The sequence below is a fragment of the Pontibacter toksunensis genome (genome assembly GCF_042686245.1).
GTDB classification, from domain to species: domain Bacteria; phylum Bacteroidota; class Bacteroidia; order Cytophagales; family Hymenobacteraceae; genus Pontibacter; species Pontibacter toksunensis.
Genome location: NZ_JBHUOX010000018.1, coordinates 1 through 56,311, shown reverse-complemented (window position 1 = coordinate 56,311; position 56,311 = coordinate 1). Strand labels below are relative to the sequence as shown.

At 44.4% G+C, this 56,311-nt stretch carries 61 protein-coding genes and 3 pseudogenes (1 of these 64 cut by a window edge); 35 read left to right on the top strand and 29 right to left on the bottom strand.

Annotated elements, in window-relative coordinates; all coding sequences use genetic code 11:
- Positions 1 to 305: the beginning of a hypothetical protein gene (locus tag ACFS7Z_RS19900; protein ID WP_377488405.1), read on the bottom strand. Its footprint begins 469 nt before the window's first position; 305 of the gene's 774 nt are visible here — the first part of the coding sequence; the start codon lies at positions 303 to 305; the stop codon falls past the left edge of the window.
- Positions 306 to 891: 586 nt separating this feature from the next.
- Between ACFS7Z_RS19900 and ACFS7Z_RS19895 the strand changes: the two genes are divergently transcribed.
- Entirely contained in the window at positions 892 to 2,856 is a 1,965-nt protein-coding gene (locus ACFS7Z_RS19895; protein WP_377488402.1) for a hypothetical protein, read from the top strand.
- Positions 2,857 to 2,995: 139 nt separating this feature from the next.
- Here ACFS7Z_RS19895 and ACFS7Z_RS19890 read toward each other — a convergent pair whose 3' ends face one another.
- The 17 genes from ACFS7Z_RS19890 to ACFS7Z_RS19810 form a co-directional block, all read right to left on the bottom strand.
- A complete protein-coding gene (locus ACFS7Z_RS19890) occupies positions 2,996 to 3,295 on the bottom strand; it encodes a Fic family protein (RefSeq protein ID WP_377488399.1) in 300 nt (99 codons plus the stop codon).
- A 491-nt stretch (positions 3,296 to 3,786) separates the two neighbouring features.
- A complete protein-coding gene (locus ACFS7Z_RS19885; protein WP_377488396.1) occupies positions 3,787 to 7,419 on the bottom strand; it encodes an ABC transporter permease/M1 family aminopeptidase in 3,633 nt (1,210 codons plus the stop codon).
- A 69-nt stretch (positions 7,420 to 7,488) separates the two neighbouring features.
- A complete protein-coding gene (locus ACFS7Z_RS19880) occupies positions 7,489 to 8,388 on the bottom strand; it encodes an ABC transporter ATP-binding protein (RefSeq protein WP_377488393.1) in 900 nt (299 codons plus the stop codon).
- A 515-nt stretch (positions 8,389 to 8,903) separates the two neighbouring features.
- Positions 8,904 to 10,199, bottom strand: a complete 1,296-nt coding sequence (locus ACFS7Z_RS19875; protein ID WP_377488390.1) for a serine hydrolase domain-containing protein — start codon at positions 10,197 to 10,199, stop codon at positions 8,904 to 8,906.
- Between the two features lie 356 nt (positions 10,200 to 10,555).
- The gene (locus tag ACFS7Z_RS19870) at positions 10,556 to 11,317 is read right to left on the bottom strand and encodes a LytR/AlgR family response regulator transcription factor (RefSeq protein WP_377488387.1); all 762 of its coding nucleotides are present in this window, start codon (positions 11,315 to 11,317) and stop codon (positions 10,556 to 10,558) included.
- Positions 11,298 to 12,371 (bottom strand): sensor histidine kinase, encoded by a 1,074-nt coding sequence (locus tag ACFS7Z_RS19865; RefSeq protein ID WP_377488384.1) that lies wholly within the window; start codon positions 12,369 to 12,371, stop codon positions 11,298 to 11,300. The genes ACFS7Z_RS19870 and ACFS7Z_RS19865 overlap by 20 nt, the downstream gene beginning before the upstream one ends.
- A 188-nt stretch (positions 12,372 to 12,559) precedes the next feature.
- Complete coding sequence (locus ACFS7Z_RS19860) at positions 12,560 to 12,835, bottom strand: hypothetical protein (protein WP_377488381.1); 276 nt, start codon at positions 12,833 to 12,835, stop codon at positions 12,560 to 12,562.
- 604 nt (positions 12,836 to 13,439) lie between these two features.
- Positions 13,440 to 14,237, bottom strand: a complete 798-nt coding sequence (locus ACFS7Z_RS19855) for an ATP-binding protein (RefSeq protein ID WP_377488378.1) — start codon at positions 14,235 to 14,237, stop codon at positions 13,440 to 13,442.
- 14 nt (positions 14,238 to 14,251) lie between these two features.
- The gene (locus tag ACFS7Z_RS19850) at positions 14,252 to 14,755 is read right to left on the bottom strand and encodes an AlbA family DNA-binding domain-containing protein (protein ID WP_377488375.1); all 504 of its coding nucleotides are present in this window, start codon (positions 14,753 to 14,755) and stop codon (positions 14,252 to 14,254) included.
- A gap of 1,458 nt (positions 14,756 to 16,213) precedes the next feature.
- Positions 16,214 to 16,717, bottom strand: a complete 504-nt coding sequence (locus ACFS7Z_RS19845) for a hypothetical protein (protein ID WP_377488372.1) — start codon at positions 16,715 to 16,717, stop codon at positions 16,214 to 16,216.
- Positions 16,714 to 17,181, bottom strand: a complete 468-nt coding sequence (locus tag ACFS7Z_RS19840) for a helix-turn-helix domain-containing protein (protein WP_377488369.1) — start codon at positions 17,179 to 17,181, stop codon at positions 16,714 to 16,716. The genes ACFS7Z_RS19845 and ACFS7Z_RS19840 overlap by 4 nt, the downstream gene beginning before the upstream one ends.
- Positions 17,162 to 17,566 carry a hypothetical protein gene (locus ACFS7Z_RS19835; RefSeq protein ID WP_377488366.1) on the bottom strand — a complete coding sequence of 135 codons (405 nt, stop codon included), beginning with the start codon at positions 17,564 to 17,566 and terminating at the stop codon, positions 17,162 to 17,164. Before ACFS7Z_RS19835 ends, ACFS7Z_RS19840 begins: the two co-directional genes overlap by 20 nt.
- 187 nt (positions 17,567 to 17,753) lie before the next feature.
- Entirely contained in the window at positions 17,754 to 18,170 is a 417-nt protein-coding gene (locus ACFS7Z_RS19830; protein ID WP_377488363.1) for a hypothetical protein, read from the bottom strand.
- Positions 18,171 to 18,218: 48 nt separating this feature from the next.
- Positions 18,219 to 18,566, bottom strand: a complete 348-nt coding sequence (locus ACFS7Z_RS19825) for a hypothetical protein (protein WP_377488360.1) — start codon at positions 18,564 to 18,566, stop codon at positions 18,219 to 18,221.
- Between the two features lie 4 nt (positions 18,567 to 18,570).
- On the bottom strand, positions 18,571 to 18,813 hold the full coding sequence (locus tag ACFS7Z_RS19820) for a hypothetical protein (RefSeq protein ID WP_377488357.1): 243 nt from the start codon (positions 18,811 to 18,813) through the stop codon (positions 18,571 to 18,573).
- Between the two features lie 129 nt (positions 18,814 to 18,942).
- Positions 18,943 to 19,302 (bottom strand): hypothetical protein, encoded by a 360-nt coding sequence (locus ACFS7Z_RS19815; RefSeq protein WP_377488354.1) that lies wholly within the window; start codon positions 19,300 to 19,302, stop codon positions 18,943 to 18,945.
- A gap of 64 nt (positions 19,303 to 19,366) precedes the next feature.
- Entirely contained in the window at positions 19,367 to 19,750 is a 384-nt protein-coding gene (locus ACFS7Z_RS19810; RefSeq protein ID WP_377488352.1) for a hypothetical protein, read from the bottom strand.
- 147 nt (positions 19,751 to 19,897) lie between these two features.
- On the opposite strand from ACFS7Z_RS19810, the gene ACFS7Z_RS19805 reads away from it, so the two are divergent.
- The 5 genes from ACFS7Z_RS19805 (at position 19,898) to ACFS7Z_RS19785 (ending at position 22,215) form a co-directional block, all read left to right on the top strand.
- A complete protein-coding gene (locus ACFS7Z_RS19805) occupies positions 19,898 to 20,128 on the top strand; it encodes a hypothetical protein (RefSeq protein ID WP_377488349.1) in 231 nt (76 codons plus the stop codon).
- A 130-nt stretch (positions 20,129 to 20,258) separates the two neighbouring features.
- On the top strand, positions 20,259 to 20,459 hold the full coding sequence (locus ACFS7Z_RS19800) for a hypothetical protein (protein WP_377488346.1): 201 nt from the start codon (positions 20,259 to 20,261) through the stop codon (positions 20,457 to 20,459).
- Positions 20,460 to 20,468: 9 nt separating this feature from the next.
- Positions 20,469 to 20,879, top strand: a complete 411-nt coding sequence (locus ACFS7Z_RS19795) for a hypothetical protein (RefSeq protein ID WP_377488343.1) — start codon at positions 20,469 to 20,471, stop codon at positions 20,877 to 20,879.
- Between the two features lie 5 nt (positions 20,880 to 20,884).
- Positions 20,885 to 21,208 carry a hypothetical protein gene (locus ACFS7Z_RS19790; RefSeq protein WP_377488340.1) on the top strand — a complete coding sequence of 108 codons (324 nt, stop codon included), beginning with the start codon at positions 20,885 to 20,887 and terminating at the stop codon, positions 21,206 to 21,208.
- A 71-nt stretch (positions 21,209 to 21,279) separates the two neighbouring features.
- Positions 21,280 to 22,215 carry an ArdC family protein gene (locus ACFS7Z_RS19785; protein WP_377488337.1) on the top strand — a complete coding sequence of 312 codons (936 nt, stop codon included), beginning with the start codon at positions 21,280 to 21,282 and terminating at the stop codon, positions 22,213 to 22,215.
- A gap of 373 nt (positions 22,216 to 22,588) precedes the next feature.
- On the opposite strand, the gene ACFS7Z_RS19780 is transcribed toward ACFS7Z_RS19785, so the two are convergent.
- Together ACFS7Z_RS19780 and ACFS7Z_RS19775 are read right to left on the bottom strand one after the other, a co-directional pair.
- On the bottom strand, positions 22,589 to 24,301 hold the full coding sequence (locus ACFS7Z_RS19780) for a S41 family peptidase (protein WP_377488334.1): 1,713 nt from the start codon (positions 24,299 to 24,301) through the stop codon (positions 22,589 to 22,591).
- Between the two features lie 63 nt (positions 24,302 to 24,364).
- Positions 24,365 to 25,567, bottom strand: coding sequence for a hypothetical protein (locus tag ACFS7Z_RS19775; protein WP_377488331.1), 1,203 nt, complete (start codon positions 25,565 to 25,567; stop codon positions 24,365 to 24,367).
- A 331-nt stretch (positions 25,568 to 25,898) separates the two neighbouring features.
- Here ACFS7Z_RS19775 and ACFS7Z_RS19770 point away from each other — a divergent pair, with 331 nt between their 5' ends.
- Entirely contained in the window at positions 25,899 to 26,117 is a 219-nt protein-coding gene (locus tag ACFS7Z_RS19770) for a hypothetical protein (RefSeq protein WP_377488328.1), read from the top strand.
- Between the two features lie 153 nt (positions 26,118 to 26,270).
- Here ACFS7Z_RS19770 and ACFS7Z_RS19765 read toward each other — a convergent pair whose 3' ends face one another.
- The 4 genes from ACFS7Z_RS19765 to ACFS7Z_RS19750 form a co-directional block, all read right to left on the bottom strand.
- A complete protein-coding gene (locus ACFS7Z_RS19765) occupies positions 26,271 to 27,026 on the bottom strand; it encodes a Cthe_2314 family HEPN domain-containing protein (RefSeq protein ID WP_377488325.1) in 756 nt (251 codons plus the stop codon).
- A gap of 321 nt (positions 27,027 to 27,347) precedes the next feature.
- Positions 27,348 to 28,280, bottom strand: a complete 933-nt coding sequence (locus ACFS7Z_RS19760; RefSeq protein ID WP_377488322.1) for an erythromycin esterase family protein — start codon at positions 28,278 to 28,280, stop codon at positions 27,348 to 27,350.
- A gap of 133 nt (positions 28,281 to 28,413) precedes the next feature.
- Positions 28,414 to 28,818, bottom strand: a complete 405-nt coding sequence (locus tag ACFS7Z_RS19755; RefSeq protein ID WP_377488319.1) for a hypothetical protein — start codon at positions 28,816 to 28,818, stop codon at positions 28,414 to 28,416.
- A gap of 421 nt (positions 28,819 to 29,239) precedes the next feature.
- A complete protein-coding gene (locus ACFS7Z_RS19750; protein ID WP_377488316.1) occupies positions 29,240 to 30,145 on the bottom strand; it encodes a carboxypeptidase-like regulatory domain-containing protein in 906 nt (301 codons plus the stop codon).
- A 524-nt stretch (positions 30,146 to 30,669) separates the two neighbouring features.
- Between ACFS7Z_RS19750 and ACFS7Z_RS19745 the strand changes: the two genes are divergently transcribed.
- Positions 30,670 to 30,840 (top strand): hypothetical protein, encoded by a 171-nt coding sequence (locus tag ACFS7Z_RS19745; RefSeq protein WP_377488313.1) that lies wholly within the window; start codon positions 30,670 to 30,672, stop codon positions 30,838 to 30,840.
- Positions 30,841 to 30,939: 99 nt separating this feature from the next.
- Here ACFS7Z_RS19745 and ACFS7Z_RS19740 read toward each other — a convergent pair whose 3' ends face one another.
- A complete protein-coding gene (locus ACFS7Z_RS19740; protein ID WP_377488310.1) occupies positions 30,940 to 32,514 on the bottom strand; it encodes a DUF6770 family protein in 1,575 nt (524 codons plus the stop codon).
- A gap of 37 nt (positions 32,515 to 32,551) precedes the next feature.
- A complete protein-coding gene (locus ACFS7Z_RS19735; protein ID WP_377488307.1) occupies positions 32,552 to 33,748 on the bottom strand; it encodes a M48 family metallopeptidase in 1,197 nt (398 codons plus the stop codon).
- A 660-nt stretch (positions 33,749 to 34,408) separates the two neighbouring features.
- Here ACFS7Z_RS19735 and ACFS7Z_RS19730 point away from each other — a divergent pair.
- From ACFS7Z_RS19730 to ACFS7Z_RS19640, 19 genes and pseudogenes are all read left to right on the top strand, one after another.
- Complete coding sequence (locus ACFS7Z_RS19730; protein WP_377488304.1) at positions 34,409 to 34,552, top strand: hypothetical protein; 144 nt, start codon at positions 34,409 to 34,411, stop codon at positions 34,550 to 34,552.
- 207 nt (positions 34,553 to 34,759) lie between these two features.
- A complete protein-coding gene (locus ACFS7Z_RS19725) occupies positions 34,760 to 34,930 on the top strand; it encodes a hypothetical protein (RefSeq protein ID WP_377488301.1) in 171 nt (56 codons plus the stop codon).
- Between the two features lie 711 nt (positions 34,931 to 35,641).
- Entirely contained in the window at positions 35,642 to 36,157 is a 516-nt protein-coding gene (locus tag ACFS7Z_RS19720) for a hypothetical protein (RefSeq protein ID WP_377488298.1), read from the top strand.
- Positions 36,158 to 36,244: 87 nt separating this feature from the next.
- Positions 36,245 to 36,799 carry a hypothetical protein gene (locus ACFS7Z_RS19715; RefSeq protein WP_377488295.1) on the top strand — a complete coding sequence of 185 codons (555 nt, stop codon included), beginning with the start codon at positions 36,245 to 36,247 and terminating at the stop codon, positions 36,797 to 36,799.
- Positions 36,780 to 37,385: a toxin-antitoxin system YwqK family antitoxin gene (locus tag ACFS7Z_RS19710; RefSeq protein WP_377488292.1), complete on the top strand. Its 606-nt coding sequence runs from the start codon at positions 36,780 to 36,782 to the stop codon at positions 37,383 to 37,385. The genes ACFS7Z_RS19715 and ACFS7Z_RS19710 overlap by 20 nt, the downstream gene beginning before the upstream one ends.
- Positions 37,386 to 37,512: 127 nt before the next feature.
- Entirely contained in the window at positions 37,513 to 37,935 is a 423-nt protein-coding gene (locus ACFS7Z_RS19705) for a hypothetical protein (RefSeq protein ID WP_377488289.1), read from the top strand.
- Between the two features lie 95 nt (positions 37,936 to 38,030).
- A complete protein-coding gene (locus tag ACFS7Z_RS19700) occupies positions 38,031 to 38,513 on the top strand; it encodes a hypothetical protein (protein ID WP_377488286.1) in 483 nt (160 codons plus the stop codon).
- Between the two features lie 94 nt (positions 38,514 to 38,607).
- Positions 38,608 to 38,994 carry a hypothetical protein gene (locus ACFS7Z_RS19695; protein WP_377488283.1) on the top strand — a complete coding sequence of 129 codons (387 nt, stop codon included), beginning with the start codon at positions 38,608 to 38,610 and terminating at the stop codon, positions 38,992 to 38,994.
- A gap of 106 nt (positions 38,995 to 39,100) precedes the next feature.
- Positions 39,101 to 39,604 carry a hypothetical protein gene (locus ACFS7Z_RS19690; protein WP_377488280.1) on the top strand — a complete coding sequence of 168 codons (504 nt, stop codon included), beginning with the start codon at positions 39,101 to 39,103 and terminating at the stop codon, positions 39,602 to 39,604.
- Between the two features lie 279 nt (positions 39,605 to 39,883).
- Complete coding sequence (locus tag ACFS7Z_RS19685) at positions 39,884 to 41,038, top strand: redoxin domain-containing protein (RefSeq protein WP_377488277.1); 1,155 nt, start codon at positions 39,884 to 39,886, stop codon at positions 41,036 to 41,038.
- 88 nt (positions 41,039 to 41,126) lie between these two features.
- A complete protein-coding gene (locus ACFS7Z_RS19680) occupies positions 41,127 to 41,702 on the top strand; it encodes a hypothetical protein (RefSeq protein ID WP_377488274.1) in 576 nt (191 codons plus the stop codon).
- 82 nt (positions 41,703 to 41,784) lie between these two features.
- Positions 41,785 to 42,132 carry an EF-Tu C-terminal domain-related protein gene (locus tag ACFS7Z_RS19675; RefSeq protein ID WP_377488271.1) on the top strand — a complete coding sequence of 116 codons (348 nt, stop codon included), beginning with the start codon at positions 41,785 to 41,787 and terminating at the stop codon, positions 42,130 to 42,132.
- A gap of 78 nt (positions 42,133 to 42,210) precedes the next feature.
- Complete coding sequence (locus tag ACFS7Z_RS19670) at positions 42,211 to 42,567, top strand: hypothetical protein (RefSeq protein WP_377488268.1); 357 nt, start codon at positions 42,211 to 42,213, stop codon at positions 42,565 to 42,567.
- Between the two features lie 24 nt (positions 42,568 to 42,591).
- Positions 42,592 to 42,909, top strand: coding sequence for a hypothetical protein (locus ACFS7Z_RS19665; RefSeq protein ID WP_377488265.1), 318 nt, complete (start codon positions 42,592 to 42,594; stop codon positions 42,907 to 42,909).
- Complete coding sequence (locus ACFS7Z_RS19660) at positions 42,894 to 43,211, top strand: hypothetical protein (RefSeq protein WP_377488262.1); 318 nt, start codon at positions 42,894 to 42,896, stop codon at positions 43,209 to 43,211. The genes ACFS7Z_RS19665 and ACFS7Z_RS19660 overlap by 16 nt, the downstream gene beginning before the upstream one ends.
- A 14-nt stretch (positions 43,212 to 43,225) precedes the next feature.
- A complete protein-coding gene (locus tag ACFS7Z_RS19655; RefSeq protein ID WP_377488259.1) occupies positions 43,226 to 43,795 on the top strand; it encodes a hypothetical protein in 570 nt (189 codons plus the stop codon).
- Between the two features lie 206 nt (positions 43,796 to 44,001).
- Positions 44,002 to 44,094 (top strand): annotated as a pseudogene (locus tag ACFS7Z_RS19650) (transposase); the annotation flags it as partial.
- A 711-nt stretch (positions 44,095 to 44,805) separates the two neighbouring features.
- Complete coding sequence (locus ACFS7Z_RS19645) at positions 44,806 to 45,375, top strand: recombinase family protein (RefSeq protein ID WP_377488256.1); 570 nt, start codon at positions 44,806 to 44,808, stop codon at positions 45,373 to 45,375.
- A 221-nt stretch (positions 45,376 to 45,596) separates the two neighbouring features.
- Positions 45,597 to 45,884 (top strand): GIY-YIG nuclease family protein, encoded by a 288-nt coding sequence (locus ACFS7Z_RS19640; protein ID WP_377488253.1) that lies wholly within the window; start codon positions 45,597 to 45,599, stop codon positions 45,882 to 45,884.
- 641 nt (positions 45,885 to 46,525) lie between these two features.
- Here the strand turns inward: ACFS7Z_RS19640 and ACFS7Z_RS19635 are convergent.
- Positions 46,526 to 46,669, bottom strand: a pseudogene (locus tag ACFS7Z_RS19635) (IS1/IS1595 family N-terminal zinc-binding domain-containing protein); the annotation flags it as partial.
- A 212-nt stretch (positions 46,670 to 46,881) separates the two neighbouring features.
- On the opposite strand from ACFS7Z_RS19635, the gene ACFS7Z_RS19630 reads away from it, so the two are divergent.
- The 7 genes and pseudogenes from ACFS7Z_RS19630 (at position 46,882) to ACFS7Z_RS19600 (ending at position 52,889) form a co-directional block, all read left to right on the top strand.
- Complete coding sequence (locus ACFS7Z_RS19630; RefSeq protein WP_377488247.1) at positions 46,882 to 47,226, top strand: winged helix-turn-helix transcriptional regulator; 345 nt, start codon at positions 46,882 to 46,884, stop codon at positions 47,224 to 47,226.
- Positions 47,227 to 47,308: 82 nt separating this feature from the next.
- A complete protein-coding gene (locus ACFS7Z_RS19625) occupies positions 47,309 to 49,504 on the top strand; it encodes a carbohydrate binding family 9 domain-containing protein (protein ID WP_377488244.1) in 2,196 nt (731 codons plus the stop codon).
- Between the two features lie 65 nt (positions 49,505 to 49,569).
- The gene (locus ACFS7Z_RS19620; RefSeq protein ID WP_377488241.1) at positions 49,570 to 50,112 is read left to right on the top strand and encodes a flavodoxin family protein; all 543 of its coding nucleotides are present in this window, start codon (positions 49,570 to 49,572) and stop codon (positions 50,110 to 50,112) included.
- Positions 50,113 to 50,159: 47 nt separating this feature from the next.
- Positions 50,160 to 50,411: pseudogene (locus ACFS7Z_RS19615) on the top strand (transposase); the annotation flags it as partial.
- 687 nt (positions 50,412 to 51,098) lie between these two features.
- Complete coding sequence (locus tag ACFS7Z_RS19610) at positions 51,099 to 51,503, top strand: hypothetical protein (RefSeq protein WP_377488238.1); 405 nt, start codon at positions 51,099 to 51,101, stop codon at positions 51,501 to 51,503.
- Between the two features lie 94 nt (positions 51,504 to 51,597).
- Entirely contained in the window at positions 51,598 to 51,972 is a 375-nt protein-coding gene (locus ACFS7Z_RS19605; RefSeq protein WP_377488235.1) for a hypothetical protein, read from the top strand.
- A gap of 125 nt (positions 51,973 to 52,097) precedes the next feature.
- Entirely contained in the window at positions 52,098 to 52,889 is a 792-nt protein-coding gene (locus ACFS7Z_RS19600; protein ID WP_377488232.1) for a class I SAM-dependent methyltransferase, read from the top strand.
- Between the two features lie 394 nt (positions 52,890 to 53,283).
- Here the strand turns inward: ACFS7Z_RS19600 and ACFS7Z_RS19595 are convergent, their stop codons facing one another.
- Both ACFS7Z_RS19595 and ACFS7Z_RS19590 read right to left on the bottom strand, forming a co-directional pair.
- Positions 53,284 to 53,955 (bottom strand): hypothetical protein, encoded by a 672-nt coding sequence (locus ACFS7Z_RS19595; protein ID WP_377488229.1) that lies wholly within the window; start codon positions 53,953 to 53,955, stop codon positions 53,284 to 53,286.
- Between the two features lie 414 nt (positions 53,956 to 54,369).
- A complete protein-coding gene (locus ACFS7Z_RS19590) occupies positions 54,370 to 55,188 on the bottom strand; it encodes an AraC family transcriptional regulator (protein ID WP_377488226.1) in 819 nt (272 codons plus the stop codon).
- A 519-nt stretch (positions 55,189 to 55,707) separates the two neighbouring features.
- Here ACFS7Z_RS19590 and ACFS7Z_RS19585 point away from each other — a divergent pair.
- A partial coding sequence (locus ACFS7Z_RS19585; RefSeq protein WP_377488223.1) for a hypothetical protein occupies positions 55,708 to 56,311 on the top strand: 604 nt, incomplete at its 3' end.

Genomic DNA, 56,311 nt, shown 5'->3' with positions numbered 1-56,311 from the left:
AAATTTGAACTAGGGCCAAAGTCTACCCTATTTGATTCATCTCGCGTCTCCTTTATTCTTTCTTCTAAAGTGTACTCTTCAATAGGATCTCCAACTGATACAGTAAATCCGCTTCCCCATGAAGCTATGGCACCTTCTCCCGCATCTCCTACATTATCATCGGTTTCTTCATACTCTCTAAACCATTTTGCAGTATTCATGCATATCTGCCCATCATTAATAAAGCTGTCGAAGTACTGCTTTTTAACAGCTTTAATGAATGCATATATCGCAAACTCCTTTTCCATAATGTTATCACTCTTCATTGCTACCTTTTAAGTTTCTGTTAGTCGCCCAACTTTGATTGTATAACTAGAATTGGAGACTCGAACATACGATACTCAAAGGAATAAAAAGTAATTAGTAGACTATTCCCTCTCCCGCGAAAGTACTAAAACAACTGACCCGATTCCAGCCTCTGGGGGGATGCGTCATAACTACTTTTATGTAAAGTAGAGAGTAATTTCTGGCTTTCGTTATATTTTTACTTCCCTTTTGTAATTTGCTATATTTGGTAAAGCCTGTATGCTACCAGACCTGGCAGAGGGAAATTAATACTTAGATCTTTGTTTGCCATTTTTAAGCAAGTGTTTACTTATTCATTAATCATACGACTTCATACAAAAGATTGGTTAATTTTTGAAGTATTTACTGATTTTTTTAGATATTTAGCATTGTAATCACCTTTATTTTTTCCTAAATTGAGCCGGAAATAACTATTATTAAATAGTAGATGTGAACGCCTCTTTTTAAGTTTTAAATCTTGCTGTTTCCAACCATATAAAGCACCTAAATAAATTTACTTAAAAAATTACTGTTCTACATCTAATTTGCCTTTATATCTATAAAAATATGAGAAGACTTTACTATTATTTCTTTTTCTTATTGACTATAACTAGTTGCTCCGATCCCGTTGAACCTAGTGTAAAGCCAACTCCGCCTCAGGTAGAAAAAGTTATTCCGCCCGGAAGCCGTAAGGTGACTATTAAAGTTGATAGCAAATATAATTTTAATAATGTCAATGGATATAGTTTTACCGACTCTACATCAATAAATAGCGATCCGAGTTTGATTGTACCAAATAATGGTGCAACAATGCTTTATTTTACCGATAAAGCATCCGGCAATCTTTTGGCGACAGTGAGGGTAGATTCTTCAATGGCCGAAGTAGAAGTAAATGCAACCTCAGTTTCTATTTCGCTTTTCGAATTGATACCAACCTATGGCGAGTTAACGCCAAATCAACAACGTGAATTTGAAGCGAATGCAATTACAACAGACGCTTTCAAATCTTTGGTAGCGGTAGTGGATGGACTCTTACAAAATCGAAGTCAGATATATTCAACTGACCCTAAATTCGTCAAGAGTCTTTCTGATCTGAATAAAATCATTATCACATCTTATTTAGCAGATAGCCAAGAGGGCGGTAGAATACGCCAAGGCCCGAACCCAGGAGACCCAGCTACTTGGATATTACAAGATGAAAACGTAATTGACAACCAGGTGCACAGCTATGTGGATGTACTTTTGATCTCGGATAATAAATCAAAATCTGGTAACTTCATTATGGGCCCCAGACCTTTTAAGCCAGGATTTCATGAAAGAAAAGGTCTTAGCAATAATGATGATGGATACTACGAATTGCGATTGACCCAGAATACCAATGATGCCGAACTTAAGAATGGTGTTGCTGCGACCGAGAAAGTCCTTTCTATAGTGCTAGGAGCAGCACTTGACAAATATTTAAAAGCCAATGGAGCAGGCTGTCGTGAAGAAATAGTAAACAAAGTAGGTATAGCATTGAACGGTATATTGATTCAGGCGAAAACCACACCAACTGGGGCCGATGAGGTACAAGAAGCAATGTTTGATGCTGCGTTTGGTATCTCAAAAGATGTTTTGACTAGCGAAAAATGCATCGCTGGGATTGCCGTGACTGCCTTTATTGCGAGGGCTATAGCATTTAAGGCCCATTGGGTAACAACAACTATAATTGTATTATGGAATACTAGTGATGTAGTACAAGTAAGCAATTTAATTGAGGCATTCCTTTTGCCAATAGAGCATACTGTTTCCATACAACTACATCATGGAGCGATTATACCAGGACAGTTTACTATGCTACCAGCAATTGAATTGAAAGAAGAATACAAGGCGGAAGAACAGGTGCCTATTCAGGTAAGTCTTAAAGAATTAACTAAAGGAACAATACCTTTTGAAAATAGATTGTTATCGGTGAACTGGATAGTTGAAGAAGGAAATGGAAAAATCACTAATCAGACCAAAACAATTACAATTGACGAAAGAACCGGATCTGTTGATGGGGAGGAATGGTTCGGAAGTGCACTGTGGACCTTACCGTCTAGTTCAGGTACATTTAAGGCTTCTGTAGAAATATTGGATAAAAATAAGAAACATATAGAGGGAAGTCCAATTGTTTTTACCACTAAAACCACTAATTTAAACATTATTGGAAAATGGCAGGTTAATGTTACTGGTAAACTTTTTAATAATCAGGGGGTTTTACTTGAAACTTACTCGGAGGATGAGTTACACCATTTAGAATTTATAGATTCCAATCAGATGTTATTTTATTATTATGATGGACAAATGAAAGAAATTATTGACAGAGGAACCTATAGTTTGGATTCACAAAATAATCTTCTAACAATAACTGGTGTACTCGAAGATGATTGGAATGGAAGATATAAGATTTCAAATTATACTCCTTCTGGATTTGTAATGAAAACAGTTGATAAAATAAATGAAGATACAAACGGTGAATACTATGAAATAGAAATGAAAGTAAAAAAATAAGGCTCCCTCTATATAGTTAACCCTCCATTCTCTACATTAATCTTAGATATATGGCTATCATACCTTTTTTAATTTATCTAATTTCTTCATCGGATATATAAATTTTACATATAAGTATTCTTATGTTAAGTGAGGGTATTTAAAGTCGATGGTATTTAAGCATCTCCCGTCCCTTCCCTGTTGTTACATATTGCTGCAGGGGGCTGTTGGGCCGGTACTTGATAGTCTGGTCTAATAGCCCCTTCTCTAATAAAGCATTAATATAGCGCCTCACATTGTCTGTGTGGTTGGCCAGGCCCAGTGCTTCCTCCAGAATATCTTTTCGTTTAGCTGGCTTCAGCGCATAATATAGAACTTTCAGATGCTCTGGTTGTAGTTCCTTTGCCAGTTCCTCTTCAGCTTGGTCGCCAGCTTTGTCGTTAACTTGGTCGTTTCCCACCAAACTGCCTTTATAAAGGCCAGATGACAGAAAAGCTCTACTTCGAAAAATGTGCGTTCATTATCCATCCGGAATGTCGGCGGAGGGGAACAGTTGCTTTCCAGTACCCTTTTAATGGTAGGAATGCCGGTGGCCCTGCCTTCAACATAAGAAAGTATCTGAGGAACAAACCGAAAAAGTCTGTGAGCATGACAGTAGCAATGGAAAGGGAGCAGCGACATGCTCCTATCTTCAGCTATTGGCCTACCCCTGTCGCTTGCCCACAATCAAAGAGAGGAGCCTTTTATGCATATTCTGAATAAAGGTTGTAAGAAGATCATGCTAAAAGCTGAGTTGTGCAACAGCCACCAATAGTTAACTTACACTATATGCGGTCCTGGTGAACATCAGACTCGCATATAGAACAAGGCAGGCTTTATGATAATTAAAAATAGCTCCACTAAAGGCTGTGGTAAATAGTAAAAATAAAAAGGTAGCCAAGGACTACCCTATCAGTTGACCATCAATGTCGTAATGTTATCCTTCGGGTTTCGGTCTATCAGCAGGCTATAGGGGTCAATACCTGCTTTCTCCGGCTTCTCACTCACGATGAACTCAAATTTGTTCTTCCCAGACTTCAATTGGTGCTTTTCCAGGTAAAGCGGCTTGTCTTTCCATCGGCCGTTGACCTTCTCGCGGGTAAATACTCCGATGTCTATCCAGTCATTCATCTTCGCTTCGTTCTCAACGCCCAGGCTGTCCGCATAAAGTTTCTTAGCATCCACGGTTAGTGTGACCTTATACCTGCCGTTCTTTAGTTCCCTGTATGCAGCATCAACGGCCTTGTTCTCATACAGTGTTAACTTTTCAAACATGTCGGTTACCAGGTACTGCAGTGAGTCTGGTGTGGCGGCACGGATGTGCTGCATAAACTCGATGGAGTTGGTGTAGGGAGGCTGCTGAAATGCAACCTCTTTTATGTAATCCCGCAGCGCCGCGTTTAGCCTGTCTTCTCCGATGTAATCTGCGAGTGCATACATCACCAGGCTTCCCTTCCTATAGTAGATGTAATCCTGGTTCTCTACTCTGTACAGCGGCCGCTCCTTCTGCGTCTCGCTTGTCCTGCCTTCCAGGTAAGAGTTCAACTCGTACGAAAGGAACTTCCTCATCATTCCTTCACCGTACTCCTGCTTCATTACCATCAGGGCACTGTACTGGCTCATGGTCTCTGACAGGAGCACGGAACCCTGCACATCACCGCCGGTTACCTGGTGCCCCCACCATTGATGCGCTACTTCGTGCGCTGTTAGATAGAAAGGATAATCCACACTTTGGGGGTCATCCTCCTCTACATCCGCTATAAAGCCTACTGATTCAGAGTAAGGAATTGTGTTCGGAAAAGACTGTGCCAGGGATCTATATCCCGGAAACTCCACAATGCGCAACTGCCGGTGCTGGTAGGGGCTGAAGTTGGTGGTAAAATAGTCTAGGGATTTTTTCAAAGCCCTAACCATGCGGTCGAGGTTGTACTCGTGGCCCGGGTGGTAGTAGATCTCGATGGCTACTTCCTTGCCGTCTTTGCCCACCCACTTGTCCTTTTTCACGGCATAGTCTGCTGAAAGAAAAGCGTAAAAATTCAGAATGGGTGCATCCATTTTATAGTGGAAGTAGCGGCGCCCGTTTGCCGTCCACTCTTTCTGCAGGTAACCCGGCGCGATGGCAACCTGCTCTTCCCCGGTGCTGACGATGGCCTCAAAGTTTATCCAGTCGGCGTCATTGCTGTAGTAGTTGTTCATGTGGGCCGCGGAATCGGCTACGTCAGCCATAGAGGGCTTCGGCTGCAGACCGTAGTCCCTGCGCTCACCGTCTTGGTTTAACTCATAGCTGGGCTGGTATCCTATCTTTGGTAAATAGCTGTTGTTAATGAACGTGCCGTTGTACACGATATCCCTGTTGGAGCCACTGTTGCGGAACCCCCTGGTGCCGTAATGCAGGTCCAGGTGCAACTGAATAGAATCTCCGGGTAGCAGGGGTTGGGCCAGCCTGTAGATATAGTATCCCGTTTCTTTGTCAGCCGATACGAGTGTGGCTTTCTTGCCAAACTCCATCCGGCGAATGTCTGCCTCATCTGAAACAGCCAGGTGTACAGAGTCTATGGCCCTCTCGTGCTTGTTCCTCATCCAATAATGGCCTTTGAAAGAAAAATCCCGTTCCTCCGGGTAAATGGCCACATTCAGTTTCAAATCTGTGATGCGTGGCTGCGGAATACCGTCGTACTTCTTATACTTCTTCTCGTAGTTTGCCTGGCGTTCTTCCTGCTGGCTGGAAGTCCGGTATGTGTTCAGGATATTGGTGTTGTAGAAGATAAACCCACCTGTAATCAGGAAAACCGTCAAACCGGCGGCTGCCACGAAAAGCGTGGACCTGGTAAGTTGCATGCTGGCTATTTTAACGCGCCACCTGAGCACGGTCTCCGTTCCTCTTGCCCAGAGCAGGTTGCCGGTTACAGCCAGCAATAAGGCAAAGGCAGCCCAGTATACCTTGTAGACGATGAAGGGCCAGACAAAGTGCCCGTACCCGTTCATGGCAGAGTAAGAGATGCCCGGATCGGAGTTGAAGGAGTACAGGTTGTGCTCCCAACCCAGCTCTTCCATAAAGATATTCAGCAGGTAGTACACCACCATGATAAAGTGGCCCATGTATTTGTTGTTTACCACCACCTGCACCAGCATCGCCAGTACGCATAGCATAAGGTACTCTATCAGTTCAATGCCAAACAGGCCTCTTAAGTAGACATCAAACTCATATTGAAAGTAGCTTTTAAACGTCTGAATGGTGATACCACAGAACATGACCACAAGAAGCAGGACCACCTGCACCAGCATCAGGGCAGAAAGCTTGGAGGCAAAAGGCACCCAGTTTGGGACAGGCAAGGCATCATAAAGCTGGTTCAAACCCAGGTCTCGCTCCCGCCATACCAACTCTCCTGAATAGAAGGTGATAATGATGAGGATGAACAAGCCAAAAGTACCGTTCAGTAGCCGTATCACAGCAGAGGTTACCGGGAATACTGTCGTATCGTATATCTTGCCCAGCTGAGTGCCCATCACAAATAGTAAGACAACGCCCGCTGTTACAATAGCTACAAAGTAAGCGCTCTTCACAATGCCTTTAAACTCGAGCTTTGTCAGGTTGAAGTACTGCCTCAGGCTCAGGGAGAAAGAGAAGTGCTGTTTTACCCCAGGTAATTCCAGGCGTCTTGTTGACACAACTCCCCCTGCTGTGTCACCCTTTGTGCGCTTGTTGAAAAGCCTGTCTCCAGCGTTGGCAAACGAAAAACTGAAACGGTTATAACAGAAAGCTAAAACGGCAAGACCTATCGCCAACCATAGGGTGCGGTTGGCAATAAGGTGGTAGCTGAGCGGCAACATCATGGTGTTGCGTTCTGCCGTGGTCCAGTAGCGCTGTGTGTAGTAGATAGCAGCAGACCCCATGGGATCTGCCAGGTTGGCAACCGTCTCATTGTCCAGGTCGCCGGTCAGGCCGCGGGCAATCCCGTACAGCACCAGGAAAATGACCCCGCCCACGTAAATGGAGAGCCCGCTCCTCGTGAGCGTGGCCAGTGCGAAGAAAACAGCACCTGTGAAAAGCAGGTTGGGAATAACAATGACCAGGTAAGGCTGCAGGTACCACATGATGTTGAACGGACCAAGCTTTTCAGCTTCCATAAAGGGCATAAGCGTAGCTGAGAATGCACCCGCAGCTAGGCCCAGGAAAACCAGCAGGGTGATCAGGAAGGAACCTGAGAAGCGGCCAAACAAATACCCAGCCTTTGAGATGGGGGTGGTGTAATAGAGCGAATGCGTTTTGTACTCAAAGTCCCTGAAAACGGGTGTCCCCATCATGAAGCAGGTGATGAGCACGCCAAACCAACTGAGCAAGGTGATGAGCCAGTTGATTTGGTAGGGGGAGTTAGCGTAAACTTTACCGCCACTGGCATCGCCCAGTATAAAACTGTTTCCGAATGCACCTCCTAAGTTAAGCATCACCAAGAAGGCCATCAGGAACAGCAGGACGAAGTAGACATAAGTAGCCGGGCGCCTGAGGCGGTACCTGAGCTCGAATAAGAAGATTTCCTTGAACATGGCTCTCTTGTTAATAATGAAACAGGAGCTAACCGTGAAGAATGGACCTGCTCCACATTTATTTTAGAATCAATTCTTCTTTAGTCTCTTCTCCCGTTTGCCCGCCTCGTGGATCTTGCTGAAGTACACATCCTCCAAATCCGGTGCTACGGCTTCGAACTCTGCTCCCGGCTGCACGTCAGAGAGCACGTGAATAATGGTCTTCCCGGCGTAGAGGCGGGAAGAAATGACATCATACTCCAACTGGTGCGCTTCCAGCTGACTCTTTAGAATGAACTTGCGCCAGATGCAGCCGCGGATGCTGTCGATTACCTGCAGCGGGTCGCCCTCCAGCAGCACTTCCCCTTTGTTGATGATGGCGAAGTTGCGGCACAGGTCCGTCACGTCCTCTACGATGTGGGTGGAAAGAATCACAATCACGTTCTCCCCAATCTCGCTCAGCAGGTTGTGGAAGCGGTTGCGCTCGGCAGGGTCAAGGCCAGCGGTGGGCTCATCCACAATGATAATTTGCGGGCTGCCCAGCAAGGCCTGCGCAATACCGAAGCGTTGCTTCATACCGCCTGAGTAGCTTCCCAGGTTCTTCTTGCGCACCTCATACAGGTTAGTTTGCTGTAGCAGGGCTTTAATAATTTCCTTGCGCTCACTGGAATTACTGATGCCTTTCAGCACAGCAAAATGGTTCAGCATCTCCTCTGCCGACACGTTCGGGTACACCCCGAATTCCTGTGGCAGGTAGCCTAGCACCCGCCGCATCGCATCTTTCTCGCGAAGCACGTCCATGTCATCGAGCATCATACTGCCCTGATTCGGTTCTTGCAACGTAGCGATGGTGCGCATGAGCGTAGACTTGCCTGCGCCGTTAGGTCCAAGAAGACCATACATTCCTAAGGGAATGGTAAGGCTGACATTTTTTAGCGCTTGAACCCCGTTTCGATAGGTCTTAGTAACATCCCTGATGGTTAATTTCATATTTTTTTTGTCAGATTTCACCGCAGACAGGGTTTTGCCCTTTAACAGCACTATCTCTGTTTTCAGTAAGATTAGACAACATTTAGATTGACTTCAACTGTAGGTGATGAAAGCACTAAAAAATGTGACGAAACAGTAATATGCATCCCAAATCAAAGGAGGCTCACATGGCTGTGCCTTGGTAACTTATATGCCAATAGTCTTATATGTCAAAAAGTGGTGCCTGCCCTACAACCAAGAGCGGGAACTTGTCCCTCAGCTTGCAAGTCAGCTGGTTCAACTCACTCAACAGAATACTGAGCAAGAACTGGTCCCATAGCTTGTGGTACCAGTTTCCTGGGTGCAAGTTCCGGAGAAGGTGATTCAGTGACAAATTGACCATCAGTTCCCCTGGAAGGGTGAAGCAGTGCATGCTATACAGGCGCTGTTAAAAGCAGCTTCTATAACCAGAGTTCTCAAAGTTTAAAGGCCAACAAGGTGGTTCCCCTGGCTCAGAGCACCTGCCAATATCCGCTCTAAAGCTTCCGTTTGCCCTGTGATACCCGTTCGCCCTGGTGAAGTTCTATTCCTTCCGCGCGGCCGTTTTCCATAATGAAAACAAGCCGCGTGTTGTCATCAAAGACAGGAACAAATGAGTCATTCCCTTGAAAGCGCAGCCGGAAAGCCCGCCCATCACCAAGTTGCACCTTCAGCTTTCCTGCTTCTGCAAGCACCCGCAGTTCAGCAGTTCTCTTCCCCACTTGCAGGGCATAGGTACCATCATAGCGGCCAACCTCCTCTTTCGTCAGCGGCAGGTCAGGCACCTGTGGTATCTTCAGGTCCAATGCCGCTCTCGCCAGGAACTCTTCCACCTTTTCATGCTGCGTATCATCTGAATTGGCCAGTACGACCACTGATAGCCCATCCGCGGGGTAGTGGGCAAGGGAGGCGTTGAAGCCCTCTGTGTCCCCTACATGGACCACCTTTCCGTGATCCTCGAGCTTAGCCAGGTCCAGTCCGAAACCATAGGTCCTGGGGGGGGCTGTAGGGAGGATTGTCGGGGATGTCATCTGCTGTAGCGACTCCTGTGAGACCACCTGTCCGCTATGCAGCAGGTGGGTCCAGCGAATCAGATCGCCAACAGTGGAGGACAGACCGCCTGCTGCATCCCCCTGCATCCTGACCCGAAAGGCAGGAAAAAGCTTTCCTTCTTTGCTCCGTTCGTATTTGTACCCTTTTGCCCGCTTAGGATTTAGCCGCCCGGGGTCTCCAAATAGCGTATAATGAAGCCCTAGTGGCTGCAACAGCTCCCCTTCCACGTACTCCTCATAGGGCCTGCCGGTCACCCTGCCAATAATCTGACCCAGTAGATAATACCCGCTGTTGTTATACCGGAACTGCTCACCTGGCGGAAAGTCAAAAGGTTCCTTCGCAAACAAATCGATCATATCCTCATAGGAGAGGCCGAGCCTGCGTTTCCGGTCAGCCTCCCTATCCAGTTCTGTATAGCTCTTAATGCCAGAGGTGTGATTGAGCAGGTGCCGGATAGTCACGTGATGGCCCTGCACAGGATAGTCGGGCAGGTAATGGGTAATAGGATCATCAAGGGACATCTTTCCCTGCTCTACCAATCGCATGATGGCGGCAGCCGTGAACTGCTTGGTGATGGAGGCAATAGCATATACTGTTTCGGGGCTGGCATCTGCCCCCATCTCTACATCTGCCTTGCCATACCCCCTGGAAAAGAGGATATCTCCGTCCCTGGCAACGGCCACTGTCATGCCGGGCATAAAGTCCTCGGCCATGTGCGCATAAGCGAGAGAGTCAGCCACCGCCTCAATCCGGTGTATATCAAGTGCTGGGGATGCTGGGAACTGCCTGGCTGTTAAAGAAGCTGTATCTGAAAGGTGTCCCCTCTGAGTACAGCTTATCATCGTGCACATTCCGATAGCCAGAAGCACTTGGGGCCAGCCTTGCTTTAAAAAAGCACTTCTTTGTCTTTGATTTTTCATAAGCAGGAGTTTTAATGGTCATTTATATCTCTGTAGGAGCCTCCATGAATGAAGCTATATCCCGAAAAGTCACAGGCTGTCCTCATGAGGTATAGGGCACTCTGTAGTTGGCCCAATGTGGGGGGCACTATGTTAAGGCTGCGATAAAACTTCCGCCTCCTGGAAAGAGAAAAGCTTCAGGAGGCACTCTCCATCCATAACTTGAAAAGGCGGCTCCTTTCCTGGCTGATGACAAGGGGCTCCCTGTTAGGGGGACGAAGCTCAATGCGCAGGCGGGACTTACTGTAGCCTTCCACTTCCGCGATAGCCTCTATGTGCGCCATATATTTTCTGTTCAGCCTGAAAAAGACAGCTGGGTCTACCACCTCCTCCAATTCTTCCAGACTTTGGCTGACAGGAAACTTTTCTCCCTGCCTGGTCACCAGAAACACGTACTCATCACGGCAGAAATAGGCTACCTGCTCCTGTTTGATGCTCAGCAGCTTAATGCCTTTTTTTACCAGAAACCGTTTCTTGTACAAGGTATGCGGTGATTCAGTTCTTTTTAAGGCGGTTGCCAGCTTTTCAACCGTTAGCTGTTTGATATGCCGCTGCCGGAATTTTTGAACAGCCTGGGCAAACTTCTCTTCCTTTATTGGCTTCAGCAGATAATCGACACTGTTAAAGTCAAAGGCCCGTAGCACATACTCCTCATAGGCGGTGGTGAAGATAACATCGGCCTCCACCTGCACCTTCTGCAAAATATCCAGGCTTCTGCCATCTGTCAGTTCGATATCCATCAACACTAAATCAGGAGAAGGATTTGACCTGAACCAAGCAATGGCCCCTGCAACACTTTGCAGTACAGTTACCACTTCTGCCTCGGGCAGGTAGCGCTGCATCAATCGCCGGAGATGATTCACAGCAGCTGTTTCATCCTCAATGATTAAAATCTTCATAAGCCATAATGTGTAGCAGCGGAATTTTAACTCGGAAGTAGCTGGCTGTGTCTTCAACAACCACTGGTTCACTTCCCAGGGAACGATAGCGCTCCCTGATGTTACTCAAGCCTACACCTAAGGAGTATGTCGCCTCTTTGGCCGCTCCTTTCGTGTTCTCCACTACCAGGTAATCTGCCTCTTTCCTTATCTCAATCATGAGAGGCGCCTCCTCTGAAAGCACATTATGCTTGAAAACATTCTCCACAAGCGTAAGCAGGGAAAGGCTAACCAAGTGAAGTCCATCCGGGAGTTCACCGCTTTCTTTGGCGTAGTGGAACAAAGAACCGAACCTTGATTTGAAGAGTCGGAGGTATGTTTCTGTAACGGAAAGTTCCTCCCGGGCAGACACCACCTCGTTATTTCGGTTCTGCAACGTGTAGCGCAGTATGTCGCTTAGCTGCTCCAGAAACAAAGTCGCCTCTCTTGGATTATCATGGATAAGGGCGTGCAGTGTATTAAGGCTGTTAAATATAAAGTGGGGATTTATCTGGCTTTTAAGCGCATTGTAAGTGGCCAGTGCTGATTCCTTTTGAAGCTTTTGTGACGCTACAGCGGACTGCTTCCAGTGAATAACCAGATAGCTGCCTAACAGCATGCTAATCGTCAGGATGGACAGTGTCAGCCAAACCACGAACAGCACAATCACCACCTCCCCTTCTATAGCACCCTTTGCTACTATACCGTTTTTTTCAAGCTGCTTTACAAGGAGGTAGGCAGGAAGAAAGACTAGCATCCCACCGGAAAGACTTAGCACCACCTGCAGCAGGAGCCGCTTCGCACTTGGCTTTGCCTGCACAGCATGTAGTTGATAGTGAATCCATTCAAAGATAAACCAGAGCAGGAGTATTGAAAATGTTATCAGAATGAAGCCCCAGAAGGGTACGTCAACGGGTTCTCCCATTAGGCTTATCAGCACCTGTAAGAGGTAAAGGAAAACACTGATGCTGATGGCAAAAGTCCATTTTAGCCACCTCCACACTCCTTGTACTTCTTGGTTTGTCGCCTTTTTCATTTAAAACATCATTTGGTTAGAAGAACTTGCTGCTGCCCCTATAGTTATCCAGTCTGGTCGCGCTGCAGCATCAATTCAAAAAAATAGCCTCCTTCTGCTCTTCATCCTGACAGTACAGAAAATACTTTAAGCAGTACTTCCACCTTTCATGTTGTAGCATCTCCGAAATCCTCAGCTTCCTTCTTTTACTACTTCTTCCTTTTTACTGCTTCTTCAAAAACATGCCCCTGCGTCAGCTTTACTAAAGGGGAGTCTTCAGAGGTGGGCCATAAACTCCACCTCGAGCCCATGGAGATAGCCTCTTCTTGATTCCCATGTTTTTCATAAATATAGAAATCGATCAACTGATAAATGATAACTTCTGGCTGAATCGGGAAGAAACCGGGGTGGAGGTGGAAATGATGGACCTGAGCAGGAGGTTGAGTGTTACAATCTGATTTTCCTTCCTGGGCTTGCTTTATCATAACGTCCTCATAGGGGAGGTAGTGGCAATTTGCCCCAATTGATAGTGCAGGAAGCGGAATAATAGAACAACCTTGTTGGCGTACCAACTACCACCCATTTCCGACACACCTCAGCTCTTTCAGTATGTGCCTTTATCTGTTAGTTATTGTTCCACCTGTGTCATAGCTTTTTTACAAAAAACCGTTCACAAATACTTAGGCAACAGCGGGCGAGAATGGATTTGCACCAGTTTAACTACTACTACTGCCGTTCTTTTTCCCTTCATTAATGAACAAGTAGTCTTTAGGAATGGAAGGCAGATGAATCAAAAGACATTTTCTCAAGGGGTGTTTTGCAGCCGCTTTGCCCCCACCATCCTGCCCTCCGCCAAATGCTGCTAGTTTTCTTTGCCGCCGCCGCAGATGAACTAGTTAAGAGTTAACACCTCTCTCATACAGCTTCTCTTAGAGGCTGGTACTATATGCTCTTGATAGCACAGAGCAAAATGGGCGGCAGTTATACTTCTTTGGTTTATCTGCAAATCAACTCTTACGCGGACAATTATCTATAGGGAAGCGATCTTATCCGACATTTATCCGACATTAGAGACTTTTATCCGACATACTAGCTTCTGTAGATATAGACAGTCGCCTTTTTCTCTCCCACTTTAACAAGCAGCCCTTTGTCTACTAATTCTGTCAGATACCTTAAAGCGGTTCTGTCCGCTATAGAAAATTTTTCTTTGTACCAGCTGTTTTGGATTTTTCCCTCGCTTTTCCAGTGCAGCAGGGCATTCACCTGTCTTTCATTTAAGCCACGGCCCTTCAGAAGCTCCTCTGTGTAGATGTCCTTGAAAAGTGTGACGGAAATACCGCCAGCAACAGTCTCTATACGAGGCTCAGGGAGCCCTGAGCGCCGGCACTCCTCCATGATTTTCACAGTACCCCTGCCCCAGGCTTCGATCAGGCCACCCTTGAAGCAGACATCCGCCAGTACTGGGTTCTTGGGAAGCGACGGGTGCTTCCGCTTGAGGTCTTCTATTGACAGGTTGTCTGGCAGTGTTCCCTCATTCCAGACGATGAGTCGGTCGTTATAGACACTCACCTGGATAGGGGCGGTGGTGTATGTGCGGTGCACAATGGCGTTGAGCAGGATCTCGCGGAGTGCCTCAAACGGATACTCAGAACCCTCTATGCGGTGAAGTCCCTGGTAGGAAACAGGAGCCATGAGGTACTTCTTCTGCAGCAATTCCAGGGTAAGGTCAGCCAGCTGGAAAGCATTACCCTGCACCAGGTCCTGGAAGAGCAGGTCAACATCTGTACTGCCGAACCGGCCAATCTTCACATAAGCCGTGGGGAAGAATGCCCGCACATCCTTCCCGAAAAGCAGTAGTGCCGCCCGCTTCAGGTCCTCTCCCTTCAATAGCCTCAGGTTTCTTAGCAGCTCCTGCGTGCTATCATCCGCCGCGGAAGGCAAACGCCTGCTGTTGCCGGCACCCTCTTAAAGGCCTCAATGCCGGCTTCACCAATGTCCTGTAAAGTAGCGCTGGGCTCTACTACGTCGTCCCAGGTTTTGCCCGCCTTGCGCAACAGAAAGTCATTGAGGGAGGCGCCGTTGAGCTCCTGCTTTGTGCTGCCGCTCCTGAAATGGTATTTTCCGTGATAAGAAATCGGTACATCATAGGGAGGCACAACAATCTCTATAAAGTGCTTACCTTCCTCTTCATGAAGATTCACATCACAGATAATCCCTAAGTGGCTTACCACCTTGTTAGGAATATCCTCCATTAACCTCCTATGATCAGAAACATCAGTAACGTGGCCATCATCGTCCTTGCCAATGTAGATCCTGCCGCCCTTGGCGTTGGCAAAGCCGCAGATCCACTTCAGATACTCGTCGCGCCAGCTAACCTTCCACTCAACATTTTGACTCTCGGGCATTCAACCATCTGTTTTTTGTACTTCAAAAATAGGGTTTTACATCCATACCCGCCATTCTGCCCTTTATAAATCCAACGGAGGGCTTCTTTTTAGTAGAAAAAGTTAAGGTTATGAAAGCTTAACCTGGGCAATTTGTCAAGTTTTATAACAGAAAAACCCGGCAAAGCAGTATGGGGTAAGGTGTGTTCCTAGATTTGGAATAGAAGCAGAGTTATAACGCGAATTGAAAAAGCCAACGGTTTGTCTTCATAATAGAAGTAGTACACAATATTTTCCTTCTTCAGTAGGTTAAACATTAACTATGTGAACTAGGGATGCTGTTCCTTGGTATATATAGTTAATGATATGTATCAAAAATCTCAATAAATGCACAAAAGAAGGCTGATGTGTATCAGGTCTTCCTGATATAGATATATAAGGGGCAAACTATATTATCTGGAAGCGCTATTGGTGCATCTCCTAGACTTTACCCCACCCTGCCTATAACGACAAGGAAAGCACCACCTCCCCTGCCGCTACCGGGCAGCTATTCCCTTTAGGTTCTACTCCTCCTTTTGACTTGCTGATTTCCAAAAGTCTCTAGCTAAGCAAGGGAGCTGTCAGTATTACAGCTTATAACATTTTACAAACGCTCTTTAAAAAACGTTACTGCCTGCCATATGTCTGGCGGGAAAGGCAGCCCCTCCCCGGCAAGCTTTGCTCCACCGTCCAACACTCTGGCAAATGCTGCTCATTTGCCAGAGTGCTTCCCGTACGTTGGCCACCGTTCCGCCATCTGCCTCTCTGCGCTGTGCTGTGTTCTGCAGCTGTCAGAACAGTGACTTTCCCACCCGCGCAAAGCAGGCGCCACCCTGTGCCCATCAGCTGACGCATATTTTCTTCAGTTTCATCATTAAATGAAATGACAGGCTCTTGTCATCATAAATTTTTCACCTGGTGCTTAGGAAATAAGGGCTAGAGGGTTAGGTTTGTACTTTCACTGCCCCTAATCCAACAAAAGCTTAAAATGTACATTCTATATTAGATAAGTCGGCTAAGCGGCGCTTAGACGATGTGCTAAGGCATGAAGGCTCCTCCATGGCAAGGCTAAAAGAAAAGACAGGCATGAGTGAGGAGCAGATCCTCAGAGGGGCTGCTGTTGGCTGTCACAGTTTTGTACAGCCTATTAGCGAAGCGCTAGGTAAAGCAATGGTACAGGGCTATCTGTTAGAGCCGGGCCGCTATTATTAGGATAAAAACGGGGAAATAAGACCTATTTATGTGAAGTAACCTTATCTCTCGGTCTACTTGAAGCTAAAAGCAAAAGCCACCTACTACTAGGTGGCTTTTGCTTTTATTTTGTACCAACGGCTCATTAATACTATCTGATTACGGCGCTTAAACATCTCGCGTTTTAAACGCAAGGTTAAAACGGTAAAAGCACCTTGGTGGTAGGTGGCTTGAAATAGAAAAGGGAGCTTAGCGGCTCCCTTTTTTTGATGTTTCTAATTCTTGTGGTATGGCTCGTTTTTCTGCCTTGGAGGCTAGCGAGGTTTTTTTATTGTGTTCTGCTACTAAAACGTTGAGGTCGACGGCTGGAAGAATATACTGTCCATAGTATCCATAGGAAGTTATATTTGTTAGGTATCCTCTTATATGAGCTATCAGTAATGCTAATGCTGAATACTGAATGAAGTAGTCTTTCTGTGCTTTGGACTGACGCCCTGAAATCCTGAAGACTGCTTCCGTGAACACAGAGAAACGGTAACCAAGGGAATCTTGGTGTTCTTCCTCTTCTGTGGTTTTTATCTCCAACCTCAGCGTGTATGATCGGCCGGTTTTATGTATTTCATAATCGGCATCCAAAGGAATATCAAAATTAGGCTTGCTGCGCGTTGTGGGTGGATCCGGATAAACAGTTACAAAAAAACCGGCATGCACCCATATCTTATTCACAACAAGATCAGATGATTCAATTCTCATGATGCGATGCTAACGTCTTTTTGTTTTTGTTTAGGTTTAGATAGCTTGTAGTCTTCTTCGTCTTCCCTTACTATCCGCATCTGAGACCGAAGCGTCTCATATTTGTTTCTGTACTCGTCAACTCCAGGAAGCCCGCTGTAGTCTACGTCGTTATACTCCAACGATACGGAAAGCCGGGCATTGAAAACATGTAGTGCCTTAGCAAGGAACTTCAGGTTTAGCAACTTGTCTGCACTGAATAGTTGTGTGATATAGCTCTTGCTGGTGTTTAGATCCTCGGCCAGTTGGGCCTTGTTTATGCCCTTATCCTCCATCGCTGTCTGTAGCAGGTGCATGAGGTCCAGGTTTATCATTTCAGCCTCAAACTGCCGCTTGTCCTCGTCGCTTTTGAAGGTCAAAGCATCAGAGAGGGACTGTAGCAACTGCTCTGTACTGTTATTTGGGTTATTCAAATTCATATTCATAGTCGCCGATACGCTCTATTAAATTTCTTATAGACTTGTCATTCTTCTGTACTTTCTTAGCCAGGGCAGTTATCATAACGATTTTCTTTTCGCCGTCGAAGAACTCCTTACAGTAGATTCGTTCATTGGCTCCGCCTAAGAACTTCATGGCAGTTACATTCCTGGTCTTATTAGTGTGCCCTTCCTTTCTGTAAAGAGCGTTATTATACTGGAAGCTGAAGATTACATGTAGAATGCGCCTAAACTTATCTGCGTTTTTCTGTATCACAGGAGCAAGCTCCTTTAAATTCTTTGTGTCTAAGTAAACAGTCACCCCAGCATCCTTGAACTGAGGAAACTCTTCTATGAACTTATCTACAGGGTATTTTACGCAATTTCGTGACACAAAGTTAAGCTATAGGTAAACTATTGCAAAGCAGGGATGCAAAGTTAGTGGAAAATTTATATAACTACCGCGGTTTGATCACCCAAACCTCTCCTCATACTCCCGCCGCAGCTTCTCCTTCTCCCACTGCCAGCTGGTGGGCCATGTCAGGAGCAGGATGGCTTCAGCTTTGAGGAAGAAGAGAAGTTTACGAATGAGCGACTAAACCTTGGGTAATGTCCCCATTAGTAAAGTTGTCTTTAACGAACTGAGGCACGTTCTCTATATATTGATTTTCTTCAACCCACCTCGTAAAATTAAGAGGCACATCTTTAACTATACCTGGGAATTTTAATTTGTGGTCGGTGCCGTTCAAGATTGATTTTTCATATTCGCTGTACTCTTCTTTGCTGGGGAGCACAGGCACTATATAGCAGGCACACCCCTCGCACCATCCTGAGAACTTAAACCACTTTGGGTAAACGCCTGCCAATTGCTTGCAGATGGCATGTTGTAAGGCAGGGTTGTTTGAAAGTTTGACCTCGTAACCAAGGATGAATGGAGAGCTGTCCCATCTGTTTTGGTCTGTGCGTATGTAGTAGTTTTTGATTTCGTCTGATTCCATACAGTTGTCAATTGGTTAAAATCCTTGATTTGTTCTCTTTTTAATCTCTTACCATCTGTTCTCCACCACAATACACTCGGCCATAAAGCCCTGCCTTCTGGCCAGCATCTCAGCAGTCTGCCTGATGCACTCCAGTGCTCCGCCGATGATAGGGGGTGGCTGCTCTCCCTGATGACGCACCAGGTACTCTTCTTCTTTGTAGCGGTAATCCATGTAGCCCTCCCCTAGGATTTGCTTTGGCCACCGCGTCACCTCCATGGGCCATACCCACTGGATGCTTCCGCAGTAAACTATTTTCGCACGTTCCCTCTGTCTTTCTTCTGCGAAAGCTTTAGCTGATTTGAAGTCAGGGAAAGCCGCTAGCCAATAGCCTGTTTGTAAGTCCAGCAATATCATTCTGTTAAGTGTATTTGATTTCCGCCCCAACGTAGTTGCGCTCGATGAAGTCCACCAGGTCTTCCCAGTACACCCGGTATTCTTTCGGACCCACTTTATAGGCTTTCAGGTAGAGGCGGTGCGAGGGGGCTCGTTTGATATTTACGAGGAGCGTTTGGTTAGTGAGCTGCAGCTCTTCTCCGATTTGGTTTAGCGTAAGACCCAGCCTCTGCGGCACCTTTATAGTTCTGATTTCCTGTGCGAGCATTATATCTACAATGAGATTTACAAAAGGGAAAGGAAAGCAATTAGATTAGTTACAGGGCTGGAAGTAAACTACTGCAAGCTATAGTTTACTTTTGCTCATGAGGTTTTATCATTATCCTCATATGTGTATTTATTCCATAAGCGCCTTGTATTCCTGATAGTTCTCCCTGCCCATCAGGCTACAGATAAACTCCTCCTCCTCAAGGTCCCGCTTTTCATTGATGTACCTTATAAAGTCTGGAAGCAGTCGGCATTCTTCAACCCCCCTTATCTCCAACGCCTTTCTTATCGGTTCAGACAACTCAGCCAGCCACTCTTCATAGTCAAGGTGCGTAGGCTCTTGCTCTGGTGGCTCCAGATGATAGATATAGGAAGCGTTATTATAACTGAAAAACAACTCATGAAGGCGCCGCTCTTCCTCCGGGAATTGCTTAATGATTATTTCCTGTGCTGTATTACGGGAGGGTTCTGGGTGCTTGACTTCAATCATGTGGTTAAGCTAAATAGATATAAAAGAATCATAGGTTAATGAACATCATTATACTCATTACCTTTCATGAGGAGCATTCACTATCAGCTCCTTCAGTCTTACTCCTATACGCTGCATATTGCTCAGACCCCATCAGTCCGCGCACATACTCCTCCTGCCCTACATCATTCTTTTCATTCACATACCTGGTGAAAGAGAGCACTGTGCTGCACCTTTCGAATCCTTTAGCGGCCATATCCCTGGAAACGTTCTCGGGCAGGCCTTCCAGCCACTCTTCATACTCCTGATGCGTTGGCTCGTGCTCCGCTGCCGCCTGGTGATAGCGGTAGACAGCGTTGCCATAGCTGAACATCAGCTCGTGAAAGCGCCGCTCTGCCTCTGGGAACTGCGCCAGCATAGCCTCCTGTGTTTGGTTCTTTGCCGGTTTCGGATGTTTGACTTTGATCATGCCTTGAAATTAGAATTTAAATTTACAAAAGGGGAAAGAAAGCGATACGCTGCTCTATGTTAGTGCAAAATACGAGTCTTTGAACGCAGGTTGTACAGGTTGTATATGTAGAACACATAAAGTAAATTTGTCGTAAACACTTCCAATATGGCAGAAGAACAACATCCCCGATACGTCACACCTTACAAATATGCAGAGCTGTGCGGTGTCTCTCCTACTGCCATTAACAGGAGGATTAAGCGAGGTGTATTGGATGCAGAGGATGTGCCTCAAATAGACGGGAGCACAAAGCGCTTTATAGACACAGATAAGTTTCCTCCCGCCAGGTTGATCGACTACCCTATCGAACATAAGCGGCCTCAGAAAAAAGAAGATTAAAATATTTGCTTAAACTGTTCTATATATAGAACAGTTTGTAAACTACAACGTATAATAAATAAAGCAAGGGCAATGAGAGTAAGCCCTTTTTTAATCTTGAAAGTGTTCCATATATAGAACATTAAGAGCTATGAAAGCAACATTCCAAACCAGAGAAGGGCAGCTCATCTGCAAGGCCAGCAGCCTCGACTACACCACCAGGCAGCGCGCTGTGAAAGTTGCCATCAGCAAAGGGGCCCAGACGCTGCAGTCCAGGGACGAGCGCGGGCGTGTACAGGACCTGACGCACATTCTTCAGAACAGAGCTTTAGCCATCCGTCACAACTTATAACCCATTCCCATGGAGAAGACCATACAGCCCAGAAACAGCACTCAGGTAGCCAGGTACACGGTTGGCTTCAAGACCTACAAAACAGCGGAGCGGGAGAAGATGCGCGAGGTGAAAATCTACCGCAACGGTGCCTGGATTTACTGCGATGCCTTTACGGAAGAGGAGCGGGAGACACACGAGGTGTGGGCAAGGGAGTTTCTGCAAGTCATGAAACTCAATGATACCCGACAGAACGTGGAGGAGCCTGAAGAAATGCCGGTGCAGCAGCTGATTTGGGAGAATATCCTGAAACTGCGTGAAGCCAATATGATGACAAACAGAGAAGCCGCCAACCTTTGCCTGGTGCGCTTCACGTGGTCAGAGAAGGAGGCAAGGGCCAAGCTGACAGAACTCAAAGAAAGATACCCCAACAGAAAATAGAGATCATGGAACAGTCCACACCATCCCCGGAAATAAAGAAGCCCTTTTACAAGCTGGTGACTCACAGGAGTGCTGCTGAAAGTATGTTTGATATGGCTCCCCTGCTCCAGGTGCTCACAGAAGAAGACACCCCGCTGGAGATGGCCCGCTCCCTGGACAAGGTGTACACGCTGCTTTCTGAGTACATGGTCAGGGATGCTAACACCTATGGGACGCATTACGCCGAACTGCTTTCCGATATACGGCGGATGCGGGATGCCCTGCTGCAGGGAAGCGGCCTGCTTGATTTCCAGAATAGGGCCGAAGGAGAGAAACCCTCCAAAGGCTAGACAAGCCGTCAGGACCCTTTATACCATCACGCACAATAGTACTTATCTAATCATCCATCAATTATACTCCTATGAACGCATACGAAAAATTCAATCAGCTGGCAGAGCAGGTAACAAACGAGGTCATTGCGCAGCTGGAGCAGGGCAAGGTGCCCTGGCAGAAGCCCTGGACCTCTTACGGCCTCCCCAGAAACTACAGCTCCGGCCGGCACTACGAAGGCTTCAACGCCTTTTATCTCCACTACATCACCGAGGAGCGGCACTTCACCACACCTTACTTCCTCACCTTCCGGCAGGCTAAGGAACTGGGCGGGCACGTGAAGAAAGGCGAGAAAGGCACCCCCATCATCTACTGGAAAATCAGGGAGGAGAAAGACTGTGAAAATACCTTAGAGAAGGCGGAGGAGGAGAAAGAACACGGAAGAAAGTTTGTTCCATTTATCTGGACCGTGTTTAACATCGACCAAATAGAAGGCGTAGACTTTGCCCTTCCGGAAGCTGTGGAGCGCACAGAGCTGCAGGTCATAGCGGCTTGCCAAAAGGTGGTGGAGCGTTACCCCCTGCCGCGCCCCCACATCGGGCACGGAGGTACGCAAGCCTACTATGCCCCTGTAAGTGACCGGGTGCAGCTGCCGGAGTTGAGGTACTTTGTTTCTCCCCACGCCTACCATGCCACGCTCTACCATGAACTCATTCACTCTACCGGCCACCCCCAAAGGCTGGACCGCTTCACAGACAAGGCTACCCGCTTTGGGGACGAGGACTACAGCAAAGAGGAGCTGATAGCCGAGATGGGCGCCAGTTTTCTCTGTGCCTTCACCGGCATCCAGGAGGCGGTTTTTGAGAACTCGGTGGCTTACCTGCAGGGGTGGGTCAGCAAATTCAAAGACGACAAGACCATGATTATCTACGCCGGCACCAGGGCATTCAAGGCAGCCAGCTATATCCTGGACCTGAAGGCAGATGAAAGCAAGGCAGCGCTTCCTGCCGTGGCCATGGCCGCTTAAAGAGAGGAATGACTCTAGCACAATTGGTCAACGTGACAAAGCAAAAGAGGCTGCTCTAAAAGGGCAGCCTCTTTGCCTTACATCATACAATGTCAGAAGCGAACCTTTCGGGTTCTGGTATATGATAAAAAGAGCAGGAGGCTCTTGAGGCGCGCAAGGTAATAAATATTTCTATTTGCAAATATGTAGCGAAGGAAATTTTTGTACCGCCTGTTTTCTTGCTGTGCTAACCGCTTCATAATTCGGTGGCAGGGCAGGTGCCGTTGCTACTGGGCTATCTCATAAGTACTTTTATGTTCAACAGGTACGTCTGTAATAAACTTGACTATAAGGTGGCGTAGCTAAATTACAGGCGTAGTAAGCAACTTTATTTCTACCTTTCTACGAACTCTAACGCTTTCTCTAACACCTCGTCCCTACGATTTCTTATACCCTCGATTGTCGGTTTCACCTCTATGTCGGGAACAATGCCTATGCGCTGGGTTTCCCTCCCGTCCGGGTAAAATACTCCAAGCCCGGAAATCCTGGTCCTTATGCCTCCTGGAAGTTCAAAGTAGACAACGTTCCCGTCAGCTCCTGCCGTTTGACTCCCTATGACAGTGGCGCTGTCTGCAGTCTGGAGTGCCATGACGGTATACTCCGCCTGGCTCTGGGTGTGTTCGTTGACTAATATAACAACCTTCCCTCGGTACGGGCTGGCATTCTGCTCACCTGCGAGCTGGATGTCAGACCAAAAGTACTTTCCCGGATAAGTGGAGTCTGGCTTCATGATTTTTGCAAACGGCCTCGGCCCGGGGTTGAGGTATTTGGTAACCTCCCGCATGGTAAGCTGAGGGTAGTTCCTTATATCAAAGATGATGGCCCTGCACTTCATCAGGCTTTCCATCATCTCTGCTACATCGGCTGGTTTCAACAAGCCCATGTTCACGTAACCGATATTGCCGTTTAGCACTTCCCACTTCACACCCTTGGCACCGGGTTTGTAGCCAAAGTCTTCGAATAAGTATCGCTTCAGCTGTTTTTCCTGTACTAAGCCGTCTCTCTCGAGGGTTACTGTGACATTGTCAGTCATCCCGTTGAAAACAGCGTTGAAGAAGTTCCTTCTCTTCCCATCCTCATTGGAGGCAGAGATATACTTTGACTCTCTTCTGACAATGTCGCTTATATCCTCTCCGTTTACTTTATAGACGATATCTCCAACTTTAATGTCATCGGCTATCGCCATAGAGTCATTCAGGAAGCCTTTTATCACGGCTTTTCCGTCGATGAGCTTGAACCTGGCTGGAATCCAGTAACTGCCGAAAACCTCGGGCGCATATTCAGGGGAGATGGATGCATGGCTGTCATTTACCTTAGCCACCATTTCCACCACTGTCAGGTGGTACTCTGAAACGCTCTCCGCGTCCTTGAACCTTGGTATCATTTCCGTCAGCACTTCATTCCAATCCTGGTCGGTTTGATACTTATATGGGAAGAAGTACTCGATGAGGTTCCAGTAGGTAAAAAGGGTTAATAACCGGGAGGCTTCATTCGGACTCTTCATGTTTTGAATTGCACCAGTAGCCTCCTTTGTGCTGTTTGAAAACACAGCAGGGTTAAAAGTACCATAGCGTATTTTGCCCCGGAACCTGTTCTTTTCTATATAATCCAGCTTGGAGATCAACTTTTCAGAGAACAGGGACTTGTCATCTGTCCAGTCAAGGTTAAAGTTTTTGTCGAAGGTTTTCTCCTTGGTCACAGGTCCGTTTTCTCCCCAAATCCCCAGCCCATCTGCCCATCCGATGGCAGGTTCCTTTCCCTTGGTCTCAGGCACGACCTTCTTCACTTTCTCCAGCCCCTCAATCCATTCCAGATACACCGCGCTCAGCTCTTCTTTAGACTGAGCAGCCTTTACCTTTGGCAGAATCTGAATAAAATCACTGTCCCAATCCGTCTTCCCGCTGCCGACACTTGGGTGGTAGTACTTCAGGAAGCCCCATACCCTTGCCAATGACTCCAGCTTTTGCGTTTCCGACAGCGGCTGCTGATTTGAGCAGCCGCAGAGCATGAATGTAATGGATAGTATGATGACAGACCTTTTTCTCATCTAATTATATTGTTGAAGGGCTTTGCTGTGGTGAAGCTACCGTAGAGGTGGTATCGACTGATGTTAGTCTTTTATGCTAACTGTCTGCTGCCCCCCGTTCTTGTCTAGAACCAAAATACTGTACTTACCCTTTTTCAAAGCCAAGGCCTTTTTGTCCTGTTTACTCTTTAACTCTATCACATCAACTGGAATCGCCTGTGATATGTCCTCTCCTGCTTTATATGCGAAAACCAGAACAGGGTAATTAACCTTGATTCTCTTGTTTATAAAGACAGGCTTTCTGCCAAGGGTAAACATCCAATCTGGTCTTCCGTGGATGTAACTGGTCTTTGGGTGAAACACCCTTACATCATAAGCTCCGAAACCTGGTGGTCCTGCAAACCCATCTCCATCCGCATTTACATATATGGTAGGCTCTGTCACACTGGCAAGCTTCAAATAGGGGTTTTCGAGTTCGGGCCTGCTCTTCTCTGTCAGTATTTCCTGATTTACGGTAAAGGGGTTTATGCCGGTGATTTCATCTAAGCGTCCTGCCATCGCCTTTTCCCAAACATGTAGAGCCGAGTCTTCTCTGATATGGTCATATCCCACGTGTACAAGTATTTTGGCTTCAGGGTCCTTCTGGAGTACTCTTGCTATGTTTTCTGCTTGCTCTATTTCACGTTCCCTTCCTCCTGATTCACCCTCATAAGCAAAGACTTTGAAGCCTATCGAAAGCGCAGCTCTGACAAGCTCGCCATATTGCGGCTCTTTTGTGTAAAATCCACTGCTGAAAACAGGATAGCCCCGTTGATTTAACTCCTTGTCTGTATGCGAGAGAGTTTCTGCACCAAAGTACCTGAACCCCGCCTCATACAAATCCTGTAGAAGAGAATGCGTAAACACACGATGTAGTGGCAGATGGTGTCCTTCGTTTATGATGATAATCTGTTCCTCCTGCGCTTTCTCTTTCAGGAACTGGTTGGCGCCTACTGGCTTGAAGCTCTTAAAGTATTTTATCTGCTCAGGGGTCAAAGTGGCGAACTGAGGCCGCCCTATGTCCGCATAAAGAAGCGCTTTTTTGTAGTCCCCGATAAAGGAAAACTCATGGGCTGCTTTTGTATAATACTTTACCGTATCATTTTCTAAATCCTCCAGAATTTGCTCTGGAAACTTGTAGATGTCGTCACGCCTCTGCTCAAGCTGCTGTCCGAAAGCATTAACTGACAAAGAGATAAATAAGGCCAATAAGATAAACCGAAAACTCCTATAAAATTCAAAGTTCATACTGTCTCCTTTAATCAACTGTACCTTTAAACTTAGCATCCAACCATCAATAATAAGTCTACTGATTTATAAAGATTCATGTACTATCCCTTGTACCAGCTGTCAATCAGATACTCAAAAACATATACCTTATCCTGTTATTCTGAGGAATTGAACAGGTATAAGTAAATTACTGATTTTTAAACTAAAAAGTTAGTTATAGTCGATATATTTCAGCGTCTATTTGAAATTCCTTAGTTGTGGTAATTCCTATTAGACAGATTCGATAACAACAGGCACCCAGTTCCAACTCTCGTGAAAGTGCCGAAAACTCCGGCCCCGATACTAGCCCTTGGATAGGGACTTTATCGGCAGGAGCGGACGCGCAGGGAAGACTGGTACGATACGTTCGAACAAGCTTGTGGAGAGCGGGAGCGCCTGGCTGGCAGGAAGCGGCGGAAAGGGTACTGCGATGCGTGACTCATCCGACCTCTCAGAAAGACGAGGCTTTTCTGTCTCCTATGATACAGCCGTTTTCCGGGACAAGATTGAGCAGCAAATACGCCTTTAGCTTGCTTCCGCAACCGCAGCCTGTATTGCAAGAGAGCAAACATATACAAACTACCTTGAACTAATCTTAGTGCGATATAAGCTACCTAATGTATCCTACCTCCAGAGAACCTGACTTTGGTAGAGGAGACTAAATAAGATTTCTCTGTTCTCTTCAATCCAAATTGAATTCTTTTCTCAAATCCTTCATCAGGACAGAAAGCTGTTCTAAAGATTCATTTATGTTGTCCATAAACTCGCTTGGCGCGGTGGCTACGCCTCCGTGAAATCCATATATCTTTCCATCATTAGTGTTTACAGTAGTTGAGATTAAATGATTAGACTGATTATTAGGAAATGCATGAGTAAGATTATGCCTAAAATTGGAAGCTTTACGGGTGGCAACTCCAAAATCATCTAAAATCTTGTACAGGTTCTGATTCAGATGAACCATATTTGTTTTAACTTTATGAAAGCTAACCGCATTATCGCCTCTTTTCAAACTTCTTTCTTTAAATCCCAAACTGTAGTACACATTTATCAACTGCGCCACAACATCTCCTACAGAAAAGAAAAGACTGTAGAACGACTCCAGATAGAAATTAAAAAGAACATAATTAATAGGCTGATTAGCTTCTAAGTTTTCGAGTTTGTTAGGGATCCCTCTATTGTAGTGGGTGACTGAGTTTATATAAGCATTAAAAAGATTGAATAGCTTATTTTCTATACATACATCCCAGTAATGCAAATTATTCCTTCTTACTTTGTCATCAAATCCAATTGCGTCACTATCTATAATATCATTTAGACTAGCAAACGCATTCACTTCAGGAAACCCAAATCTTTTTATTTCTGGATAGTTTTTGCAAGCTTCTACTTTCTCTTCCTTAGTAGGGTATTTAAAATCTATTGCTTTTAATGTTATATTCATTTAGTACAAAATCGAAACATAATACATACAGTACACTATCACTCACCTTTTCTCCCTAACACCTTCAAATCTAATTATAATCTGAATCTGTTCACTAGACTTTCATTCATGTCATTCTGGAGAAGGAGGAAGACATAGCAGGTCCCATCTGCCAAGCTGGCTATACTCTTATGCAAGCACTACGTGCGCTCTCTTCGCACGTAGTGCTTGCATAAGAGTATAGCCAGTTCAGGTGCTTGAATCAATACCGATGCTGGCAGCTGATGATTTTAATGCCCCCTTCCCGGCTCCGTCAACAGTTCCTGAGCCAAAGCCCAGCAATTACTGACTTAGTTTTGTCGAAGCAGAGGTATTCCTGATGAATATTATTCCGTCAAAGTCTACTCCGGGTCTGATTGGCAATGAGGTTAGTTCCTGCCAGTTTGAACCGATATGCGTGATATAGCCGGTCATTCCTGTGAACGGGCCTGATTTGGCATTGAAAGGCAGAAAGAAAGCTTCGGATTTCGCTTTAGCGAATACACCCGAAAGGCTGTTTTCCTTTCCCTCGAACGCATGCTTTTCAAACTTGCCGCTGTTCAGCACATTCACAGTGCCTTTGTAAGTATCGAAGCCAATCACATAAAACTCCTTCCCGAACTGTTGCTTTAGATAGGAGCCCATCGCTGGGAAGTTAGCCATGGTTGTATCTTTGGCAATGTGCACGTTGTGGGCCCAGACGATAGTTTTGTCTCCTCTTGCCTCATGAGCCTCGATCAGGTTCTCAGCCATATATTTGTCACGAGTGAGGGCATCATGCCAGAAATCCTCCCTGTCAAGACCGTTCAGCACCACCTTGTCTTGGGCAGGTTTAGCTGTATTATACTGCCTTATCCAATGTAATAGCGTATATATTTCCTCTGTGTTGTATAAACCCAAGGGCTGCATGAGCTGCTTCAAGTCCCCCTGCCCACTTTGTAAATACAGGTTGATAGGAGCTATTGCAGAATTGGTGAATTCAAATGCGAGCAGCTTAAAATCATGCTGACTGATGAGGCTTTCTATTATCCGCCTTTTCTGTAAAAAGAACTCCCGGGTCCCGTGGGAGGCTTCGCCAAGCCCCACCATTGTTTTACCCTTCAGTTCCTCAGATAGAAACATCAGGTCATCATTGCCTGAACTAGAATCTGCTTTCAATTCATAGGCGTTATTATTAATCCAGTCAGTTTCTTTATCCTGGGCATACACTGCAGGTGCGGTTAAAGAAACAATCATAACAAATAGCCTGAACATCATAGCGAATCAGTCAAGTAACGTCATTAGCGAATTTTCAATAGGCTGCGTGTATGCCAAGCCCTAAGCGAAACAAGGATTTGGTACATAGGGTTGGTAGCAGGTATATATCTCTTTACTTTTTTCTAACCAAATAATTCCCCCCAAAGCCAAAATCTATGATAGTTCTCTTTGCTTCTCCGCTACCGAAACCCATCCTTTCACCATTCTTGATTCCCTGAACCCGGCTTATAATAACTGCATCCTTTGACATATTATCAACTATAGCAGTGTAGTTCCCATTCCTTAAGATGAGTTTGTAAGGGGTTTTCAAATCTTGCTTCTCAAGCTCTAATGGCGTTCTTGCTCCTGTCTCGGAAAGAGTATAGCCAGTTATAAACAGGTTGAATATGACCGAATCCACACCCGGGGAGTTTACGGTTAGTTCATATATGTATTCTTCGGATGTTTTGTCAGCTTCAGGCGAATTACTTACGAGATAGCCAAGTGGAAGCAGAATAAGGATAAAAAGTAATTTCATATTATATTAGTTAATAAGGTTTCTCTCTTGTTTATTTATTCTTAATGCCAACTACTGGACATAAAGTCATTCTGTTTGACTGCCCGAAAGGTGTAGTGTAAACGGAACTTAACTACTGAATATACTATTATCTCCCTTTAATATAAAAAATGCCACCATTTCTTTTCCTGTGAAAGTACCAGAACTGAACATATAAGGAAGTATGTACAATGCGCATTGCGGATTATGCATTACAGTTTCGCAATGTGCATGGTATATAATCTAACCGTAACTGGTCCTTGAAACCGGCATCCACAAAAATTCACAAGCTGCAGGGCAGAGATGATATTGGTATAAACGACGCCAGGTAGTGACCTGATGTATGTAAAGCATACCCAAGGTAATCCTCCCGCTTGTTATTGAAAGCACCTTTATTTCATACTCACTTTCGGGACAGCAAGGTAGCATACATGCCAATGCTCTTCACATCAAGCAAACCCGATTTGCGTATCCTCCAGGGACCGGCTTCCGCCGGTCGGTAATAGGTGACTTGCCCTTTGGGTGTTGTGGCAAAGGCCATAAGCGAGCTGCTGTTAAGCCTGGTGGTCTCTGAAAGCCACTCGATGGCAAAGGCAAAATCATCCTCCACCGTGATGTTGTGTTTCTCCAGGTCCACCGTTATCCAGCCTGTGTGGTGCGGCTCAATGCGGATGATGGCTGGTTTGGCAAGAAGGTTCCGGTGTGGAAGATTGTCTTTGATGGAGTAGAGCTTAACTCCCACTTTAACGGCTGCATTCCCCAAGCCGGCCAGGCCAAAGGAAACGCTTTGCACCACGGCCTGTTTCCTTTTCACTTTGATGCGGGTGCCTATCTCCTGTCCAGCTGTTCCTGCGATGACTGTGTCTGAAGGGGCTAGTTTGTAATGGAAAGGGGTGCCTTCGTCTATATGGTATCCCACCTGCTGCGCTTTCCACTTCTGGGCCTTTGCCGTTACCTCAACCTCTTTCAGGCTCCTGTGCTGTGACTCCAGATAAACCATGGCACCACCCGACCCTGTTTTATCCAGCAAGCTTTCTACTTTGAATTCCCGGGAGACGTAGCCCAGGGAAGAAACTTTGACGGCATGTAGCTTTTCTTCCGGACGCAACATCAGCGTGAAATAGCCTTTGTCATTGGCTTGTACCTGGTATTCCCTTCCCACCACTGAAACAGAGGCAAAGGGTATGGGAGCGTTTGTCGCTTTGTCCAGGACGGTGGCTTTGATGCGTATGCCATCATCCTGGAACAGCAGGGTGCTCAGTTGATGGTTCAGCTGCACTATCTGCTTGATGCTGGTTGATATAACCATAAACAGCAGAAGGCAATGAATGCCTAACAGGTTTCTAACTCTGATTAGCTCTGGAAGGGATGGATGTAAAGATTTCGTTAGTTGCATCAAATAACAAAGGGTTTAAGCAAAGGGCAGCATCGCTATGCCTATTGACTGACCCAAATCTTTATTGATTGGTTGCTTTTTCGTTGCAACATGTCGTGTCTACCAACTTTAGGCCGGAACATGCACAATCTTATTATCAGAAAACGTGGGTGGCTGTTGCACAACTCAGCTTTTAGCATGACTTCCCTTGCAGCATTATTCTGAATATGCATACAATGCTCCTCTCTTCTATTATGGGCAAGCGACAGGGGGCAAGCCAATAGCTGAAGACAGGAGCATGTGGCTGCTCCCTTTCCATTGCTATTTTGGACTACCAATACGTTCCAAGCTACCCAAACTCATGCTGTTACTGCTTCCCTGATGGTCTCTATCTGACATTAGGGAAACTACTTGATGGACGGAAGCTTACAATAAACTTCCCCTGCATCCAGGAGGCGGTGTTCGGGAACTCGGTGGCTTACCTGCAGGGCTGGGCCAGCAAATTCAAGGACGACAAGACCATGATTATATACGCAAGCACCAGGGCTTTCAAAGCCGCCAGCTATATCCTGGACCTGAAGGCAGAGGAAAGCAAGGAAGCGCTACCTGCTGTTGCCACTGCCGCTTGAAAGGATAAAGGGCGTTCTTAGCAGAGGGTTTTATTTTTTTCATAGCATATAAACAAGAAGGGTTCAGCACTGGCTGAACCCTTCTTATAGCTAATGATTCTATTTGTTTAACTTCACAAGCTTCATTTCAAGCTTCTTCTCCTGTAACTGACTGTCCAGCACCAACACGTACCCTGGCTTTGCAGGATAGACATAAGAAAAAGTTTCTTTATTGGAGGTCACATCAATTTTATCTGTTTTGAGTTCCGTATTACCAGCGTACATGATGTTCACCAGGGTCTTTTCCCAGTACTTGCTTTTCTGTACCCTTCGATAGTTCATGTAGGCCGTATTGAAACTCGCCTGGCTGTTTTCTTCCTGCGTAAACTGATAATTAAAGCCCCCGTTCATGTTAATGACCAAACCTATCAAGCCAGCACCGTAAAAGCCTGAACCGGGAGGCAGGATGCACTCCGTCTGGTCTTTCTCGAAGAAATGAACCTTTTCCAGGTGCAGGTCTGCGTCAAGTGTGTAAATCATCATGTTGCCGATAACTCCTTTCGCCGTGCTGGTACCACCTCCTAAAACAGCCAGTGCAATGCCTACGCCATCTGCCTTCACTTTATACTGCTCTGCCACAATATGCTGCCTGCCATCTGCGCCTCTTACTATCTTGTGCACGAAGTTAACAAAGCCTTCATCCAAACTCTTCTTCGCCTCCTGTGGCAGTAATGGGTTTACATCCTTCTCCCATGCAAAAAACTGTGCAGAATTCTCTTTCCCATCCAGGCCAATCCGCTTCACAAAGAAGCCCTGGCTCTTATTCACAAGCACCTTGTCCTCTGGTTTATAGTATTCCCCCAGCGTAATAAACTCGCTTTTCTTGTCATCAAAGGAAAAAGAGCTCACAGACAACTGCTGGCTGTTGTCACTCTCAACGTCCATTTCCAGCAGCTTCTTGCCAGTCACCACATCAAATGCTGCCATCGAGAAAGAAAGCTTTTTAGACAGCATGTTTGGCCTGCGTGCAATGGTAGCCAGTACGTACTTATCTGTCACCTCATTCACTAGCAGTGATTCGTAATCTTTGGATTTTTCATCAGAGGCGTATGTCCACTTCAGGTTCAGGTTGTTATCGTACATCTCCAACAAGAAGCCTTTCATCATACCTGTGTACCCGTTTCTGACAAACCCCATGTCAGGAACAGGATATATGTTAAGGCCCGAAATAGGCTTGTTATCTCCGTTGCCGGGCGTTTGGAGTTCCTGCAGGGCCACGCTCAGTTCAGCCTTCGAGAGTTTAGGAAACTGCTTCGTGGCTATCTTATTCAAGGATTTATCAAAGACATCAATCTCCAGCATCTTTTTTCTTGAATTGTAAAAGTAAAAGCTAAAGGCCTTCCCATTGTAGGCGCTTCTCAGCAAATGGCTGTAATACCGCTCTTTCGGGAACATGACACTTTTTACCTTCTGTAGGTTCTCATCAAAGAAGTCCAACCCATAGTTGTCATTTCGCTTGTCAGCCTTGTCGGCATGGTAGAACATGGTGTAACCCTTCACTTCATTCCCCTCGAATATAGGCGTCATCGCCTTCTTCCGGAAGTTTGAGAACCCTGTCAGGGTTTGGGTCTGTGCATAGCTGGCTGTTGCGATCAAAAGCAGCAGAAATGTAAAAACAGTTTGCAATCGTTGCATGGTGTAATGGATATAAAGTAAAAGTTTGTTTTCGTTTCTATTTGAGGTTAGCAGAGAGAAGCATTTTCCTGAACCTCCCCTCCTTATGCTTGTCGAGATAAATCTTTTTTGTTTGCTGTGCCTCTTCAGTGTCTTCGCGTAAAACAGCGGAGGCATACTGTGCCGCTAGCAGGTGTTCCTGCGTTCCCTCCTCTATTGGCATTTTTTGGGCAAAGCAGTTGCTTATGCCTTTGAAATCGGAGGTGTTCAGGTTATGGAGCACCCGGAGCAGTTGCTGGAAATTCTCCGGGTGGTACGCTGATGCTACAGATACCACTTCTGCAAAGCGGTGGAGCAGCAAATGGCGCTTTAACTCAAAGAGGCACAGCATCACCATGCTCTTCAGGTAGTTGCTCTCCGGCTGCTCCCTGAGCAAAAGCAGTGCGTTAAACAGCGCATAGTCGTATTGCTGCATGTCGTACAGGCTTTGCACTACCTCTCTCTTGCAGAGGAGCTTTATGCTTTCCAGCTGTGATGTTTGAAACGTTTGCCTGCTTGCGTCAACCGGGATAACCTGTTCCAGCTCTCTAATGTAAAGCATCCGCTTCTGGCAGTCCGGGTGCGTCCGCAAGGTATCTGGATTGTCAGGCAAAGCGGACGTAGCCTCCACTACATCAAAAATAGAGGATGCTTTTGCATGCTCTTGCTCATAGTTATAGTTGAAGTCCGGGCAGCTGAAAAGCGAGCCAAGGTCAAGCTTCCGGGTGGAGTATGGTGCATCAATCACATCTAAAGCCTGCAAGGCAGTGTAGACTTCGGCAGTGCTGTACTTTGTTTTTGAAAGAAAAATATACCCAAGGGAGTCGGCCTGCTTTTCAAAAGAACGCTTATGCTGCAGGTTAGCCAGGGAAAGCCCCTGGAGCAAAGCTCCCATTTTAGAATTACGGTTGTACTCCTCTTTGGCGGTTTGCCTGTACTGTTTCTTAAAGTCTTTACTGTAGAAAGCATCTAAGCTCTCTTTGATGCCGCGCTCCATGTGCCTTAACTTGATGTGGGCCAGCTCATGACAAATGATGAAGGCTATCTGGCTTTCATTCTCAAGCTTAGCCAGCAAGCCAATGTTGAAGAATACTGTCCCATCAGCCAGGGCGTATGCATTTTCAACAGGGCTCCGGGAGAGGATAAGCTTTGTGTTTGGCAAATCGCTGTTGGCTTTCAATACCTCCCGAAAGACCGACTGGATGTACGGTTCCATAATTGTATCCAACAGAGCAGAGCTTAACACTCTTCTGTAACTTTCCTCAGCGCTTTTCTCAATGATGGAATTGTAACTCCTCCGGTACTCAGAACTCATGTTAAGAGGGACCACAAGATGATTTTTAAGGGAAGCTTGTTGCGCAACTGCTAACTTCTTTAGCCTTATTGTGTCACCTGAATAAAAAGGGTAATACTCTCCCTCTTGTGCATATGAAGGAAAAATAACAACTATTATCAAAGTAAAAACGCAGATAAATATCTTTCTGGTTTGTTCACTAACACATGAAGACGGCATCCATAGTTTGCTTTAAGGGCGCCACAAATTAAAACAATATAATTTATATAGTATATAAAATATTATTAATTTTTATATAGTGTATAATTTCCTGCTAACGCCAAGAAATAGCACGAAACAAAGTGCAGACGGAATAACAGCAAAAGCTCCCAATGGAAAAACTTTTCTTTTGGCGCTAGAGCCAGATACGGGCATAACAGAGGCTGTACTAAGAAAGAGCCACAAGATAGTAGTCACTTTACCGAGTCATATTGTGCCACAAAATAATATGGGGAAACAGCGTCGTAAGAGTATACCTTGTATCTACCTGTTCCTTCCTAAGGAGAGAAATAGCAGCTACAAAAAGCGGATTTTCAGGAGACGATGAAAGTGCGGGATATAGCCCTGCAGGCAAGGCTCTGGAAGCAAAGCTACCTAAAACGGGCGGGCTATATCTCCTGTCCGCTGCTCTACCTGCAGAAGCTGTTTCTGCTCAACTACAGTATGAACAATCCGCACCTACCATAGCCTGCTGCTGCGCTTCTTTGCTGCGCACAGAGAGAAGGGGCTGGAGGCAATTGCTGCCGTCATAGAGGAGGAAACCAACCAGTACCACCGGGGGATGGTGCAGCGGCAGCTCTATTAAAAAAAATACAAAATGGAAAAGAAAGGGATTAGATTGGTTACAGGCCTGAAAGCAGTTTCCCCAGTGCCTTCACCGGCATCCAGGAGGCGGTGTTTGAAAACTCAGTGGCTTACCTGCAGGGCTGGGTCAGCAAGTTCAAAGACGACAAGACCATGATTATCTATGCCTCCACCAGGGCTTTCAAGGCAGCCAGTTACATCCTGGATATGAAGGCAGACCAAAACAAGGAAGCACTGCCTGCCGTGGCCATGGCCGCTTAAGTGGAGGAAAGGGCTGCCCTGCGGATGGGCAGTCCTTCTTCTTGCACCATGCTCAGGTGCAACAGATAGGTTGGAACAGTCATTATGATAGGTGTTTTCCTAGCTGGTGCCTTATGTGCAGAAGCTGGTTCTTCTCAACTACAGCATGAGCACCATTCTCACCTACCACGTTTTGCTGCTGCGCTTCTTTCTGCACACAAAGAAAAGGACCTACAGCAATTGCACTGAATAATCCGACTTTCTGCTCCCTGGAAGACACACCTGCTCCTGCTTCCGCTACTGGGAGCTGCCGGAATGAGCTGCTTTCGGAGGTTTATCCGTGCATATCCGGATATAAGCGTATATATCCGGATATGCACGGATAGCGAAATGGCACCATATGACTGAGCTTTTATCAATTCAGCTGCCTCCTATCTGTTGGTTTCGCCTTCAAAACGGGAAGGCAGCACCTACTTTAGCGGGCAAAAGGAGCCTTTGACAGAAATCGCACTGTCCCTTTAGAACTTTTGGGTCACCTTTGCATTAAATAAAGTGTAAGAAGCCGGTATTGTCGCAAAAATTCTTATATTGAATAAGGAAGATATGAGGACGGAAACAAGTGAAATAGCCGCTAAAACAATGAATTCTGCCACAGGAAGGAAGGAGACCACCTTCGTACATAGTGCCAATAAGCGTATGTTCCCGCATATCCGCTAGTTATATGCAATACCAATGAATAAAGAAATTTGGCTTATGGTAGTAGTTTCTTTGTTCTTTTCATGTACAGAGAACAGGAAGAGTAGAGATAATTCTTATCAATACTATTCTATCAATTTGAATCCGAATTCCGCATTAGTGTTAAATCCGAAGGTTAATGAAGATAGCACCATTAGGTATTTTGACTACGAAGTAACACAAGGAAGAAATACAGTTTTTACTCTGACTTTCGCAAAAGGGGACAGTACCTATACTGATGGTGGTGTGGCTGAAATTATAGTTTTTGAAGTGGATAGCTCAGCAACCGATTTTAAAATAGCTGACGCAGACTTCAACAACCACAATGGACTGTACAAGAAAGCCTGCTTCTGCATTGACGAGTACGCAAATAAGGCGACAAGAATAAATTCGGGGAAGGTGACAGGAAGAAAAATAAACTCCAATTCTTGGTTACTTAATGCGTCAGTTGGTATGATAGATTTTAAAGATACTGTCAACGTCAATCAGGAGAAAATAATAAGTTTAAAGTAAAAGTAAAGCATATAACCCTGCACAGGCTCCATGCTCGGCTACGCCTCGCTCGCAGCCTGTACTACACCGTTGGGCTTAATTTGAAAAATGAAAAAAGTATATTCTAAATATAAGTTTTTTGGTGGATTTGGTTTACTAATAGGGTTAAATCTCCTAATCGGTTTTGCATCATTTAAACTCCTTACAGCTTCAAAAATAAGTATAGAGCATGTAGACTTACTGAATGACAGCGATGCAAGATTTGCATATACCATAATTATTGGTCTTAATTTACTTTTCCTTCTGCTATTCATTACCCAAAGCCGATTTATCATTGTAAACACAATTGGAATTACTTTTATAAATCCTCTGCTTCCACTATTAAGAAAAACAAGAAGTTGGTCAGATTTTGACTACTATATCACTGTTGATGAAAATTCAAGATATAGTACCTATGAAGCTGTTTGGCTGATAAAAGATGGAAAGCTAAAAGGGAGATTCTCCAGCTATTACTACTCTAACTACTATGAAATTAAAAGCCAGATAAAGACCAGAAGAGGTGGAAAAAAATACTTTAACCCATTTTCCCAGTTTTTTATAATACTTGGAATGAAAAGAATAAAAACAAAGCCCAACAAGGCACATGAGCAAAGCTTCGGCTGATGCCTCGCTCACCTCATGTCCGATTCCGTTGACAAAAATTGTAATTATGAATAGACTTAAACTGACTTTCCTCTTTTTGATTCTTTCGCTCACAGCTTTTGGTCAGCAAATTTACAATCAGACAGATTCCTCAGGACTGAAGCAAGGTACTTGGATAGAAAACTATGCTTATTCCTCTCAAGCTAAGTGGAGACTTAACTATAAAAATGATTTGCTGGACGGACTTCAAGTCTCCTATCATAAAAACGGGCAGGTTAAGTCAAAGCAAGAGTATGCTAATGGAGAGAAGAATGGAGTATTTGAGACCTACTATCCAAATGGTCAATTGCATGAGCAGTTGTACCTTGTAAATGGCAAGATGCAAGGTGGATACAAGTTTTATTACAAAACAGGTCAGGTAGCAAGGGAAGGCAGTTTCATGAATGACGTTGACCATGGGAAGTCAACAAGATACCATGAGAATGGACAGGTATGGTTGGTTGAAACCTATGTAGATGGAAAGGTAGATGGGAAAGTAGAAGAATTCAATACAGCAGGTAAACTTGTCAGGTCAATGGAGTATGAAAAGGGCAAGAAGAAAAAATAACTATTGTCAACAAAACCTATAGGTCAGCTACGCCACCCTATAGCCCAGCACGTTGTAAGGAATGGGAAGTATAAATGAGAATAAAATTAGGATAAAACTCATTAAGTTAATGGCTGCTTAGTATAATATGAACTTCTATTTTGCTAAACTTTTTGAAGAATATAAAAGGAAGAATGACCCAGCGGAATTCAATATAACATTATATATAAGTGTCTTCTACTTCTTTTTACTTTTCGGTTTTTATCTTCCAGTAAGTGTAGTTGTAAAAAAGCTGTTTTTAAGTGGTAGCTTTTCATATAACCAGACAGTCCTAATTACAACAACATTATCTGTTTTTGTAATCATAGTTTTTATTGTATACAGCAAATACATAAAGAAGAAATACATTTTTGAATTGGTGAAGAAATATAGAGGCAGAAGAATGAGTAGATTTATCCTCTATATTTTAATATGTCTTCTCCCTTTGTTTTTTCTGTTAGCAGGTGCAACAGTAACTGTTTTACTAAGCGGAGGTAAAATATTAGGTTCTGAATTCAAAGGGTTATTTTGAAGGAAAATAACCCTTCTTACAACATTGCACAGGCTTCATGTTCGGCTAACGCCTCACCCGTAGCCTGTGCGACACCGTTGGCGGTAATTAAATTTATGAAATCAAGTTTAACAGCTACAGAATTCTATTCAAGGCTACGAGATATAACATTAATTGGGGACCCAGAACTAAAAGGCTCTCCTTTAATTATATTCACAGGTTTGAATTTAAGCAGCAAACCATTTTTTGGAGAATTTACTGAATCTGAATTTAGATTAGCTAAAAATTCTACCATACTTCCGACTCCATACTTAATCAAAGGCAGTTATACAGAGACAGGCGAAGCGGGAACTAATATAGCTTATGAAATCAAACCAATCTGGTTCGGCTACCTCTGGATAAGAATATTACCAGTATTGGCTCTTATACTTATTAACTTGTTACTCATCAATACTATGGCTCCAGCACCCCTTGACTTATTGATACCCATAAATGGATTTCTTTTACTAATGTTGTTTGCCCCTCTCTGGATTACCCATACCTTGAAGAAAGGAATGGAAAAGGACTTCATAGATAGCTTAATGATTGTAAAAGAATAACTTCCGCCAACAAAGTTCAGCCTTAACCCTCGCTACGCTACAGGCTTCGGCTGCACGAGTAACGTTGGGCTGCATTTAAATCATGAAAATACCAATGAGAATCATATTAAGTAATTGGATAAACATCGTTGGTATAATTGGTGCAGCTTATATATATACCTTCTTCTGGACTTTTTCTAAACCTCCTGATTTTGAAGGTAACCGATTAATAATTTGGGTCTTTGGTAGCCTATTCACAATCTTTGGCTATGGAATGATATTCTGGTTACTTTTTATTGTCGCATTGATTGCATTAGACTTCTTGCTAATCATCCCTGATAAAAGAAGGCTAGGGGAAAAATTATTGATAGAATGGATAATTATAATCTCTCCATTCATCTATTGGGCTTTCAAATATGATTATTGGCTTTGGCTAATTTTAGCTGCATCGTTTCTGTTTACTCAGTTTCTCAGGAAAAAAAGGATAGAAAGAATAAAGTAGCCCAACCCAATGCAGCACTTACCCTTGCTACGCTTCGGGCATCTGCTGCACCAATCCGTGTGGCATATTTGGCATTTTTAATCAAACTTAATCTTCAATTGATAAGATGAAAAATTTAATCCTTACTTTATTATTAGCAGCTGCATCCTACTCAACAGGGTTAGCTCAGGTAAGTCATTCAGGTAAGATTGAGTTTGGCTACTTGAAGTTCCAAAATATCAATCGAGAATCGGATTGGATAGTAGATTATATAAAAGGTGACTACAACGGATTAGATGTAAACCTTGTCAATAGTATTAGATTCAAAGAAAAGTTTACGGTAGGAGTTGGAATAGGGTATTTGAATATCTTAAATAAAAGCGGCATCTCCTTATTTTCAGATTTTGAGTACACCCCGCTAAAGAAGAAACTCAGCCCCCTGCTGAACACAAAGATAGGCTACAGCAACACGTGGAATCGGTATGAAGATGGAACAGGAACGGCACTTATTGAGTTAGGGGCAGGATTAAGTTATAGGTTAACTGGAAGAACGAGGACTTATATACAATCAGGAATTTTGTTTACTCAACAGTCGTCTTTTCTTCCCATAAAAATAGGGGTACAGTTTTAGGTACTTAAAAAGTAGCTTGTTAATATTTGTATAGGACAATTATACTGGAATCGAATGCAGTACGCCATACAACCCAGTGCAGCTTTAACCCTTGCTACGCTTCGGGCTTCTGCTGCACTAATCCGTTAGACAAAATTCCCTATATGAATAAAATCTGTCCATCTCGTAATTTTGCGAGTTGTAGAGAAGCAGGAAATAATTATATTTAACTCTGTTGGAGCAGCTTTTGATTCAATCAGGATGTGAAAAATCAATCTGTTCATCTCAAAATATGGAATTATGAACCAAAATCTTAAAGCCCTTCTCCTGTTAATGCTTGTATCTGTACTAACTACAGTTCATGCCAAGCCAATTACCTGCACTATCAAAGGAACAATCATTAATAGTGACAGTAAGAACATACTCCTGCATAAGGCGACAGATGATGTTCGTGCTAAGCATGTAGTGATTCCTATCGTAAACAACACTTTCGAGTATACTTTCGCTGTCTCTGCACCTGAAGTCTATAGGGTGGTCTTTGAAGATGAGTTTGAAAAAGGTACGTGGCGCCGCATCGATTTTTTTCCCGAGAAAGGACAAATCCTCTTCACGCTTTACCCTATGATGGAGGGAGGGAAGAACAAAATAGAAGGGGGTGAATTAAACAAGCAGTTACAGGACTTCTGGCAGGGCTACGATACCCATCTTGAGAAAGAAGTTACTCCTTATACAGAGCCTTTATCAAAACAGTTAAGAGCACTGTACCACAAGGGGGAATATGAAAGTCCTGCAGCTGATTCCATTAGAATGGAGATGAAAAAGTTTACTAAAAAACAAAGTGATTGGGACAATAATTACATTGATTCCAATCCTAACCTAGCCTCTTATTACCAGTTTGTATCAGACTTCCTGACGATTCCAGATTATTCTAAAGAATTAGCCACACAAAGAGCCTCTGTTTTTTCAAAACTGTATCCACAGCACCCTTATACCGAGCTGGTGCGCAATAAGATGGAAAGCCGTGAGCGCCTACAGGTTGGGGGCAAATACTTCGACTTCTCTGCCCCTACTTTGGAAGGGAAAGTAGTGAAGCTTTCCAAGGTGATGAAGGATGATTATGTGCTCCTTGATTTCTGGGGCTCCTGGTGTGGAAGCTGCATCAAAATCAGCAAGAGCATGATTCCTGTTTATGAAGAGTTCAAAGACAAAGGATTCACCGTCATTGGCATTGCCAGGGAGTTCAAAAATACGGATAAGTATAAAAAAGCGATGGAAAGAGATAAGTACCCCTGGCTGAACCTAATTGAATTGAATGACCAGAATGGCATTTGGCAGAGGTACGACTATGCTGGTGGCGGTGGCACTGTGCTGGTGAATAAGAAAGGGGTCATTGTTGCCCTCGATCCTACAGCTGAGGAGCTGCGGGCACTGCTTCAAAAAGAGCTGGTCAAATAAAACTGTTGCATAACCCAGCGCAGCCTTAACCCTTACTGCGTTACGGGCTTCGGCTGCACGAACACCGTTAGGTGATATTTATCTTAAAATGAAAGCAATACTATTTCTACTTATACTCCTTTTGCCCATCAGCTATGCGCAGTCACAAGGAGTTGATGAAGACTTGGAGAAAATAGAAAGGTCTTTGCGTGTGGTTTACTTTGACTTGGATAGTTTATCAGAAGCTTATGCTGATTCACTTATAGCTGATAAAGGCGTTGAGCATGTTATAATATTTAAGTCTGGTAGTGTTGGTATTATTCGGCCAAAGGAGAGTATGCATTGTGGTTGCGAGGATAACGGTACAGACACACGCCTCATCTGGAAGCAAGGTCAAAAATACTATCTGAAAAGAATCAGATGTTGTTTCAATAAAGTAGAGGAGTTTAGGAATATCGCTTTATATGAAGAGTTGATAAACGACAGAAGTGAAATATTCTCTTCCACTTGCAAATCCAACATCAAACCTGAACATTATTTCTTCAATACACTAACTCTTATTACATCAGAAGGAAAGCAGGAAGTGAGCTATATCGCTGAGGGCAACAAATACAGACAGAATTGCTTGAAGCAAGCCACTAAAACCTATATAGGTTCACTTTCAGCAGAGATATACAAACATTGAAACCGCCTAACAATGTGCAGCACTAAGGCTCGGCTACGCCAGCCCATCGGCTGCACGAGTAACGTCAGCAAAAGTATAAGAAATGACAGTAGAAAAATTTGCCATAGAGCAGGCTGATTTTGTTGCCACGCTCAAATATAGAACAACAGAAGAGGGCGGAAGAAAAACACCTGCAAAATCAGGGTATAGACCTGGGATAAAGTTTGGCTTTGACGAAATGCAGACGTCAGGTCAGCAAATCTTCATTGACAAAGAAATTGTGTTTCCAGGTGACGTGGTTGATGCTGAAATTAAAATAATAGCAGTTGATTATTTTGCAGGGTTATTAGCTGAAGGGATGGAATTTGAGTTTAGGGAAGGTCCCGTAATAATAGGCAAAGGAGTTATAAAGCATATATTGAACGAAAAACTTAAAAATGCCAGCAGGTAACAATGTACATAAGTCAAGCTTTGGCTTCGCCTCCCCCATATTATAGCACAATGCCGCTAGGTGCAAGCTCAATTATAAATGAAAAAAAATTTGGACACTCCTTTCAATGAAGGCTTTTGTAACCATTTGGAGTATCATCTAGGGCGGACATTCAGAAACAGCGACAGGGCAGATATAATGGGATTCTGGTGTGATGGAGTGTTGTGCGAACCAATAACTGAAGCAGAGTTAAAGAAGACACATAGAATAGAAACAAGTGCTTGGATAGGTAGAGACGGACAAGATGAGTATTTAATGACAATCAAGTTTGGAAAAAAATCATTGTTACACTTTAATAAAGGAGAAGACTTGATTGATACTATACCAGGTGAAGAATCTACGCACTGGATTGACATTGATACCAATAAGAGAACTATCGAAATAAGATTAAAATAAAAAGCCCTACACCTAACCCTGCACATGAGCCAAGCTGCGGCTACGCCTTGCTCGCTTTATGTACTAATCGTTACCATCATGAATTTACCAGACTTGTATTCAGAATTAAAGAAACTAGGAGTTGGTGACAATGAGATTTATTTGCATGGACTTTATGGAAGCACAGATGACAATGAAAAATTGTCTATGACCATTAAAAAGGGCAAGTATATAGCTGTCTGGGAAGTCTATTTTAAAGAAAGAGGCGAAAAGCATTCTATAGTAGAGTTTAATAATGAATCAGGGGCTTGTGAATATTATCTTAAATCTAAAGAGAACGAGTTAAGATGGATACGCAAGTAGTAAAAGACAAAATCATCAAGATTGAAATTGATGACGCTGGTAAACTGCATATAAAACCAAAGCGGACAAAACTCCCTTTAATCTATAGAACAGCAACTGAGGTGCATTGGGATTCTGAAAGAGAAACTCTGTACTCGCCAAAGCCAAGGGTATGGAGCTATTGGAAATGGTATAAACATATAGTGAATGTTGCAAAAGAGGATTGTTACTGTGAGCTTGTTTTATCTGAAGAAACAGAATGGGTAAACATTCCAGTAGGTTTGAAAAATAGAATAACGCAAGCACTATACACTACCAGTTAGCCAAAATTTATAGAATGGTAAGTTACAGAATCACAAAATTTAACCCTACTAAAAGAAATGAGGAAGGACATTATTTAGATGATTCTGAATGGACGGCAATTAGTGACATCGGAAAGGCTCAATACAATAATGTTACTTACCAAGAATATGAAACTATCGAAACAGCTTATGTTAAATCAATTCAGCTAATATTAAGAGAGAAAAATAGAAAGTCCTTAAGAATTGATTCACTTGAACTGTACGATACTAAGGAGGATTTTGATAGGTACAAAAAGGACGGGAGACTTAGGAATTTAACTGTCGATTTCGAAAATGAAATTAGTATACTTAAGAATAAAGATGAGCTAAGCCTGTCTCAAATTGAAAAATTTACCAGGTTAATGTTAAGGGAAACGATATGGATGCTTCTTGTTGACAGAGATATTGAAGTGAGATTTGGTTACGATTACTATATGTATGTTAAATGCGAAGAATTGGCGTCTGAAACTATGGATGCAATTCACAACCTGGGTCTTTTTGTAGAACCCAACGTTGGGCAGATTGATTATAAAATTATTGATGAAGATGGAAACGAAATCAAATAAATATCTGGGTAATGGTATAGTATAAGAAGCTTTGATATTCCAGAGGGTGGCAATGATTTTTATACTATACCGTCAGACTGTCCTAATACCTTCTCTGTTTTGCAATTTTCATGAAGCTAAAGGGCTAAACAATAGTTTACCAGCCCATTACAGCTATGAAATTCATACACGCGTGCCGCCGAGATGCGCCTCCCTGCGGAGGGGCCAGTCTGGAAGTGATGTGGCTGTTAGGTCAGCTCGCCCCAGACCACAACACCATTGCCAATTTCCGCAAAAACAACGGCCGCGCCATCACCCGGGGTCTTCCGTGCCACTGTGCGAATGACCCACTTTTTGCTGATGTTCTGGTACGAGAGGTAAATCAGCTTCAGCACGGCCATGTCTGAGGGAAAACCACCTTTGTCCAGGTCACCTTGCGAACCTGGAAGTGAAGCTTTACAAAAGGGAGACAAATGGGTAGCTTTTACTGTCCGGATAAAGGCTACCCGCAGCGGCACAATTTCCTAAAGCAGTGCGCTGAGCTGATTCTGTTTAAGGAGATTTTTATACGCTTTACGAGAAACAGGCATATGACCGTGTTCCTTTCTTCTCTATGGCTAATCCAAGCTTTGACCCTTCCATAAATTACCCTTTCCATATTTCTACCTTTTCCTCTCTGTTACAGGTGACATGTTGCCTTCGTCACTTGTAGCTACGCTGCGCAAAGTCTAGTCGACCAAGGAGGGGTTCTTCTGTTAACTGACACTTCGCAGCGAAACGGATGGCCCGCATAAGGGAAGATTAACAACAAATCGGTCAACGTATCTTAGGACGAGTCATCTTTAACGAGAGTCCAAAAAACGTTCGTTTTCTGGACTCCTCCTCCCTCGCCCACCGACCCTACCCGTTTCCGGCCCAAAACAGTCCAAAAACCCGGTCTACTAATGAACGCCAAATAACCCTTGATTCTTTATCTTTTTTGACTACCTTAGGGGAGGATTCGACTGTTTACCTTTTTACCTTCACCCCCCATGCTTATTGGCTACGCCCGCGTCTCGACAGTAGAACAAAACCTGGCCCTCCAGCAGGACGCCCTGCAGCAGGCCGGGTGCCAGAAAATCATCAGCGACACCATCAGCGGCACCCGCTCCGAGCGCCCCGGCCTGACCAGGCTCAAAGAGCAGCTGCGCCAGGGCGACACCCTGGTGATCTGGCGCCTCGACCGGTTGGGCCGCTCCCTACAGGACCTGATAGGCTGGGCGCAGTACCTGGAGGCGAACGGCATCGCCCTGAAGAGCCTGCAGGAGGCCATCGACACCTCCACCCCTGCCGGCAAGCTGGTGTTCCACATGTTCGGTGCTTTGGCCGAGTTCGAGCGGAACCTTATCAAGGAGCGGACGGAAGCCGGGCTGGCTGCCGCCCGGGCGCGTGGGCGCAAGGGAGGACGGCCGCGCAGCCTGGGGAAAGACAAGCGCAGGCTGGTGGTGCAGCTCTACAACAGCAAGCAGCATACGCTCAGGCAGATTCAGGACCTGATGAACATCAGCAAGCAGACCATCTATAACATAGTAGATGAGGAAACGGGCCATGCCGCCGGATAGCATCACCAGCCGGAACAGTAAGCGAACAGTTGGACTTCGCCTTAATCCAAGGCTTCTTTCCAAGCATCGAATAGTAGTGTAACAGGTCTGAAATATTCAATATCTTGAAAGCTGTAGTAGCATATTTGTTGAACATCCACTGGGAATTCGTTTACAGATAAAGCAAATGTAAAAGGTAGATGGTTGCATTACGTGAATTTCGGTAGTATAGAAGGCGAGAGGTGCTGCATCAGTACAGGGGCTGGCGGTATGTGAAGGAGAATAGGTCTTATTTCCTGTACCTGATTTTTGACTCCGACACCTGTGTCTATATAGGAGAGACGAGCAACATCTTCTGGAGGGTCGTCAAGCACAAAGATAAATGCTCTGATGATTCCGTCATTTACTTGCAAGAGTACCAGGACAAGGAAGAGGTGCTCCGCCGGGAGAAGCACTACATCCGCATGCTCAAACCAAAGTTCAACAGCCGCTACTGCCAGATAAATCAACTGGAGCTCTTTCAACTCTGATTGAACAGCCTCTAGAAATACTGTAACAGCACCTGATGATGGATTTCCGCTCAATTATCTCACTGTTAACCTTACAAAGGCAGAGAGTTGTGCTGATATGCGCGTGTGTAAACCTGTTCCTGTCAAAACCTATAGTCCAATACTTAAGGAACTTAATGTTGCGTAGGTACCTGTTCAAAGCCATTCCACCCTATATGAACTCTATCTCGGCTCCTTCCTGATGATACTCTTCAATAAGACAGGCTAAGGACACTAAATGAAATGGTTGCAAAAAAGTGGCACTGGAAAAGTCTATAGTTAGCTTGTCTACAGGCTGATCGGGCAAAGCACCAATTCTATTTCTACAGATAAAATCAATACATACTTCATAGCTCCTAGTAACCACCCTTGCCGTTTGTTCCTTCCCCTTGTTTTTCAAATGAGGATGCAAAGGTAGGGCAATTCATTAACCTGCAAAGGGTACACATAAATGTGCTAACTGTGCAGCAACAGAGGCCTCCAGACCCTAAATATTAATTTTTCTTAATTAGAGCACGGAACGTTACATGCATATTGAAAGGAAGAGCTGCTGTATGGGCGGCTCTTCCTAAACTGACTTCAATTATTCTGTATTCAAGTTCAAATTAATGCTACTTCACATGCTGCTCCCGACTCAGATTCTGGTTGTGCCGCTCAAAGACAAACTGCCTCGAGCAGTCCTTGCACTTGCCTCTAGCTTTGCCGTAGTAGGTTCTCCCGTTTTTGACTATATTCACGCTGCCGCAGTAGTAGCATGACCTGTTCATGAGGGTAAAAACTGGTCGCAATCCTTCTACCGCTACTGCGGTCATTTTCGTTACATCATTACTTTTACAGAATTACCTATGATAGTACTACCAAAGCTATTAGCCATATAGGAACCTATTCATCAGCATTTTATGCCAGTAGAACTGGAAACTTTTTCTCACATTGTCTGAATGTTTAATTATCAAATACAGCTTTTATACTGAACAATCCGATGAGCTCTTACCATAGAAAAATTCCACTTAAGGAGGACTGCCCGATGGAAGTCACATTGAATGTATTATCAGGTAAATGGAAGCCCGCTATAATCAGCAGTTTGTTTAGAGGCACGAAAAGACCCAGGGATTTTAGCGTGGAATTGCCGGAAGCTACCAGGCGGGTTTTATCGCAACAGCTCAGGGAACTGGAAGAGGATGGGATCATAGCAAAAAAAGTTTTCGAAGTAGTCCCCCCGAAAGTTGAATATTTCCTGACTGACCTGGGCAGAACCCTGGCTCCGGTGATCTCCGCTTTGAGTAGTTGGGGTGAAGCTTATGATAAAAGCAGACAGGCTTCGTAAAGAAGCATGGTTACAATTTTATCTCTATAGGAATAAATTCGCCCCTATTTGATAGGTGTTCCGCCTAAGATACCTTAGGAAGATGAATACCATAAAACATATTATTCGTTTCGTGCTTTTGCTTGAGTTTCTGAATCCCCGGGTCTCTTTCAGTCAGCATACATTTGAACCACCGGTAAAACTAAAGGAAATCTATTCATCAAGGGTAACCGTCCCGCTTGTTATAGATGGCACCTTAAATGAAACAGCATGGAAAGACGCCAAGGTTATTAGGGGCTTCAAACAGGTGGAGCCACTCCAGGGAGAGTCGGCTAATTTTGATACGGAAGTAAGAGTACTGTTTGATGATACCTACCTATACATAGGGGCCTACTGTAAAGATACGGTTGGAGTAGAAGGACTGCGTACCCCCAATCTTACCAGGGACTTTAGCTTTGAAAATAATGATCTCTTTGGCTTTACGCTTGACCCTTTCAACACCCGCAGAAATGCCGTTGCCTTCCAGGTGACGCCCTATGGAACTCAAAGAGACCTGCAGGTATTCGATGATGCCATCATAGATCTGGATTGGGATGCCTTGTGGTACTCGAAGACCTCCATTACAGACGCAGGGTGGTATGTAGAAATTGCCGTACCTCTTTCCACTATCCGGTATCCCAAGGATGCAGCACAACATGCCGATAGTGTGTCGTGGGGGATCAACTTTATCCGTGTGCATAGAAGAAGCAACGAAACGTCTGCATTCCCGGGTTTTCCCAGATCCCTGGGCACCTACCGTATGACGTATGTTGCTGCCCTGAAAGGCATTGACCTTCCACCTGCAGGCAGAAACATACGTCTCAACCCTTATGTTGTCCAAAAGGCACAAGCTTCGGGAGGTGAACAAAATGGTAAAGTGCAGCTTGCTACCAAGGTAGGAGGTGACCTCAAGTGGGGTATTACGGAGCACTCCACCCTTGACTTGACGGTAAATACTGATTTTGCACAGGCCGATGTAGACCGGCAAGTCATTAACCTGACAAGGTTCTCTGTTTACTTCCCTGAAAGACGGCAATTCTTCTTAGAGAACTCCGGTTTGTTTGTTACCGGGGACCCTGCTAACCTGCAGCCCTTTTTCAGCAGACGAATTGGCCTAGATGCCTTCGGGAACCCTATCCCCCTGCTGCTAGGAGCAAGATATACAGACAGGCAGGTTTCCAGAAGTATAGGAATGTTGTATGCCCTTCAGGATGATACGGAAGAGACGTCCAAAGCTCATTTCAGTGTGATGCGGTACATTAAAAATTATGGGAAAGCGAACCACTTTGGGGTGATGCTAGCCAATAAATACGAGTCCGGAAACAGCCATAACACCGTGGCTACTGTAAATGGGGTACATAGATTCGGAGAAAGGTGGAGCTTAAACCACATGTGGAGTAGTTCTTTTGATCATGAAGATGGCAAATATACGATAGGCTCCGGTTCCAATATAAATCTACAGCATGCAACCAACAAGGCGTATTTCTACACCAACCACACCCTGATTTCAGAAAAGTACAATCCGGAGATGGGGTTCATATCCAGGGAAAACCTGCTTGCCCACAACTTGGGATTTATTCCAATTTTCCGGCCATCCTGGAAACCTGAATTTGTACGCTCCTACCAGCCCGGTATCCTGTTGGATCTGGCCCAACAGGCGTCCGATTTGAAGTTGCAGGAAGGTGCTTTAAACCTGTTTCCTGTATTTTTGATCATGAGCAGTGGAAGCGTTTTAAGTTTGCGCTACCAGTATAACTGGCAGCACCTGGATACTGAGTTCCACGTGTTAGGGACCCCCATAAGCCCGGGCAGTTATACCTATAACAGGTACAGGCTGATGTTTAACACCGATCTCTCCAGGAAGTTTTCCGTCGCGACGAATGCAGAAGTTGGAGGGTACTTCAATGGCTCCCTTGTTTCACTAAGCGCTGATGTTAATTATGCACCGATACCAAATATTTTTTTCACAAATCGGGTAGAGTTTAATTCCATTAAGAATCTTGGCAAAACGCAAACAGGCCATACTGACTCTTACCTGCTTACATCCTCCCTAAGACTAGCCTTGAACCCGAATGTTCAATTAGTTTCTTTATACCAGTACAACAGTTTTCTGGCGCGCAGTACTGTCAATTTAAGGATGTCGTGGCAGTTTAAACCACTGTCCTTTATGCATATAATTTATAATACTAATCGAAACAGGCTCTCTGATGTGACAGAGAATCAAGGCATTATGAAGATAAACTTTGCAAAGCATTTCTAAGAATACAGGAAGGATAAAAAATTCCTGCCAAATAGGGTACATGTACAGAGCAAAAATAAGACAAAATGAGAAGGATAATAATTCAAGGAAGCTCAAGGAGTAAAGGGAATACATGTAAAATCGTTAAGATTCTTAGGGAAGGAGTGAGGTGTGACTTGCTAGACTTAAACCTCCATACAATCAATCATTATAACTATGAGCACAAAAACAAGCATGACGATTTTTTAATGTTGATGCGCCAAATTGTGGAATATGATTTAATAATTTTTATTACGCCGGTTTATTGGTATTCAATGAGTGGCTTAATGAAAGCCTTTTTTGATAGAATTACAGATTGCTTGAAAATAGAAAAGGAGACCAGTAGAAAACTAAGAGGAAAGTATATGGCAGCAATTTCCTGTGGTTCAGATGATAAAGAGATTGAAGGCTTTTTTGTGCCATTTCAAAAAAGTGCTGATTATTTAGGAATGACTTATGTAGGTAGCATTCATACTTGGATTGAAAGGAGTAGCTATCCACCAGAAATAGTATTGAACTTGATTTCTGAATTCGCAGCTAATTTAGAGAATAAAATACTGACCTCCCCCCGAGAAACCGGACTGTTGTAAAGTAGAGAAAACGGGCAATAATCGTATAGAACCAAAAGCGAATTGCCATGAAGAAATCAAAATTTACCGAGGCGCAGATCATCTTCGCCATCAAGCAGTCAGAGACAGGCGTTTCTGTAGCGGAGGTCTGCCGGAAGATGGGCATATCAGAGTCCACCTTCAACAACTGCAAGAAGAAATACGGTGGTTTAGGAGTGTCAGAGCTCAGGAAACTGCGGCAACTGGAGGAGGAAAACCGGCACCTAAAGCAACTGGTGGCAGACTTAAGCCTGGACAAACAAATGCTGCAGGATGTACTGAACCTGGACAAATTCACCCTCACGCTGTTCATAGCCACCGCCGACCACGAGCGGGAGCTGATCGGCCTACGGACGAAAGCGGCGCTGGATGAGAAGATAAAGCAGACAGGAGAGTGGCGCAAGCCCTCAAAGGCCTTCCAGACGGGTGCCGCCTCCGCTGAGGGCACCCGGGTACTGCAGCACAATGCCAGGGTCAATGAGAACAACAAGCGGGCAGCGGCCCTCATCCAGTTCCTGCGCAGCACCAAAGTGGATGTCACAAGCAGCGAGGGACAGGTGACAGGCAAAGCGGAGATGCTCTGGAAGGAGATAGCCCGGAAACTGAACGAGGCGGGTTTCAGGGCCAGCCGGGGAGGACCGTTCCAGGCAACGCAGGTGCAGCGGATCCACCACCGGATGACCGCTCAGCAGATCTCTCCTCTGGAGAAGCCCTTTTCATAGACGATAATCATGATAAATGGGAAGGATAGTTTGTTTCTACTTACCCGCCTTTGCAGTTTCCTGGAAGGGGGCGAGTTTAGGTACTTTCGCGGGGAGGGGAAACTTTCAGCAGGGGCCTTTATACTGCTGCGTATATATAGTATATTCGTTAGCCCGATTCCGGTTATCTGTCGATTTTGACGGATAAGCCGAATAGACTTCCGTTTATACCTTAGTTGGCAAAAATAAGAAGTTATAGAAAAGGGAATGATAGAAACTGAGAATCAAAGTCACCACAGTTTTGTCCAGAAAGTGTTGGTAGTTGCCTCACATATGGTGACCTTGGTTATAGTTCAGTTTGTACTCATACTCTTTGTAGGTCTTGTGCTTGGAATGGGACCAGAGAGCACAATGGAAGGATGGGTTGAAGCTTTTACCATTCCGCCTGTTCTAGCCACTATTTCCTATAGTTATTATAGATTAAGAAAGCAGTATGTGAAGATACTGGTGTATTCATTTTTGAGCTTGGCTCTTCTGGCAGCAGAAGTCTACACTTATGTTGAAATACTCAGATGGGAATTAGCATTTGGGTTTATGATAATCATCTTAGCAGGAGCTTTTATCCCAATGAATTACCTCCTGTTAAGTTTGATAGATGAAAGAAAGAAGTAAAATTACTCTTGCCAACAAGGTGCAGCTTTAACCCTTGCTACGCTACGGGCTTACGCTGCACGAGTAACGTTGGCAGAAGTTGTGAAAAGATAAAATGGATAAAGACCTTATTATATATTTGTGTGGACTTCACAGCTTAGGGTTTGCCATCTTTCATATGTTCTTTTGGAGGCTCTTTGAATGGGACACAGATTTAGAAAAGGTAAGTAAGCAAAATAAGGCCATTATTCAAATTTTCAATTTACGCCTGATTTATATCTTCCTTTTCTTTACTTTTATCTGCTTCTTTTTTACAAAAGACCTTTATTCAACAGGGCTTGGAAAAGTAACTTTGGTAGGTTGTTCTTTATTTTGGGTAGGCAGAGCAATTGAGCAATTTATATTTCTAAATTTTAACCACTCCTTGATTCATTTATTGACTTTTCTCTTCGTGATAGGAGCAATCCTATTTATTTTACCTTTGCTATGAGTAGTAATAAATGGAGAGATTTATATCTGATTATTTTGTAAAAAACAATTTTTGCCCACAGTAGCTATAAAGCATTAAAATACCCTTTAGCCTAGCAGTTACCTGCAAACAAAACTTTTTTTAAAATGGAAGTTAAATACGACAATATTGGAATAAACTACAATCAGACTCGGAAAGCTGATAAGTATTTAACAAGCAGATTTCTTCATCACTTAGAACCAAAAAAAGATAAACTCAATCTGGACATTGGATGCGGGACAGGCAATTATACAAATGAGCTTCAGAAAAGAGGGTTCCAGTTTATCGGAATTGACCCATCAACTGAAATGCTAGGAAGGGCTAGAGAAAAAAATAAAGAAATTGATTGGAGGCTTGGGACTGTAGAAAACACAGGCATATCGAACAATTTAGTTGATGGCATTATCGCTTCGCTAACCATTCATCATTGGGATAACCTAAAGCAAGGCTTTTCAGAATTAAATCGAGTTTTGAAAGTGAATGGAAATGTTGTGATTTTCACCTCGACACCAAAGCAAATGAAAGGTTATTGGTTATGCCATTATTTTCCACAAATGCTCAGCGACTCTATCCTTCAGATGCCTTCGTATGAAACAGTTAAATCCGCAATGCTTCAAAGCGGTTTTGAAATCACTAATACCGAAAAGTATTTTGTTCTACCTGACCTGGAAGACAAATTCCTTTATTGTGGCAAGCACAGTCCAGAACTGTATTTTGATAAGGAGATAAGACAAGGAATATCATCTTTTTTATCTTTAGCAAATCGCGGTGAAGTTGAAAAAGGATTAGCCGAACTACGAGAAGACATTGACAGCGATAAAATTGATAAAATTATCAATTCTTACGAAAACGACTTCGGTGATTATTTATTCATAATAGGAAAAAAAGTCTACAGTTAACACAGCATATTGCTTATGGCGGGTTAATTAGTTACACCAAGGTTCACAATGTTTACTAAGCTCGTTTCGGCTGATGATGAAGTACCTTGCATATTACTACAGGCCATGTGCTAAACATTAGCTTGCTCTACAGGCGGTCCTGGTGAACATAACCTTCGTTATAGAACAGTGAAGGCTCCCCATTATGAGGAGCCTTTATTGTTTAGCTTATAAGCTCTATTAAGTAAAGCGGGAGGTAAGACTTGATGTTTTTAAGTTACGAACGTATTCCTGATTGTCGGTTGTTCTTCATCCCAAGGAAGACGTACACAAACCAAGAAACAGGTTCGTGAAAGCCTTTAGACAGTTCGTGAAGTTTGTCTCTGATGTCACACATATCGCTTCTGCTTCGTTCTTAAGACACCAGTTGCCTAGGGGCTGGTTCATGAGGCGCTAATATTTCATGATGGTTTCTGTAAACTGAATAAGCCATCCAGAAATAGGCAGCACCCCATAGTATGTTCGTCATAAACTGTAAGGCGGCTCCCGGGAAAGGGATAAAAGCAAAGCCCAGGAACACAAGCCATCCCGACCATTTGGGCAGCATACCTGATCTCCAGACCGCAACAGCCATCATCCCCAGGCCAAGCAAGGTGCTTATAAGCGATACTCCCATAAAGTTCTGTAAGGCACCGCCCATCGTTGCATACCTAATGGCTTCCGTATGGCCCATCAGGAATAGTTCTCCGACTGCAGGAAAAAGAAAATAAGCTACAGCGAATACTCCTACACCTAATATGTGGTGAGTCAATGTCAGCAGCAGACCATAGAAGGCCAGGCGCTCCGCTTTGCTCTTTTGCAAGTACAGGTACAAACCAACGGTGCCTATCATCTCCATGATTACACCCACAAAGCCCCGCAGGGCCCAGACAGCGTACTCCGGAGAGGTGACCAGTTTTGAAAAATCTTCCGGACGTGTGGCCGCTTCAAAAATCAGGTTCTCCTGTGGAATCAGGAGGTCTCCAAAAGCAAACAATAACCCTGCAAATCCTATGATGCACAGGCAGCTGATAATTCTCTTTTCCATTATTTATTTAGACTTTGATTTTGATAACTATTTAGAAATTCAATCAACAGGCAAATTTTTAGCGCTCTTTGTTCACCCTTGTTGATGCAAATATCGAGGGTCTAAATCAGATAAAATGTGCAGATATTGCTATGCAGCAAACTCCCAAAGCTGTCTTATACCAGGCTTACTAAATCAAAAGTGGCTTGGAAGAGATGCTTGTAAGAAAGCCTATTGTCATAGAAGCAACAGCACCTAGTGCAACGAACGAAGGCTTTGAAAGGAAAAGGCCTCCTTTGTAGTTGGAGGCCTTTTGAAGGGGCAGGTTGTCTCATGCTTCATGTAAAGCAGAGGCTTATACGGAAATCAGCAACTGCACACATGCAGTTGCCACTGGAAACAGCTTCACTGGTGGTTCACTATGGATGGAATACTTCAATGCACGGGCAGGTACCATTCTATGAACAGGTTATCAAGCGATGCCGGAGTGGGTAAAGTATAATATTGGAAATAGGAAACACTATCCCGATGCTTCAGTTTCATCTCGCAGAAAAGATGTTCATTTATGACCCTGGTTACTTGCTCATACTCGGCTACAGGGCAACAAAACTTATACCTGGCAAACTTGCCACCTGGAAGTTCCGCAACAAAGTTCTTGCTAACGGATAAAGCAGCCGTGTTTTTACTAACAATGGCCGCATCATAACGGCATACACTATCAGGATTAACATTCTGGCAGTCGTGGAAAACACTATAAAAAGTAAAGTTCTCTGGTGATAGGTTCTGTTCCTGAAGGAAGCACCCAACTTTTTCCCATACTCTGAAGATATCCCTGGAAAAATAGTTTCCAATACAGGGAAAGAGCACCGCCTGTTGCTTAGGCAACCTGACAATTTCGCACTTCAGGGAGATGTATCGGTCAGTAGTTACACTAGAGGCATTTAGCAACTGTTTCTTTCTAAACTCCCTTGGGCTTATACCTTTTACTTTCTTAAAGACCCTGCTGAAGGCACTATCATTGTCATAGCCCACCAGTAGCCTGATGTCGGTTACGGATAACTCAGTAAAGTGGAGGAGATACGCTGCTGATTGCACACGCTGCTTGATGATAAAGTTACCTACCGGCTCCTGCAACTCCTCCTTTAGCTTTCGGTGCAGGTAGTACGGCGAGTACCCGGTTACGCTGGCGAGTTTATCCAGCGTAATATTTTCTTCCAGGTGGTTGTTGATATAGGCTAAGGCTGCGTCAAGCATAATCTTTTTTTATTTACCAAATGTAACAAAGATGGCCGCATTAAAATGTGCAGATCTTGCTATTCTGTCATTTACTTCTTTATGACTCAAACCTTCATCTACTTCCGCCTAACCAGCAGAAAAACAGTTATAGGAGTAACGTCGCTAGCAACAAGAAGCCACTTCAATAACGACTCTGCCCTCCAATTTCAAACCATGGAAGCCCTTGGTGGTATAACACAGTTCATGTAGAATAGAAGCGGCTTCTAAGCAGGGTGCCATTCCGGATGAATAAGAGGAGCAGACCCTTCGAATAAGAAAGTAGATTAAAAAAAACGCTGCTGGAAAGCCAACTTTAGGTTATTATGGGTGCCTTAACTCCAGAGAGATATTAGTGAAGCTCATCTAAAATTTAGTATAATTATTTGCATTTTAAATTATACTAAATAAATTTATCCTTCAGTCTGCTCTTATTACTCCTGCTGCAGATCCCTTACAGCTGGCTATATTCCTATTATTAAACATTTAGACATAAACACTATGATTAACTTGAAGAATTACAGCCGTAGGCTGTTAGGGACATTTCTGCTGCTTTGTCTCCTGGCGATGTCGGGGTGCGAACTCGAAGATTTTATACAGCCAGAGAAGCCAAGAACAGTTGTCCATTACGGGCCTGCAACCTCCCTGTTGGGGGGCACTGCCCGTACCTGGGTAGAAATGGTCAACGGCAAGCCTTCAGCCATTGGTGTGGAGATGTCCGAGGAGGTACTGCAAGACTTGCCGGAAGAGATGGGAATGTTTTTTCTTGAGCTGCCGGGACAGGCGCACGCTACAGGAATCAAATCAATTATGTTAGACTGGAACCCGATGGGGCATGCCCCGGAAGAGGTCTATACTGTTCCTCACTTCGACTTCCACTTCTTTAAAATCACAGAGGCCCAGGTCAAGCAGATAGGGCCAGGCATTGATGAAGGAGCCTACAAGCTGGTCGAAAGGGGAGTGTTCCCGTCTATATACACCTTCGGCCCTGAGCCGTTTGCTGTTCCGAATATGGGTGTGCACTGGTCGGATATAACCTCGCCTGAGTTCTCTCCTGCTGGCTTTTCCAAGACCTTCATCTATGGTTCCTACGGCGAGAGAGTGC

Excerpts from the sequence above, each read along its gene's own strand:
- ACFS7Z_RS19690 (WP_377488280.1), top strand. The coding sequence starts at position 39,101 with ATGAAAAATTTAATCCTTACTTTATTATTAGCAGCTGCATCCTACTCA.
- ACFS7Z_RS19610 (WP_377488238.1), top strand. The coding sequence starts at position 51,099 with ATGATAGAAACTGAGAATCAAAGTCACCACAGTTTTGTCCAGAAAGTG.
- ACFS7Z_RS19880 (WP_377488393.1), bottom strand. The coding sequence starts at position 8,388 with ATGAAATTAACCATCAGGGATGTTACTAAGACCTATCGAAACGGGGTT.
- ACFS7Z_RS19750 (WP_377488316.1), bottom strand. The coding sequence starts at position 30,145 with ATGGTTATATCAACCAGCATCAAGCAGATAGTGCAGCTGAACCATCAA.
- ACFS7Z_RS19625 (WP_377488244.1), top strand. The coding sequence starts at position 47,309 with ATGAATACCATAAAACATATTATTCGTTTCGTGCTTTTGCTTGAGTTT.
- ACFS7Z_RS19765 (WP_377488325.1), bottom strand. The coding sequence starts at position 27,026 with ATGAATATAACATTAAAAGCAATAGATTTTAAATACCCTACTAAGGAA.
- ACFS7Z_RS19685 (WP_377488277.1), top strand. The coding sequence starts at position 39,884 with ATGAACCAAAATCTTAAAGCCCTTCTCCTGTTAATGCTTGTATCTGTA.
- ACFS7Z_RS19840 (WP_377488369.1), bottom strand. The coding sequence starts at position 17,181 with ATGAATATGAATTTGAATAACCCAAATAACAGTACAGAGCAGTTGCTA.
- ACFS7Z_RS19670 (WP_377488268.1), top strand. The coding sequence starts at position 42,211 with ATGAAAAAAAATTTGGACACTCCTTTCAATGAAGGCTTTTGTAACCAT.
- ACFS7Z_RS19845 (WP_377488372.1), bottom strand. The coding sequence starts at position 16,717 with ATGAGAATTGAATCATCTGATCTTGTTGTGAATAAGATATGGGTGCAT.
- ACFS7Z_RS19850 (WP_377488375.1), bottom strand. The coding sequence starts at position 14,755 with ATGCCCGAGAGTCAAAATGTTGAGTGGAAGGTTAGCTGGCGCGACGAG.
- ACFS7Z_RS19865 (WP_377488384.1), bottom strand. The coding sequence starts at position 12,371 with ATGAAAAAGGCGACAAACCAAGAAGTACAAGGAGTGTGGAGGTGGCTA.
- ACFS7Z_RS19800 (WP_377488346.1), top strand. The coding sequence starts at position 20,259 with ATGAAAGCAACATTCCAAACCAGAGAAGGGCAGCTCATCTGCAAGGCC.
- ACFS7Z_RS19660 (WP_377488262.1), top strand. The coding sequence starts at position 42,894 with ATGGATACGCAAGTAGTAAAAGACAAAATCATCAAGATTGAAATTGAT.
- ACFS7Z_RS19695 (WP_377488283.1), top strand. The coding sequence starts at position 38,608 with ATGAGAATCATATTAAGTAATTGGATAAACATCGTTGGTATAATTGGT.
- ACFS7Z_RS19805 (WP_377488349.1), top strand. The coding sequence starts at position 19,898 with ATGGCAGAAGAACAACATCCCCGATACGTCACACCTTACAAATATGCA.
- ACFS7Z_RS19600 (WP_377488232.1), top strand. The coding sequence starts at position 52,098 with ATGGAAGTTAAATACGACAATATTGGAATAAACTACAATCAGACTCGG.
- ACFS7Z_RS19740 (WP_377488310.1), bottom strand. The coding sequence starts at position 32,514 with ATGCAACGATTGCAAACTGTTTTTACATTTCTGCTGCTTTTGATCGCA.
- ACFS7Z_RS19735 (WP_377488307.1), bottom strand. The coding sequence starts at position 33,748 with ATGGAACCGTACATCCAGTCGGTCTTTCGGGAGGTATTGAAAGCCAAC.
- ACFS7Z_RS19730 (WP_377488304.1), top strand. The coding sequence starts at position 34,409 with ATGAAAGTGCGGGATATAGCCCTGCAGGCAAGGCTCTGGAAGCAAAGC.
- ACFS7Z_RS19775 (WP_377488331.1), bottom strand. The coding sequence starts at position 25,567 with ATGAACTTTGAATTTTATAGGAGTTTTCGGTTTATCTTATTGGCCTTA.
- ACFS7Z_RS19885 (WP_377488396.1), bottom strand. The coding sequence starts at position 7,419 with ATGTTCAAGGAAATCTTCTTATTCGAGCTCAGGTACCGCCTCAGGCGC.
- ACFS7Z_RS19715 (WP_377488295.1), top strand. The coding sequence starts at position 36,245 with ATGAAAAAAGTATATTCTAAATATAAGTTTTTTGGTGGATTTGGTTTA.
- ACFS7Z_RS19895 (WP_377488402.1), top strand. The coding sequence starts at position 892 with ATGAGAAGACTTTACTATTATTTCTTTTTCTTATTGACTATAACTAGT.
- ACFS7Z_RS19755 (WP_377488319.1), bottom strand. The coding sequence starts at position 28,818 with ATGAAATTACTTTTTATCCTTATTCTGCTTCCACTTGGCTATCTCGTA.
- ACFS7Z_RS19630 (WP_377488247.1), top strand. The coding sequence starts at position 46,882 with ATGAGCTCTTACCATAGAAAAATTCCACTTAAGGAGGACTGCCCGATG.
- ACFS7Z_RS19595 (WP_377488229.1), bottom strand. The coding sequence starts at position 53,955 with ATGGAAAAGAGAATTATCAGCTGCCTGTGCATCATAGGATTTGCAGGG.
- ACFS7Z_RS19860 (WP_377488381.1), bottom strand. The coding sequence starts at position 12,835 with ATGATAAAGCAAGCCCAGGAAGGAAAATCAGATTGTAACACTCAACCT.
- ACFS7Z_RS19820 (WP_377488357.1), bottom strand. The coding sequence starts at position 18,813 with ATGCTCGCACAGGAAATCAGAACTATAAAGGTGCCGCAGAGGCTGGGT.
- ACFS7Z_RS19760 (WP_377488322.1), bottom strand. The coding sequence starts at position 28,280 with ATGATTGTTTCTTTAACCGCACCTGCAGTGTATGCCCAGGATAAAGAA.
- ACFS7Z_RS19710 (WP_377488292.1), top strand. The coding sequence starts at position 36,780 with ATGAGCAAAGCTTCGGCTGATGCCTCGCTCACCTCATGTCCGATTCCG.
- ACFS7Z_RS19700 (WP_377488286.1), top strand. The coding sequence starts at position 38,031 with ATGAAATCAAGTTTAACAGCTACAGAATTCTATTCAAGGCTACGAGAT.
- ACFS7Z_RS19870 (WP_377488387.1), bottom strand. The coding sequence starts at position 11,317 with ATGAAGATTTTAATCATTGAGGATGAAACAGCTGCTGTGAATCATCTC.
- ACFS7Z_RS19780 (WP_377488334.1), bottom strand. The coding sequence starts at position 24,301 with ATGAGAAAAAGGTCTGTCATCATACTATCCATTACATTCATGCTCTGC.
- ACFS7Z_RS19785 (WP_377488337.1), top strand. The coding sequence starts at position 21,280 with ATGAACGCATACGAAAAATTCAATCAGCTGGCAGAGCAGGTAACAAAC.
- ACFS7Z_RS19810 (WP_377488352.1), bottom strand. The coding sequence starts at position 19,750 with ATGATCAAAGTCAAACATCCGAAACCGGCAAAGAACCAAACACAGGAG.
- ACFS7Z_RS19830 (WP_377488363.1), bottom strand. The coding sequence starts at position 18,170 with ATGGAATCAGACGAAATCAAAAACTACTACATACGCACAGACCAAAAC.
- ACFS7Z_RS19815 (WP_377488354.1), bottom strand. The coding sequence starts at position 19,302 with ATGATTGAAGTCAAGCACCCAGAACCCTCCCGTAATACAGCACAGGAA.
- ACFS7Z_RS19680 (WP_377488274.1), top strand. The coding sequence starts at position 41,127 with ATGAAAGCAATACTATTTCTACTTATACTCCTTTTGCCCATCAGCTAT.
- ACFS7Z_RS19605 (WP_377488235.1), top strand. The coding sequence starts at position 51,598 with ATGGATAAAGACCTTATTATATATTTGTGTGGACTTCACAGCTTAGGG.
- ACFS7Z_RS19675 (WP_377488271.1), top strand. The coding sequence starts at position 41,785 with ATGACAGTAGAAAAATTTGCCATAGAGCAGGCTGATTTTGTTGCCACG.
- ACFS7Z_RS19825 (WP_377488360.1), bottom strand. The coding sequence starts at position 18,566 with ATGATATTGCTGGACTTACAAACAGGCTATTGGCTAGCGGCTTTCCCT.
- ACFS7Z_RS19795 (WP_377488343.1), top strand. The coding sequence starts at position 20,469 with ATGGAGAAGACCATACAGCCCAGAAACAGCACTCAGGTAGCCAGGTAC.
- ACFS7Z_RS19720 (WP_377488298.1), top strand. The coding sequence starts at position 35,642 with ATGAATAAAGAAATTTGGCTTATGGTAGTAGTTTCTTTGTTCTTTTCA.
- ACFS7Z_RS19655 (WP_377488259.1), top strand. The coding sequence starts at position 43,226 with ATGGTAAGTTACAGAATCACAAAATTTAACCCTACTAAAAGAAATGAG.
- ACFS7Z_RS19705 (WP_377488289.1), top strand. The coding sequence starts at position 37,513 with ATGAACTTCTATTTTGCTAAACTTTTTGAAGAATATAAAAGGAAGAAT.
- ACFS7Z_RS19590 (WP_377488226.1), bottom strand. The coding sequence starts at position 55,188 with ATGCTTGACGCAGCCTTAGCCTATATCAACAACCACCTGGAAGAAAAT.
- ACFS7Z_RS19645 (WP_377488256.1), top strand. The coding sequence starts at position 44,806 with ATGCTTATTGGCTACGCCCGCGTCTCGACAGTAGAACAAAACCTGGCC.
- ACFS7Z_RS19665 (WP_377488265.1), top strand. The coding sequence starts at position 42,592 with ATGAGCCAAGCTGCGGCTACGCCTTGCTCGCTTTATGTACTAATCGTT.
- ACFS7Z_RS19620 (WP_377488241.1), top strand. The coding sequence starts at position 49,570 with ATGAGAAGGATAATAATTCAAGGAAGCTCAAGGAGTAAAGGGAATACA.
- ACFS7Z_RS19790 (WP_377488340.1), top strand. The coding sequence starts at position 20,885 with ATGGAACAGTCCACACCATCCCCGGAAATAAAGAAGCCCTTTTACAAG.